The organism is Faecalibacterium sp. AM43-5AT (genome assembly GCF_003603345.1).
GTDB lineage: Bacteria > Bacillota > Clostridia > Oscillospirales > Ruminococcaceae > Faecalibacterium > Faecalibacterium taiwanense.
In genome coordinates this window covers 1-57671 of sequence record NZ_QVGZ01000011.1, presented here as the reverse complement: position 1 = coordinate 57671, position 57671 = coordinate 1, and the positions used below count along the sequence as shown (strand labels likewise).

Sequence of the window (57671 nt, the reverse complement as noted above, 5' to 3'; positions counted from 1 at the left end):
ATCTGCGGCGGTTCAGATTCAGGATGCAGAAGAAGAGCTGAGCGCCAGCGCCACGCTGGAACACGGTGCGATCAGCATCAGCGCTACCGAAACTGCGCTGAACATCTACCTTGCAGAAAAGCTGCGCGCCTTCCACACGGACTACCCCGGCATCCGCCTGCGCATCTCCAACCACTCCACGCCGCAGGCTTTGCAGGCCGTGAAAAACGGCGAGGTGGATTTTGCCGTCATCACCACCCCTGCCGAGGTGGAAAGCGGCCTGAAAATGGTGGAGCTGAAGCCCTTTTATGAGGTGCTTGTGGGCGGCAGGACCTTTACTGCCCTTGCCAGCCAGAACCTTTCGCTGAAGGAGCTGAACAATTATCCGCTGATCTCCCTGAGCGACGAAAGCATGACCCGCGCCTTTTACCGGCAGTTCTTTCTGGATCACGGTGCGGTGCTGAAGCCGGATACCGAGGCTGCCACCACCGACCAGATGCTGACCCTTGTCAAAAGTGAGCTGGGCATTGCATTCCTGCCCCAGACCATGGCGCAGGATGCACTGGCCCGCGGTGAGATCGTGCAGCTGCATCTGCAAGAGATCATCCCTCAGCGCTCCATCTGCCTTGTGTACGACCATCACCGCCCGCTGAACACGGCAGCCCGCAAGTTCCAGCAGATGCTGACCAAGGCGGCCCCCAAACGCCCGGAACACAGATAACTGCCGGGCCTTTCTCTGCAAACTGATCTATACGGGACTGTTGCAAAATAGCTCTCTGAAAAAACAATGCACAAAACCCGGAACCTTTTCACAGCCAAAACGGCTTAAAAAAGGCTCCGGGTTTTTGATTTTGTGCTATTTCTTTGTGCAAGTTGCTACCACATTTTTATTTTGCAACAGTCCCCTGTTTTACTTTTCCTGGATCTGCTTGCCGGTGAGGTGCTCAATGGTGATCTCGTAAAGCTGCACGGCCTTGATGTACAGCGCAATTTCCTTTTCCACCTCTTCCTTGCCGGGGTAATACTTCATGCCAAGCTCCCGCACGCGGGCCTCGGTAGCAGCGGCATCGTCGATCAGATGGCAGCGGCCAAACACCACAGTGCTCTGCACATAAGGCGCCCAGTCGCCCGGCTCAAAGTGTTCGTTGCCGTAAACGGTAAAGCATACCTTATCGTTCTGTTTCAGCGCGTCCGCCTTCTGGCCGGACTTTGCCCCGTGGAAGTAGATTTTGTCGTGCTCCTGATCGTAGTAATAATTCACCGGGATCGCAAAGGGATAGCCGTCGTCACCGTTCACTGCCAGCACGCCCCGCCGGGACTGCTGTAGCAGGTGCTTTGCAGCTTCTTCCGGGATGGCGCGGCTGGCTCTTCTCATGGGTCTGAACATTTTTGTTTCCTCCATGTATCGCATGTTTGCGGTGCTCATGCGCCCTTGATAATGCGGATGAGGGTCTTATCCAGCTGGATGGTGCGGTTCCACGGGTTCAGGATGACCCCGCTGATCTCCTTTACCGTAAGCGCTGCATCAAACAGCTTGTCCATATCCACAAGAAAGGTGGACTGCACCGGCTCGGCTCCCTTCATTTCCTCGTCAAAGCTGGTGAATGCATACCACCAGCTTGCGCCATCGGCCGTCCGGATGGCCCGCAGCTGCATCTGTTCACTGCCCAAATTGGGCTCCACCGCCACGACAAGCTGGCCATGCTCCTTTATGCGCCGCCGGATCACGGTAAGGGTGTGGGCCAGCTGTTCCTGTGTGGGCTTCTGCTGCAGGGCGGCTACCGCCTGCTCGATCTTTTCGTTGCCGTTCAGGCCCTTGTCTCTGGGTTGATTCATTAAGGTTGGTTCCTTTCTATTGTATTTTGGTAGAGGGAATAAGCGCAGCTCATCACAGCAGCAGATCGAACAGGCCGATCATTACCGGCATAGACACAATGGAAAGCAGAGTGGTCAGCACATACAGCGCGCTGGAATGCGCCGCATCGCGGTCATAGAGCTGAGCCATGGAGGTAACAGTAGCACAGGCAGGAGTGATGGCGGCAAGGTAGACCGTCATCAGGATGTTCTTGCCGTCGGCCACCCAGCTGGATGCATGGCAGACCCACAGCAGCACCAGAACCACCAGCGGGCATACCACCAGACGCAGCACTGTGGGCAGATAGTTGCGGCGGGTGCAGAACACCTCCCGCAGCGGCTTTTCTGCAATGGCCATACCGGCCAGCAGCATGCCCATCGGTCCCATCATGTTGCCCACTGTGCTCATGGTATTCTGCAGCGGTGCAGGCAGCACCACACGGAACCAGTACAGCAGTGCACCGGCTGCAATGGCGATCATATTGATATTGGTGAGCACCTTTTTCCAGTCCAGCGCACTGCTGCCCTGCAAAAGGGAACTGGCGTGGGTCCACAGCAGCACCAGCTGCACAATGATGAATGCGCAGGAGTAAATGACATACGCATCGCCCATCAAAGCCTTGACCAACGGGATCACCAGTGCAGCGGCGTTGCTGTAGATCACATTCACCTGCTCCACGGCATCCAGCTTGAGCGGGCGGCTCAACAGGGCGCTGAGCACCAGCAGCACTACATGGATAGCCGCCGCAATCGCCATGGAGTACAAAAGTCCCTTGCGGATCTCCGGCGTATCGTCGATCTGGAATGCGTTGATGATCACGCAGGGCGTGACCAGATACACCATGACCACCGAGAGCACCCGGCTGTCGCTGGCCTTCAGCAGCCCTGCTTTGACCACAGCATAGCCCATGATCAGGATCAGGAACAGCTGTGCGATTTGCTGGGCCAAAAGAATGCTGATCTGCATTGTTCTTCCTCTTTTCCGTCTTGTGTTGTAAAAGTCCAAAAGGAGAGCCGCCTTCCGCAAGGCAGCTCTCCCCTTTTTCTGATTTTATTTGCCGCTCGTCAGCCGCGCCACATGCAGCGCCAGATAAGCGGTTTCCTCGTTGGGCAAAAACACGCCGTACTTGCGCAGCACAAAGGTGCGTATTTTTTCCGCGCAGGTCACCGCTGCCGGATAATTCTGCTGCATCTGCTGGAACAAAAAGTCGTCCTCGCTGTCCATCAGTTTGCCGGAGAAGAACCGCTCGGCAAAATACTGCAGGTGGCTCACGAACCGCGCATAGTGGATGCTCTCGGTGCTCACCGGGCAGTGCATACTGTAGGTGACAATGTTGGACAGCTCACCGATCAGCTGCGCTGCCCGCATGGCATCGTAGCCGGCCTGCGGGTCCTGCCGGGCGTTGACGATATGGAAGGCGATGTTGCCTGCCTCTTCGTCCGGCAGCTCGATGCCAAGCTTTGCCTTTACCTTCTGCAGGCCGCGCTGGCCCACCGCGTACTCCTTGGGATAAAAATGCTTGATTTCCCAGAAGATACGGTTGGTCACCACAAGACCTTTTTGCTGGCGCTCCACTGCAAAATGCAGGTGGTCGGTCAGCAGCAGATAGATGTGCGCCGAAAGCTTGACTCCCAGCGACTGCTCTGCGTCGTCCACAATGTCCTGCGTCAGTTCCAGATAGGATGCCGGAATGCTGGAAAACAGCTCCAGCATAGGCTGTGCGTCCGGGTTGGACAATGGAAGGAACACGCGGTCTGAGGGCTGCCGTTCAATGGGCTCGCCCGCCTTGCGGCCATAGCCGATGCCCTTGCCCAGCAGGATGGATTCCTCGCCGCTGTCATCCTGCACCAGCACAACACTGCTGTTCAGCACCTTCTGAATGTGCATCGGTCCCTCCTCCTTCCGTTGAAACCTTAAGACTGCCGCTTAGTCCAGATCTTCGCCGTTGGAAGCAATGACCTTCTTGTACCAGTAGAAGCTGTCCTTACGGCTGCGGGCCAGAGTACCGTTGCCCAGATCATCCTGATCCACATAGATAAAGCCATAGCGTTTGGACATCTGGTTGGTGGATGCAGAGATCAGGTCGATGGGTGCCCATGTGGTGTAGCCCCACATCTCAACACCCTCATCGATGGCCTTGCCCATTTCGCTGATGTGCTGGCGGAAGTACTCTACACGGTAGGGGTCGTGGATGGAGCCGTCGGCCTCCACCACGTCCTTGGCACCCATGCCGTTCTCCACCACCATCAGCGGCTTGCGGTAACGGTCGTACAGCTCGATCAGGCTGTAGCGCAGGCCCTTGGGGTCGATCTGCCAGCCCCAGTCGGTGGAGGGCAGATACGGGTTCTTGACACCCAGCACGGTGTTGCCAGGGGTACGCTCTGCGTTCGGGTCCACAGACTCGGTCATGGTCATATAGTAGCTGCAGGAAACAAAGTCCACACAGCCTGCCTTCAGGGTGGCGGCATCCTCGGGCAGCATTTCCACGTGGATGCCCTTGCGCTCGAACATCTTGAGGATCAGGCGGGGGTACTCGCCCCAGACATGCACATCGGCATAGAACAGGTTTTCCAGATTCTTTGCCTGAGTAGCCAGCTCATCATCGGGTGCGCAGGTGCGGGCATAGGTGGTGAGCTTGGTCAGCATGCAGCCCACCTTGCTGCCGGGGATGATCTCGTGGCAGTCCTTTACTACCATAGCGCTGGCCACCAGCTGGTGGTGCAGGGCCTGATAGCAGGTCTCCAGCATCTTATCCTCGGGCACGCGGCTGGGGATGATGCCGGCGGTGGTGAAGGGGTGACGGATCACGCTGTCCACCTCATTGAAGGTGAGCCAGTACTTGACCTGATCCTTGTAGCGCTCAAAGCACGCATGGCAGAACTTTGCAAAGCAGTCGATCACGCGGCGATCCACCCAGCCATTGTACTTGGTGGCCAGTGCCAGCGGCATTTCGTAGTGGCTCAGCGTGACCAGCGGCTCGATGCCGTTCTTGTGCATCTCAGCGAACAGGTCGCTGTAGAACTGCAGGCCCTTTTCGTTCGGCTCTGCTTCCTCGCCGGTGGGGAAGATGCGGGTCCATGCAATGGAAACGCGCAGCATGGTAAAGCCCATCTCGGCAAACAGCTTCAGGTCTTCTTTGTAATGATGGTAGAAATCGATGCCGCGGCGCTTGGGATAATAGGTATCATCCGGGTCGGCCATGGCGGCAGCAATGTGTGCGTCGTCCATGGCAACATGGGACTTGTAATCCTTCACGTCGGTGTTGGGCTTGTAGGTGGCAACATCGGCCACGCTGGGGCCTTTGCCATCCACGTTCCATGCGCCCTCTACCTGGTTCGCGGCAACAGCGCCGCCCCAGAAAAAGCCTTTGGGGAAACTCATTTATTTGCCTCCAGTTTCAGCAGTGCGGCACCGGGCACCACAGCGCCCTCGGCCACAGTCTTGATGGTGAACTCATCGGCGTTGGTCACGACGATGGGGGTAGTTACATCATAACCGTCTGCTTTGATTCCGTCAAGGTCAAACTTCATCAGCAGCTGGCCCTTCTTGACAGTCTCGCCGTCCTTGACCTGCGGGTCAAAGCCCTTGCCATCGCGCTTGACGGTGTCCATGCCGATGTGCATGAGCAGTTCAGCACCGGCAGCGGTCTTCATGGAAACAGCGTGCTTGGTGCCGAACACGGACTCGATCACGCCGTCTGCAGGGGCATACAGCTCGCCCTTCTCGGGCACCACGGCAATGCCGTCGCCCAGGATCTTCTGGGAGAAAACTTCATCCTTGACCTCTTCCAGAGCAATGGCCTTGCCCTGCAGGGGGCTGCTGATGGTGGAATCCGCAACTGCTGCGTCTGCAGCAGTCTCGGGAGCGGGTGCAGCGGTCTCATCCTCTGCGGGAGTCTCGTCCTTATACAGGAAGAAGGACAGTGCGAAGGAAACAACAACGGAGATCACCAGACCAACTGCAGCCCACAGGATGTTCTTGCCGTTATCCGGGTCAACGAACATGGCCATGCCAGCCAGACCGGGGCCCATGGCAACGAATGCCTTGACCTTCATCAGGCCAACGAACAGACCACCGATGAAGCTGGAGGCCACAACAGACATCATCACCTTCTTGTGCTGCAGGGTAACACCGTACAGAGCAGGCTCGGTGATGCCGAACAGGCCGGAGATGCCAGCGGAGATTGCGGTAGCGCGCAGGTTCTCGTCCTTGGTCTTCAGTGCAACGCCGAGGCAGGCACCGCCCTCAGAGATGTTGTGTGCCAGAGAAGCAGGCATGTACAGCATTTCAAAACCGGGGTCGGAAATAGAAGCAACTGCATAGGGGACCAGAGCCTTGTGCATGCCCATGGAGATCATGAACGGCAGCACAGCAGCCAGCAGAGCAACGGCCAGCCAGCCCAGCGTGTTGTACAGAGCCAGGATCACGGTGGTCAGCAGAGCACCGATGTTGTAGCCCAGAGGTCCGAGGACGACCAGTGCCACAGGGAAGCCGATGCCGAAGCACAGCATGGGCACAAAGAACACGCGGATGGCCTTGGGGCACCACTTGTTGGCCCACTTCTCAATAAAGGACATGAAAATGACGGTCAGGATAGCCGGGAATACCTGTCCGCCGTAAGCGATGTTCTGCAGCTTGATGCCGAGGAAGTAAGCACCGCCCTCGGTCGCCAGCAGAGCGGAAACGCTGGGGTGGACCATGGCAGCAGCCAGAGCCACAGACACCAGCTTGTTGCAGTTGAACTTGGTTGCAGTGGTGAAGGCGACCATGACGGGCAGGTAGTACAGAGCTGCATCTGCCACGCCGACAAACACCTTATAGGCGATATCTCCGCTGCTCATCAGGCCCAGAGTGCTCAGCAGCACCATCAGAGCCTTCAGAACGCCTGCACCTGCAATGGCGGGGACCAGCGGCTGGAAGATGCCGACCATGTAGTCCAGAATAATGCCGCCGATCTCTTTTTTGCCCTTGGGGGCAGCGGGAGCTGCAGCCTGACCTGCGTTGAAGGTGCCCAGCTTGAGCAGCTCATCGTACACTTCGATGACATCGTTGCCGATGACCACCTGACACTGCGGGCCGCTGGAAATAACGCCCATAACACCGGCAGTCTTTTTCAGGGCTGCAGCATCCACCTTGGAGGTGTCTGCCAGAGTGAAGCGCAGGCGGGTGGAGCAGTGCTCGACCTGCACAACGTTCTTCTCGCCGCCAACCAGACGCAGCACGTCGGAGGCAGTCTGCTTGTAGTTCTTCATTTTGTTCTCCTTTATCTTGTGTGTGGTGGCATTTCCCTGCCGCCCGGCCGAAGCGGACAAAAGAAAAAAGACCCAACAGAATGACCCCGTGTACAATTTCTCCCGGAATCATAGTATCTGGCTACAATTCACCCAAAAGAAAAGGTATTCGTCATTCCATCAGATCCTGCCTGCATTACCAGTAACATGTCCAACTGGATATTGTGGTATTAGTATATCAATCATCTTTTCGTTTTTCAATATGACTTTTTCACAAAATAAATCTTAAAAAATTATGAAGTTCGTATATTCATTTGTTTTTTCACATAGCTGTCGGTGTGTGCTCGTGTACTCCTTTCACCGCCCTGCCCTGATGCCGACCGCACATCTTGCGCACCGCGCCGCCGCTTGTTATAATAAGTGTAACGATCTGTTTATCACTTTTTACATACAGGAGGTACCATCCATGCGCATTGCTTACGAGACTATGCTGGCCGAATTTGAGCGGGTCCTGATCAAATACGGTTTCAGTCCAGAGCGTGCCCACGAAGCGGCCGAGATCTTTGCCCAGAACAGTCTGGCCGGCGTGTTCAGCCACGGGCTGAACCGCTTCCCCCGCGTGGTGGAATACCTGCGCAAGGGCGAGATCGACCCCACCTCTGAGGCCGAGTGCATTGCCAGCTTTGGTGCCATGGAGCGCTGGGACGGCAAGCGCGGCTTTGGCCCGCTGAACGCCAAGCACGCCATGGACCGTGCCGTAGAGCTGGCTCATCAGTTCGGCATTGGCATGGTGGCGCTGGGCAACAACAACCACTGGATGCGCGGCGGCACCTACGGCTGGCAGGCCGCAGACGCGGGCTGCATCGGCATCTGCTGGTCCAACACCTGCCCCAACATGCCTGCATGGGGCGCAAAGGACAACCACATCGGCAACAACCCGCTCATTCTGGCCGTGCCGCGCTCGAACGGGGAACACATCATGGTGGATTGCGCCCTGAGCCAGTTCAGCTACGGCAAGCTGGAAACGATGCGTCTGGCCGGCAAGCAGCTGCCTGTGGCGGGCGGCTACGATGCAGACGGCAGACTAACCACCGACCCCGCTGCCATTGAAGAGACCCGCCGCATGATCCCCATTGGCTACTGGAAGGGCAGCGGCCTTTCCATCCTGCTGGATATGATCGGTACTATCCTGACGGGCGCAAACTCGGTGGCAAAGATCGGCACCTTTGGCGATGAAGTGGGCCTGACCCAGATCATGATTGCCATTGATCCGGCAAAGTTCCAGTCCGCCGACCTCACCGATGCCGTCATTGATGCCATTGCCGCCGATGTGGCATCCAGTGAACCTGCAGAGCCGGGCCGTGAGGTGCGCTGCCCCGGCATGGGCGAGCACCGCAGCCGCAAGGAGAACATGGAGCTTGGCATCCCGGTAGCCGAGGAAAAGTGGGCCGAAGTGCTGGCGATGTGATGTAATGTTAAAAGGGGTGTCTCTCCGGCAGACAGAGAGATACCCCTTTTCTTTTTATCTGTGGTTTTCCGCAAATATCCGGCCCAGCTGGGACAGGATATCATGCGGCAGCATTCCGTACTCGCCAAGCGCAGCAGCGGCACGGTCGGCAGCGGCACCGTGCAGATACACCGCGCAGGCCGCAGCCTCGTATGCAGGCAGGCCGCAGGCCAGCAGGGCCGCCGTCATACCGGCCAGTACATCTCCGCTGCCGCCCCGGGCAAGGCCTGGGTTTCCGGTAGGGTTTGTGCACACGCGGCCATCTGGTGCAGCCACCACGGTACGGCAGCCCTTGAGTACCACCACAGCGTTCCATTTTTTCGCATACTGCCGGGCGATTTCTTCCCGGTCGGCGTTGATCTCAGCCGCCGAAAGCCCGGTGAGCCGGGCCATCTCGCCGGGGTGCGGGGTCACGATCAGCTCTCCCGCCGGGTGTGGCAGCGTTTTGCCCTCGGCCAGCAGCTGCGCGGCGGCGTTCAGGCCGTCCGCATCCAGCACCGCGCTGCCTGCAAAGCCGGGCAGCAGCTTCTGCACCAGCGTGCGTGTTTCGGCCGCGCGGGCTGCACTCTGGGCTGTACCGCCAAGGCCCGGGCCCAGCAGCAGCACCGTCGCCTTCTGGCGCTGGAGCTGTGGAATGCTCTCCGGTGAGATGCCGCCTTCGGCCCCCGCCACGCAGGGACACAGACAGCATTCCGGCAGGCGGGCCACCGCAGCTGCCAATACCGGCTCCACGCTGGCCAGCGTCACAATGCCCGCACCGGTGCGCAGCGCACCCTCGGCAGCCAGCAGGGCCGCACCTCGGTAATATGCGCTGCCTGCCACAGCCAACACGGTGCCAAAGCTGCCCTTGTGGCTGTCGCGCGGGCGCGGCGGGATGCTGTGCCAGACAAACTCGGATGTGATCTCGGTTGACATTTTATGCTTCCCCCTGCACCAGTTTGCGGATCTGCTTTTCCACATTTTGCACTTCCTCATGGAACATGCGGGCGGAGACACGCAGCGCGCCGTGGCCCAGAATGATGATCTGCTCCATGCCGTCGGAAGTAGCCACACGCACCCGCCGCCCCTTGCCGATCTCATGAGTAACGTGCTCGATGAACATATCGGCGGTTTCGGCTTCCTTGGTGTAGACCACATGGATATTGTGGTACTGCTCAATGCTGCCGGGGCTGCCCGGCACACGATAGGCATCGAATACAAGAATAAGATTGCACTTCTGGTAGCCCTGATAGTTGCACAGAATATCCATCAGCTTGTGGCGGGCCGCTTCCAGACTGTCCTTTGCAAGGGCGTTCAGCTCATCCCATGCAAAGATGATATTGTAGCCGTCCACCAGCAGATATTCGGGCAGGATTTCCCACTGCTGGGCATCAAAATCCGGGCGTTCCCGCTTTTGCACCGGGCGGAATGCCGCCAGCGGGTCCCGTTTGATGGGGCCATAGGTGCGCTCGAAGATTTTGAGAAGCTCGGCATCCTCTTCCAGTGTCGCGCGGTAAGCCGCTGTCCGGCGCTGGGGCACGGCCTGCGTCTCCTGCTCCGGGCTTTTGCTTTTGCCCCAGCCGCTGTCCACATGCATGTGGCTGCGCACCTGATCCCAAGGCACCACAAAGCCCGCGCCATGGGCGCAGAACACCGAATCTGCCGGGTTGTCAAGGTCGTGCTCCGGCTCGTAGCCCACAGCTTCAATGATCTCCGCCGCATTGTGGCAGGGCCGGTAGCCGTCCAGCGTCAGGGTCAGGTGTCCCCGGCCCCGGGTATAGCCCACCACCTCCATGGGGTAGCTGCGCATGGTGGCCACCGGTGCAAAACCGGTGAGCACAGCAGCCTCTTCCCCGCTCTCTGGCGGGTCAAAGCTGCCCTCCATGCGCTGGATATCGGTCATGGCACGGCCAAGGTTTTCCACCGGCACTTCCAGCCGAAAGGCATACCATGGCTCCAGCAGCTGGCTTTTGGCCAGCATCAGGCCCTGCCGCACCGCGCGATAGGTGGCCTGCCGGAAATCTCCGCCCTCCGTGTGTTTAAGATGGGCGCGGCCCGCAATGAGGGTGATCTTCACGTCCGTCAGCGGTGCACCGGTCAGCACGCCAAGGTGCTGCTTTTCTTCCAGATGGGTCAGCACAAGGCGCTGCCAGTTCTTGTCCAGCACTTCTTCCCGGCAGTCGGCGGCAAACTGCATCCCGCTGCCGCGGGGCAGGGGCTCCAGCTTGACATGCACCTCCGCATAGTGGCGCAGCGGCTCGTAGTGGCCCACGCCCTCCATAGGCTCCGTGATGGTCTCCTTGTACAGAATGCCGCCGGGGCCGAACTCCACGTTCAGGCCAAAACGCTCTGCCAGCAAACTGCGCAGCACTTCCAGCTGCACCTCGCCCATGAGCTGCACATGGATCTCGCCCAAAGTCTCGTTCCATACCATATGGAGCTGCGGCTCCTCTTCTTCCAGCCGGTGCAGCTTGCCCAGTGCCGCGTGCACATCAGCCCCCTCCGGCAGCAGCACCTGATAGCTCAGCACCGGTTCCAGAACCGGCACATCGCTGTCGCGTTCCGCGCCAAGGCCCTCGCCCGGGCGCGCCTTGGTCAGGCCGGTGACGGCGCACACCTGCCCCGGGCCGATGGCTTCCGCCAGCGTATACTTTACGCCGGAGTACAGCCGCAGCTGGTTTGCCTTTTCCTCCCACGGCTCACCATCTGCTTCGCCGGAGAGCTGGGCCTTTACCTTCAGTTCGCCGCCAGTCACGCGCAGCCATGTCAGGCGCGTGCCCTGCTCATCCTGCGACACCTTAAACACCTTGGCACCAAAGGCATCCAGCGCGGGAGCCGGACGGGTATAGCGGTCGATGCCGTCCAGCAGAGCATCCACGCTTTCCAGTGCATCGTTTTCGGTACGCCGCAGCGCCGAACCGAACCAGCACGGGAACACATGCCGGCGTGCAACGGCCGGGATGAGGTCCGCATCGGTCAACTGCCCGGCATCCAGCATCCGATCCATCAGGTTTTCGTCACATAGGGCCAGTGCTTCGTCCCGGTCGGCCTGCGGCACATCAAAGGCCACAAAGCCCTCGCCCAGACGGTGGTTCAGCTGGGCGAGCAGCTCTTCCCTGCTCTTGCCGGGCAGATCCATCTTGTTCACGAACACAAAGGTGGGCACATGGTAGCGCCGCAGCAGCCGCCAAAGCGTCTCGGTGTGGCTCTGCACGCCGTCGGTGCCGCTTACCACCAGCACAGCATAGTCCAGCACCTGCAAGGTGCGCTCTGTCTCGGTGGAAAAATCCACATGTCCGGGGGTGTCCAGCAATGTGATATCCGTATTGCCCGCCGTCAACAGGGCCTGCTTGGAAAAGATGGTGATGCCGCGCGCTTTTTCAAGCGTGTCGGTATCCAGAAAGGCATCCTTGTGATCCACACGGCCCAGCTTGCGGATCGCGCCGGAGCGGTAGAGCATGGCTTCCGAAAGGGTGGTCTTGCCGGAGTCCACATGGGCAAGGATGCCCAGAACGATTTGTTTATGCGTTGTTTCCATCCGCTTCTCCTACAATCAAAAATTCATTTTTATTGTAGCACGGATGGGGAGAAAAGAAAAGTTTTTGATTTAGAATGGGGTCGAAACCCAAAAACGCAGTTTATCTTATCGGCTTTTCGCGTGAAAAAACAGCTCTGGAAAATCCGCAGATTTTCCAGAGCTGTAAATATAAGAATAACAATTCCGCTATTCATAGCCAAAGCGAACGCGTCGGCCATTTTAACGGTCAATTACTCCACAATGATGCTCTTGCCGGTCATTTCAGCAGGCACGGGCAGACCGATATACGGCAGCATGGTGGGAGCGATATCGGCAAGGCAGCCGCCCTCACGCAGCTTCACATCGCCGCAGCCAACAGCCACAAAGGGCACCACGTTGGTGGTGTGTGCGGTGAAGGGGGTGCCGTCCGGGTTCATCATCTTCTCAGCGTTGCCGTGGTCGGCAGTGATGAAGGCGCAGCCGCCGGCCTTCAGCACAGCGGACACCACCTGATCCACAGCGGTATCCACGGCCTCAACGGCCTTGACCGCAGCATCGAACACGCCGGTGTGGCCGACCATATCACAGTTTGCGAAGTTCAGGATCACCACATCGTACTTGCCGCTCTCGATGCGCTTGACGCACTCGGCAGCAACCTCGGGGGCGCTCATCTCGGGCTTCAGGTCATAGGTGGCGACCTTCGGGCTGGGGATCACGCAGCGGTCCTCGCCCTCGTAGGGAGCCTCCACGCCGCCGTTGAAGAAGAAGGTGACATGAGCGTACTTCTCGGTCTCGGCAATGCGCAGCTGAGTCTTGCCATTCTCGGACAGGTACTGGCCCAGAACGTTCTTCAGCTCCACAGGCGGATAGGCGACCTCGCAGTTGGGCATGGTGGCATCGTATTCGGCCATGCAGACATAGTTCACCTGCTTGCGGCCGCCGCGGCGCTCAAAGCCGGTGAACGCATCGTCGCAGAAGATACGAGTCATCTGGCGGGCACGATCGGGACGGAAGTTCATGAAGATCACAGTGTCGCCGTCCTGCACGCGGCCACCCTCACAGGTGACGCAGGGCAGAACGAACTCGTCGGTCTTGTCTGCTGCATAGGATGCCTCGATGGCCTCGGCAGCGTTGGCGGCATGATTGCCCTCGCCGTAGACAAAGGCAGCATATGCCTTCTCTTCACGATCCCAGTTGTTATCGCGATCCATGGCGTAGTAACGGCCGGAGACGCTGGCGATCTTGCCGATGCCCAGCTCGTCCAGCTTGGCCTGCAGGTCGGCCAGGAAGCCCTTGCCGGAGTGCGGGTCGGTATCACGGCCATCGGTGATGCAGTGCAGGTAAACGTTCTTTGCACCCAGATGTTTTGCCATTTCCAGCACGCCGAACCAGTGGTCTGCGTGGCTGTGCACACCGCCGGTGCCCACCAGACCCATCAGATGGATGGCCTTGCCGGCATCGATGGCAGTCTTCATGTTCTTGACCAGAACCGGGTTCTGGAGCATCTCGCCGTCCTTGATGGACTTGGTAATGAGGGTGAGCTGCTGGTACACGATTCGGCCAGCGCCCATGTTGGTGTGGCCAACCTCAGAGTTGCCCATCTGGCCCTCGGGCAGACCGACGGCCATACCGGAAGCGTCGATGGTGGTCATGGGATATTTTGCCATCAGAGCATCGAGGTGGGGTTTCTTTGCGGCGACCACGGCGTTGCCGAAGGTCTCCTCCGGCACCCAGCCGAAGCCATCCATGATGCACAGAAGAACAGGTTTCTTTGCCATAAAATTGAATCTCCTTTGAATTTAACAAATCAGCGCCCGGCACAGCGCTGGAAATGCGGCGCAGCCGGGCGCTGAAACAGCTGATTTAAACCGTCGATCAGCCCTTGGTGGCTGCATTGACGATCACTGCAAAGTCGGGAGCCTTCAGGGATGCGCCGCCGATCAGGCCGCCGTCCACATCCTTTTTGCTCAGCAGTTCCTCGCAGTTCTTGGCATTCATGCTGCCGCCGTACTGGACAGTGGTAGCCTCGGCAACTGCCTCGCCGTACACCTCGCCGATCACCTTGCGGATCTGGCCGCAGACTTCCTCAGCCTGATCGGCAGTAGCGGTCTTGCCGGTGCCGATGGCCCAAATGGGCTCGTAAGCGATCACGACATTTGCCATCTGCTCAGCGGTCACATCACGCAGAGCGATCTTGGTCTGCATACGCACCAGCTCTTCGGTCACGCCCTCTTCGCGCTGCTGCAGGCTCTCGCCCACGCAGATGATGACCTTCAGACCGGCGTTCAGAGCAGCCAGAGCGCGCTTGTTCACGGTCTGGTCAGTCTCGGCGAAGTACTGGCGGCGCTCAGAGTGGCCCACAATGACGTACTCCACGCCCAGATCTACCAGCATGTCAGCGCTGATCTCGCCGGTGAAAGCGCCGGACTTCTCGAAGTGAACATTCTCAGCACCCACATGGATGTTGGTGCCCTTGGTCTTTTCCACAGCGGTGACCAGATCGGTATACGGGGTGCAGATGACCACCTCGCAGCCTGCGTCCTGAACAGCGGGAACCAGCTCGTCCACCAGAACAGCAGCCTCGGAGGCAGTCTTGTTCATCTTCCAGTTGCCTGCAATGATAGCCTTACGCTTTGCCTTATCCATGATACTCTATCTCCTTTATTTACCTTCTATCGTGCAGAAAGCTCTGCACAAACAAAAAGATGCGGCGGCGCTAAAGCCGCCGCACCCATTATGATGCCGGGATCAGATTATGCGTTCTGAATGACTGCGATGCCGGGCAGCTCCTTGCCCTCCAGATACTCCAGAGAAGCGCCGCCGCCGGTGGAGATGTGGGTCATCTTGTCGCCCAGCCCCATCTGCTGCACAGCTGCTGCGCTGTCGCCGCCGCCGATCACGGTGGTAGCATCGCTCTCAGCCATAGCCTTGGCAACTGCCAGAGTGCCAGCTGCCAGAGTGGGGTTCTCAAACACGCCCATGGGGCCGTTCCACACAACGGTCTTGGATGCCTTGACAGCATCGGCAAACAGCTTCATGCTCTCGGGGCCGATGTCGCAGCCTTCCATGTCAGCCGGGATCGCGGTGACAGGAACAACCGTGGTCTCAACAGGAGCGTCGATGGGATCGGGGAAGTCCTTGATGCAGACAGCATCAACGGGCAGCAGCAGCTTCACGCCCTTCTCCTGAGCCTTGGCCATCATCTCCTTGCAGTAATCCAGCTTGGAATCGTCGCACAGGCTCTTGCCGACCTCGTAGCCCTGAGCCTTGACGAAGGTGTAAGCCATGCCGCCGCCGATGATCAGAGTATCGACCTTCTCCAGCAGGTTGGAGATAACATTCAGCTTGTCTGCGACCTTTGCGCCGCCCAGAATAGCGGTGAAAGGACGAACGGGATCGTTCACAGCGTTGCCCAGATACTTGATCTCCTTCTCCATCAGGTAGCCGACAGCGGTATCCTTGATGAAGTCGGTGACACCTGCAGTGGAGCAGTGTGCACGGTGGCAGCTGCCGAATGCATCGTCAACATATGCATCAGCCAGAGAAGCCAGCTCTTCGCTGAACGCAGGCATGTTCTTGGTCTCTTCCTTGCGGAAGCGGGTGTTCTGCAGCAGAACGACATCGCCGTTGTTCATGGCAGCAACAGCAGCCTTTGCGTTCTCGCCCACAACATTGTCGTCGTCAGCAAACACAACGGTCTTGCCCAGCTTTGCGCTCAGAGCCACAGCAACGGGTGCCAGGCTGAACTTTGCCTCGGGGCCGTTCTTGGGCTTGCCCAGATGGCTGCACAGGATGACTTTTGCGCCATCGTTGACCAGCTTCTGGATGGTGGGCAGAGCTGCGTTGATGCGGTTCTCGTTGGTGATGACACCGTCCTTCATCGGGACGTTGAAATCGCAACGGACAAGCACCTTCTTGCCGCAGTAGTTCTGATCGTCGATCGTCTTCTTACCTAAACCCATGGTAATAAACTCCTCTCAAGTTTTAATTTCTGAACTAGAGTTTCGCTCGCATTCGGGGGATCTTGCCCCGTTACTCTACTATTATAAACAAAAACCGTGCACATTGCAAGGTTGCAAGATAGATAATAGTTTAACAAACATTTGCCGCTGATGCACGGAAATGTGTGTATTTTGACCGAAAGCCGCAGCCTTACCGTGTTTTCCGGCAGAACATTCCGCAAATGCGGTCATACATTCCCCATATGAACTTCTGGTTCCGCTGATCCCGCTCAAAAATTGCTTCCACACCAGCATAGCCGCTCGCCTTATACTTCCTGAAAAATTTTATTTCTCAGTCTGGTATGCTTCGTTGGCCGGTTCAGCTGCGTATTCTCCTAAGCAATGTTAGAAAATTCAACCGGATAGCTTTCTATCTTCGCACCGTATTTCTCGACAAGGTGTTGTCCGCGTTCCGTGTTTATCAGCAGGCAGGAAACGCCTTCTTTGCTATTGATCGTTCCTCCCTGTTCCACCAGAAGCTGCGGATCATATTTCTGAACGCCCCAATAATCTCCAATGGTAATGTCGCCCACACGCTGTCTTTGTGCGTAAGGGCATTGGTAGCAGCAGTCTCTATATATCTCACCACTCAAAAAATAATGATAATAAGATTCTGTATCCGGGTTTACAACACCTTCTACTTCTGCATCCAGTTCCAGCCACTGCAATTTTGTATTTTTTCATATTTTTCTCCTCACTTTTCTCTTTATAAAACAGCAATAAGCCTACGGCGGGTCGCACAAAGGCAATCCACCGTAGGCTTGAACTCTCCTTCAATCTTTATTTGTTGCTCCTTTTTGTGGGTCAAAACAGAGCTTCCAAAAGCCACCTACATATAGCCCTCAGGATTTCCCGCTTCTTGCAGTTTTTCAACAAATAAAACATTTGAAGGACAACTCAAGCCGTCAAAACCCTTTAGTTATCGTGGTATTTCTTGGTTGACCCTATGCGGTTGTCAAGTAAGGAACAAAAATTTTTGCAAAAAATAAGCCTTTCCAAGCCGAAACCGATACGGTTTCAAACTCGGAAAGACTTCTCTTGTTATTTTTTCGATTTGAGCTTTTCTCTCCTTCTTGATGCGTGATAGCATTTGTGCTATCATATAAATAGAAAATCACATTGCCACTTTGGAGACAATATTCTAATGTATGAGATTGAATTTTACGAAACAGAAGATGGAAAGTGTCCTATCTGGGATTTTCTTGAAGCTTTACGCCTCAAGGCTCCTACCAATAAAGATGCACGGATACAGCACAAACAGGCAAGCCTCTACATTGAACTACTTCATCAGTTTCGAAAGAAATCTCAAAAAACGCCTAAACGCGAAATTGAGAAAGCAAAAGCAGAGCGCAACGACTATCTTCGCAGAAAGGAGACTGCTAAATTATGAAAACATGGAATGATTACAAAGAATACGTTCGTACTGTAGACCCTAAAACAGCAAAGGACATCAAAGAAACAGAGGAAGTGGCTGCAATTGTCACTGCCATGGTTGAGCAGCGGAATGCGCTTGGCCTAAGCCAACGCGAACTTGCCGCCATGTGCGGTCTGCCGCAATCCTCTGTTGCAAGAATCGAGTCCTGCAAAACAACGCCTAATCTCGGAACCCTCTTGAATATTTTCCAGCACCTCGGATTAACGCTTACTGTTTCTCCCGTCAATCCTACCGTGTAATTTCTTATCACGGAGTCTGCTTCATTCAGCAGGCTCTTTTTTCTTTTTCTGTACTAGCATTCCCTTTCATCTTTTCGAGCGAAATTATAGCAGCATTTTCTCCGCGTCATATCATCCCCTAAATTGGCATTTTACCCTGCCACCAATCATTTGCCTTCAATAGTTTTCAGTTCTTCAAGGTGATAGTCGCCATGATAGAATTTAGAAACATCCATATCAAGAGCTTCAATTACCCGACACGCCAAGCCAAAAGAAGAAGTCAAAATGTTTCTTTCCCCAGATTCCAGCCTTTGATATTGACGTAAAGTTATATTGGCTCGATCAGCAACCTCTTGTTGCGTCATCCTTAACATTTGTCGTCTTTCCGATAAGACAGCCGCTGCTGTTGGAATTATCGTTTGAAAACCATCTAAAATTCCACCACTCATAGGAATCGCCTCCTCCATTACGTCCATTTGGTCATATTGTACGACCAATCGGACGTAATGTCAAGTCAAATACTTTTAGAGGTTCAAGCCTATTTTCGATTAACATTCGTTCTCAAATTCATTTTCTTCGAGCGAAATAACAACCGCATTTTTCTCAGCATCATACCGTCCTTTAAATTGATGGTCTTTTTTCTACAGCTAGACCATTTGTTTCCAGAAGCGCATGCAAAGAGCCATTCTGAAAAATCCACACTGAATAGGCGGTTCTGCATCCAGTGCGAAACCACCTGTTCATTTTTCACATTACTTTTATTGGAAACACAACTGCATTAAGCTCAGGTAGATACTTACCCTCTACCCTATGAAATTCTAACGGAGAAAAATTGTTTGCCTCAACCAAGCGATCGATGAACTGCTGGCTGCAAATTCGCATATAAATCACTTTTTGCGGCGCACCAATTTTGCATCCGTCCGGGGTCTTACCTCCTGTTGAAAGTTCCGCAATCAGATTCATCATCAGGGTAGATTTTCCATCGCCGGGATCACCCTGTAGCAGTGTAATTTTCCCGATTGCAATAAACGGATACCACAACCACCGAACATCTGTTGACTGAACTTCGCTGTACAGTGTCAGCAGCCGTTTCATTTCATTTTCCCCACTTTAGTTTCACAGTTTGATTTCATGCTTCTATTATACGCTTGTCAGATGTTTTTTTCTGTAAGCCAGCAGGTCACTTGTTCCTTAAAATGTGACCTGCTGGGTCACATTTTTGCCTCAGAAGCCATCTCCGCCAGAGGGAAAAAACAAAAATTCTGACTGCTAAGCGGATTGCTCTTTGAGTTTTTCTTGATTCATTTCTCTATAAGTCAAATAATTAAAGTATTCTTATGCGGGCATTTGAAAGGAAGATTGCCATATGTCCGTAAATTGTACTTCTCTTGGAAAACGAATCAGCTTCTACCGTTCAAAATCGAATCTGTCGCAGGAAACCCTCGCCGCAAAAGTCAACTGCAGCCGTGAACACATTGTCCGTATCGAAAATGGGACAAAGATTCCTAGCATTTCTGTTCTTGTCGAGATTGCCAACGCCTTATCCGTTTCTGCGGATGAGCTTTTGCTCGACTGTCTTGAACATTCATCTTCCTCTGCAAACTCCGAAATTCACCGCTTGCTGTTGGACTGTAATGAAACTGAGCAGGCTGTCATTATCCGCATGGCAAAGGAGTTAAAGGCTACTCTTATCAGCCTTGGAATTTAACATTTTTCGCAGTAAAAACACATAATAAAACGGCCCGCATAAGCTGCAGACGCACCCTCGAATTCTCCTGGGTGCTGTCTGTGGTTTATGCGGGCTTGACTAATTTCATTTTGGAAATGTTACATATACTCCTTTTACAATTTCTCTTACCTCTATACTGTCTTGTTCATCTTCAATCAAAATATTGATTTTTTCTCTACTTTCCCTTGTTATGCGGTTGTCAAGTAGGGCTTATCTGCTTTACTCTATATTTTTAAATTTTAGTCTAACGGTATCCAACTATTTTCCGCCGCCCTCTTAAATCAAAACCGCTCTGCTATCGTCTACATAAGGTTTTAACTTTTCAACCAACTCATATACCTCTTCCAACAAACTTATTCATAACATCCTTACCCAAATACTCCTTACTCCTTGCATCCCGCATCTGCTGATTGGCAATCAGTTTCCCAGTATTAAGATCATACTTTCTTACGCGATTATTATATACAAAGATAATATCATCTTCATTAAGAAATATGTGTCTAAGTCTTCGGTTTATAAGGCTCTGATGCAAAAAACTTTCTAATACGCTGACAAACGTCCACCCCTTTGCTTGTCGCTTGAAGAAGATTATGTTTCTATCTAAATCATCCATTACAACAAAAATGCAATGCTCATAAATTACTATACTCTTTGCATGATTCGGAAGGATAATTTCATACGAATCAGCAATCGTCAAATCATACATTTGTCTTATCGTAACAGTGATCTCATCCTCTTGAAAAATTCTCGGTTTCAATGCCCTTTGAGATGCCTTTCCGTTGCCAACTTTTTTGGGTTTCGTCCAAATGCTGTCTGTCCGAAAGATATCGTAATTCTTTATGTTCAAACTTTTTACCAACTCAGCCATATTTCGGAGATCATTTAGGCCATAAATTCCAAAACACCAATGCGCATTCGATGCTTTTTTATTCACTTCAATAAAATAATCCCAATCAACTAGTGAGATTGAATGCCCAATCACAACAATCTGTTCAGTGCACGCCAATCCATCAAAAAAAGCCTGATTGTTTTTAATAATTTCTTGACTGTCCTTGGTTAAATCCTTATCATACTGTCCGATCAAGTCAAACACATTGTCCTGTGCTACATCAATCATAGCCTGACGATAATTTTGCGGCTTCCTATTTTTCTGATGAAAATTTCCTGCCGCTCCTGGCTTATGTCCAAGAATCAATTTTTTCTTCTTTTTTCTGCTCCCATGGATGTAACAAACTTCTTTTACACCATACAGCGTTTCAATAAATTCTGTATAGTTAAAATCAAGGACCTTTCCCTGTGGATGAATAAGTCCATTCAGTGGTCGATCATCAGTTCCAACCTCAAGGCGCTCAATCCATCTACGAAAGGTCGGCTGAAGGTTATTTACTAAATTGGCCATTGGTGCCGCTGCAGCTTCCACAGCCATATAGAACTCCGCAGCGCCACTATCCTCATCACCATAAACCCCAAAATCGTCAAGCCACATATCGATGATATTCCTGCTCCCCATCAAATTGAGATTCAAAGTACCAAGTGCGTTTTCAAAGTCCGCCCATATGTCTTCGGCTGTTAATGCTGTTTCAAGACTATATCGAAGACTATTATTCTTGCCAAGACTATCACGAAAGTTATAGTAGCTTGAGGGGACTCTATGCATCAAGTCAAAGCCATTCCCTATAATATAAAGTGTATGTGCTGAAGGATTTACACTTTCCATCAAGATTGGTTTATATGTTTGCACTTTTGCCTCAAATAGTTTTCGCTCCTGTTCTTTCTGTTCTTGCCATTTTAAGTTTTCAGCTTGTTCCCGAATTTTTTCCTGCTTCTCATACCACTTTTTGTTGCAAATACGGCAGTATGAATTATCAGTTTCACTCAGAAATTGTTTGCCACAAGTTTTACAATTCTTTACTTCCATAGTTTAGACTGGCGTAATTCGCCCTAACTCCCAATGTTTTCGTTCGTATTCATCAATAGTCTTCAATTCTTCGCCAAGTTAATAGGCTCTCCATCGTTTTTATGATACCATGAATTTAACGTTCTTACAAGGCAATTTCATTCTACCTTCCCCATGTTGCTTAGGTCTTTCTTTTCTTTTACACTAGCCATAACAAAAGAGTTAAAGGCTACTCTTGTCAGCCTTGGAATTTAACATTCATCTGTATTAAAATCACAAATTAAAAAGCTCGCATACGCTGCAAACGTACCCTCGAACAAGCTTGAGTACTGTCTGTAGTTTATGCGAGCTTCACTTTATAACTCTTTAAGATTAAGGACAACTTATTTTTTCTTTACCATGCAGCGTTTCTTAAAGAACGAAATACCGTAGCAAAGAATTTGATCGTAGTCGTCCTCATATTCCTTCGCGTACATCCGATTATCAATTTGCCGCAGAGCCATATCGCATTCGCTCTCCAGATTTTCCAGTACTTTCGTGTACTTTGCTTCAAAGATTGCAACACGGGCATTGATGGAATCGTATACAACCACATCGCTTCGACCTTCTCCATGCTCCTTGTTGGAGTCTACCATATATCCGGCACCTGTAAAAATGCCCGCAAGGAAAGCGTGGTAGAAGTCTTCCCGATAGTCATGATAGCTGATGGTACGCCGGAGAAGAGCATTCATTTCTCTTGTAATGCCCTCACTGTCACCGTTCCAGACTGCATCGAACAAAGCATTTCGATTCCACTTCTTCGTACTGTCATCAAACCATTTAATGACTGTCGTTTCAAAAATCTCTTTGATTTCTGCATTCGGAATCATAAGGGCAACCATGTCATCTGGCAGCTCTCCCTTATAATCTTCTTCACGAGCTTTGGTCAAGTATCCTGTCAGATACAGCATACTCCAGAGGTTATCTTCCGAGGAGTGTAGATAATTATAGGTCAGGTTTTCATCCACACGCTGAACAATGCAGCCGCCAGCCATCAGGGTTTCAAGTTTATTTGTGATTGTACTCCCCGCATAGTCAATAAAGGAACGGATAATGGCATTGTCACTGGTATTCTTCCAGTAGCTGATGGGCTTGGCATTCGAATTGCGCTGCAGTTCTAGCAAGTAATTCATTACATCCCATGGACAATAAACATCAAAGTCACCAAAATGGTATCCATCATACCATTTCTTGATATTCTCAGCTTGCTCTGTTAAGTCAGCATCTTTTAATAACTGATTGACCTCGCTCTGCACGAATCCAAAATACTCATTTAGACGAGAGTTCGTGATAGTATCCGATACGAAATTATTTGTTCCTGTAAAGATGCTCTCTTTTGCAATCTTCAAACAGCCCGTAACAACTGCAAATTGAAGAGCTTGATTGTCTTTCAGTGCTTGCATCAGGCCTTTCATGACATCGAGCATTTCATCATAATAACCGTTATTGTTCGCTTTTGCTACGGGTACATCATACTCGTCTATAAGAAGAATTACAGGCTTTTCATAGTAACTTTGCATCATCGTTGTCAAAAGCATAAGGCTGCTCTTAACTTCTTTTATGGAGCCACTGCCATGTGCAAGATGCTCAAACGCTGTTTTTTGGAACTCTGTAGCATTTTCACTATCAAGCAAATAAAGATGTTTGTTGTACAAATCTGCTATCACCATTGTGAGCATATCATACGCCCCGGTGAAATCCAGTCCATCTACTTGCCGAAACGAAACAAAAATTGTAGGATATTGGTTCATCCACTCATCACATAATGCCTGATGCTCTGCAATTTCCAGTCCTTCAAACAACTTTCTGCTGTCCTTGCGGATGTCAAAGAAGCTTTCCAGCATACTCATACCAAGCGTCTTACCGAAACGCCGTGGGCGAGTGATAAGTGTCACTTCTGATTTTTCGTTCAAAATTTCCGTAATCAGGCCAGATTTGTCAATATAATAAAACCCACCGTTCCGAATCTTCTCAAAGTCCGAAATACCAACCGGGATGTTCAATTTTTTCATCTCTGCTGCTCCTTTCACATAGCCACGCACAGACTTTTCATCGCTTCTATGATACCATGAATCTCGTGTTCTTACAAGAAAAATTCTGCTTACCGCATTGATTCTGGCTACGGTTCATTCAGCATAGCCTGCCAGCACATCTTCAAATGGAAAACGAATTTTCACGCGCTCATCATTGAAAACCTCGATGCGATCAATAAAGGTTTCCACCACATTCTGCGATAAGTGCATCACATCGCCTGCTTTTCCCACGGTATCCATCACGGCTTGCAAATTATCAGCATCCTTCTTCACAGGCTGGAAAATTTGATTTTTCTCAGTACGCAGCCTTTGAATCTGCTCCATTCTTTCATCTTCCTGCGCTCTGTAGGCATCTCTCTGCCGGATGAATTCTTCCTTGCTTATATTTCCGTCGGCATACTGCTCATACAGTGCAACGCGCTGTTTTACGATCTCTGCCTTTTCTGCGCTAAGCTTTTCTTCCTGCCGTTCCAGTGCAGAGAAGCGGATCAAGGCTTTGCGTTCCCGTTCGTGCAGGACTTCCAGTATATGCTCCGCCTGTTTTATCTGCGCTGTCAGTGCATTTCGGACAATCTCTTCCAGCAATTTCTCAGAGATTGGGATTCGCTTGCAGGGACTGTCCACCGCTGCGGCTGAGAATCTGCAGTTAAACGAGGGGCCAAGTTTCTTGAGAACACGATATTTCATCAATTTTTGGCAATAGCCGCAGTAGACCTTGCCTTTCAAGGGATACTGGTGTTTTGTGTAGTTCCCGGCCTGATGATTCCCATGCTGCAGCATAATAACCTTTTGTGCCTGTTCAAATTCTTCCGGGGTCACGATGGCGGCATACGGCCAGTATCGCCCAGTGCCTCAGCAACTATATTCACAGCTTTCTGTACAGCCGGATCATTCTGTGCTGCTTTCTTGTCCGTCACACGGACATTTTCCAACACCTGCGGATAGATTTTCAGTGGTGTCGCCAACTCACTCATCGGCTTCTTCTTAGCCAGCATAACTTCCATCATCTTCAGGCTCGTCAAGATGCCGTCACCAGTGCTGGCGTACTTGCTGAAAATGATATGGCCGCTCTGCTCGCCACCGATACGGCAGCCATTCTTAGCCATGTACTCGTAGACATACTTATCACCAACAGCGGTCTTGGCGTAGCCAATGCCTTGTTCATCGAATGCCTTGTACAGACCAAAGTTGGACATAACGGTAGTAACAACAGTGTTGGTCAGCAGTTTACCACGCTCTTTCATGTAGCAGCCGTAGATATACAGGATATGGTCGCCGGTGATCACATTGCCCTTCTCGTCCACACACAGGCAACGGTCAGCATCGCCGTCAAAGGCAAAGCCGACGTCCAGCCCGTTCTCTACCACGAACTTCTGCAAGCCCTCAATATGCGTAGAACCTGCATTGTTGTTGATATAGCCTCAATCAGGTTTTCCGGCACATCTGCATAATTTGCCAGCAGCTGCTTCGTATCTTTCGGCAGGCAGTAACCGCCGCCCGATGTCAAGTCTTGGACAACTTTTTTCACAAATAAATTTGAAAAATCGCAAAAAAATAAGCCCTACAAGGTTTTCAGTCGGTTCCGAACCGATCTGAGCCTTGTAGGGCTTAACTGTTTTCTCTATATGATTTTATCTTAGACTGCCTGCAGTGGAGTGTTTTCCATCACTTTCTTAAACTGCTCCACTGTCATTTTTGCCTTTTCAGCGGCACGTTCCATTTTTAAATCGCCGTCTCGAACAAGCTGCACCAGCATCCGCATCTCACCAATGCTAATGCCTTCTTCTCTGCCTTCGGCCTTTACGCCCTGACTAAGGTTGCACATAACAAGCACCTCTCTTTCCAGATCTTCGTTCATTGCAACGCCAAATTCTTCTTCAAGAATTTTCTTTTTCTCAGTAGCTGCTCTGGATGAAGAGAGCAGCACATCCATAAATTTCACAATACCTGTATAGTTTTCTGTACCCGACTCTCCCAGACAAATCGTTACAACGCTCATCAAATCATAGTTTTCTGATTTTTCAACAGCATTTCCAATCAACTGCTCTGGCCGAATGGAATAACGAATCAGAGTATTCTGAAACTCTTTAGTTGGATGTGTACAAACCCAGATAGAGTACACTTTTCGGATTTTCCCATACTCTGAGTTCGTGAATATCGGGCCGTGCTGTGCAGAGATCATTCTGCTGCAATAATAGATTGCACGCTTCGTCAAAGGGTACCCCGGATTAAAAGCGGTCTGCGCTTCTACATTGATAATAAGACGTATCACATCTTTCTGTTCAGCAGAACCTTCTGATGCTGGTGCGATTGCATCGAACCGAACATCATAATTGATGGTTCCCTCAGTCAGCGTAGAATCCTCATTATTGCTACCAGCAATTACGTCAGAAGTTTTCTTGGGTCTGTTTGTATCATCAACATGAACGCCAACTGTACCCACTTCTGGAGTTCCTTCGATATACTTCTCTGCAATTTCGTCTACGGAGCAGGCACTGTACTCATTCACGCAGTTCTTCATAATCTGCGCCAGAATCTGTTTGTTGGCCAGCAGCTTCTTGGCAGCCTTATCATAACTCAAATCGTATTCCGTCTGCGTTATCGCATGAGCAAGCTGATTTTCCATCGGCATTCACTTCCTTACAGCAGGGTCAACAGGAGCATATACTATCCCTATTGTGCTTTCATCTTACCATAAAACACCTTGCATATCAAGCAGGCAGATGTAAACTTTTCAGCATAGATTTGTCCATATTGCCCATTCTGATTTGAATTCAGGCCAGCAAAATATTTCAATAGTGCCACACCTGTATTCCAGATTTTTCCGTCTTTTCTAACATTCCCGTTCATCTTTTTCAAGCGATATGATAACTGCGTTTTTCTCAGCTTCATACCTTCCCTTAAACTGATAGTCTTTCCCTGCAGCAAGATCATTTGCCTCTAATAACGCCTGGACGAACTGTACTCCATTGATCCTCATCCGGCACTGTCCGTCGGTCAGCAGCCTGTCCGGGACCTTAAAGGACATTGGATGTTCGGCAGCACATGGCGTAATTGCAATAGACTGCCGATCTTTCCTCTGCAAAATGCAAATATAGGCCGGACTTCCAAGAATACGGATAACATCTTTCCCCACATTCATTCTCCGACTTTCCGCCGGAATCGTCACCAGCAAATTCATAATTCGCTCAGAACTCATGTTGGCATTCCTCTCTCAGCAATCTCACCGCTCTGCTGTTCTATACTTTCAGACTGTTTTGCTAAATCCGGCAGTAATATATTTTCAGAGATTTCGCTTTCTTGGGACATCGACTCTTTTGAAAATGAATCTTCCTCCCGTACTGGCTCATCCAATACTGCTGACCCCTGATATCCAATAAAATCCTCAAACATGTTCATCTGATGATCTGCAATGTAGTCATTATAAGATTTTCCGATGCGATTCCTATAAGTATCCGGGAAGAATTTCATCTGTTTTTTCTTCATTTCGCCAGTAAGCGGGTCCGCATATTCCTGTGGCTTCGGTGTGAACATGATTGCTTCTTCCAAATCAAACAACATACAAAGGCCCTGATCTGAATTAGCCACTCGTCCAAGCACTTTATAACGGCATTCCCGATTCCAGTTCATGAGCCTGAAGATATTTTCTACAAATTCCAATGATGTAATATCCTTATTCACCCAGTTTTCGCCTTTCTGTCGTGCCCATTCAACAGACGCGCTGTCCTCTTCCGGGCACATAATCAACGCAAGCCGCTTCTTATTAGGGTGCAAAATCGGAAGGACATACTTGATTCCTTCAAAAAGCCGAATGCATGCCATATTAAATTTCATAACACCATATTTTATGCTCACTGCAGGTTTATTCAGCATGGAAAACTGGGTGCGCGGCGGAAGTTCATAGCCATCGAACTTTTCGTACTCCAGTTCTCTTTTATGTTCTTTCCGTATCTGTGCAAGTTCACGAATCAAGGAGATTTCCCGAACGCTCAGTTCCTGCGCCCTGCCTTTTTCTTCCATTCTATAAGTTCCTCCTACATCGACATCAAAAGATCATCCAGTTCACGTTGAACTTCATTTTTGCTTGGAATTGCACCAATCATGGGATTTTCTACGACTTGGCCAGATTCCATCACATCATTAACTGTAATGCTCTGAACCCATTTACTCCGATATAACCGGCATTTCAGATTCATCGAACAATTTTCTTGTTCATACTGATTTCTCCCAGTCAAAATCCGGGACTCATCTAATTCAAAAATCAGAAATTTTGCATTTCCCTGACCCCGGCAGATACCACGGCACTGGTAGCGGTAATTCATTTTCCAGTTCAACGTTTGAAAGACAAGCCCAGAAAATGCTCTGGCTGAAAAAACACTATGAACGTCATTGTCATCTCTCCAGTGCATCGCTGTTGAAAAGCCGTGATTGCTCTTTCGCAAAATCACGACCTGCAGAATCGGATGATAGAGCAGTTCCACATACTCGCAGTCGTCCAACCGGCTATGGCAGGCCTTGCTGAAACGGATTCCATTTTTAGAAATCGTCATAACCGGGCTACTCTGGTTGATAAAGCAAGTACCTGAAACCGTCATATATTCAGATTGAAGTGCCTTTCCCAGTGTTGCCCCAGCCCTCATCTCTGCTATATCGTTCAGTTTCATCACCTCTTCCGGCAGATAGGTGCTCAGGCAAAGGCTGCGGATACTTTCAGCATTGATGCCGCTCCAGTTCGGATGGATGCCCACAAAGCCTTTCAATGCTCCCTGCCGGATTACCACAATATCCTGCACCCCGCACTTTTTGCTGCTGGATGCCACAAGATGTGCAGCTCGTGCGATTTCTGGGGAAACAATCGCTTCGTGATGTTCCGGGACATAGGCAGAGCAGCGATTGCCGTTATTCTTCGTGACCTTGCCCAGTTTGTAATCTACCACAATGCTCTTCCTAGCTTCCAGATCACCCCAGCGGCGTTCATTTTTCATGATGTTTGCCACCATCATGCCGTTCCACTCCTGCCTACCGCGCAGGGTGCTGCGCTTTTTCTGTGTCAGCACTGCCGCGATCTGATCGTAGTTATAGCCCTGGATAAACGCCAGAAAAATAAACCGCACCGTCTTTGCTTCTTCCGGCTCAATTACCAACCGTCCATCCTTCGTATGCCGATATCCCATCAGGTCGGCCACCGGGTACTGGCCTGTCATAATACGCTGGTCATACGAAAGGATCATCCGGCGACTCTTGTTGCCCGATTCCCAATCTGCCAGAAGTGCTTGAATGTCCAAACTATATTGGCTGCTTGGATTCAGCGTGTAGATGTTTTCAGTTTCAAAGTACACGCCAATGGGATGTGCCGGGTGCATGGTTTTCAATGCTGCAATCTGCGTCATACAATCCGAAAAATTTCGCGCAAACCGCGAAATGCTGGCACAGATAATCAAGTCCATCTTCTGGTCTTTGGCATCTCGCATCATGCGCTTAAACGCATCCCGTTTCCGCAGTGAAGTACCCGATTTTCCTTCATCGCTGTAAATATCCTGCAAATTCCAGTTTTCCGTTTCTGCAATCTTTTTGGTGTAATATAGAGTCTGGTTTTCAATGGAAGAAATCTGTTCTTCGCTGGAAGTGCTGACACGGGCATAAACCGCCACACGCTTCAGGTCGCTGTCGTAAATCGACGGTGTCGGTTTCGCCGGACGAAAGTAATCTTTTGCCGTTTTCTGCCCCTGTTCTGTCTGCTTATGGATTCTGTCACGAATCTCTGCTTTTCGCCTTTCAGATTCCAGATGTCGGCTCTGCCAGTCTGCCCCACTCGGTAGCACTTCAAGGTTTTCTACCGGAATACACTCTACGTCTTTTGGATTATACTGTCCTTCCACGTTCATTTTTTTCAGCCTTTGTCATTTCATGTTCCAGTCGGATTCTCCACTCAAGATAATCTTTCCTTCGGATCGATGTATATTTTTCAGCCAAATCTTTCAGGCTCTGCCGCTGGTTATCAACGTCAAGAATGGTGTCGATTCTCTGGTCATCATCGTCTGTAACAATATCCACTCGCATCGGCAAGTCAAACAGATATTTCAACAGAAAACAGAAATCACAGGTATTTGCTGCAAGATAGGCCCTTGTCTGCGAGAAAATCAGATTTATGGAACCATTTTTGCAATCTTTGAGCAGATGCACCATTTCCGGGCGTTTATAAATTTCCTTATTCCCTGTGATGTCAATATAAACACCAACCAGCTTTTTATCGCTATCAGTTTTAAACTTTTCAGCATAGTAGGAACTGTGATAGGCTACTGCCGCATCCTTAGAGCGCTCCCACAATTTTGCAAGTTTCACATAGCCGCCAACTTTATACCTGTGGTCCATTCACAGCACCTTCTTCCGGCTGAACACTCCAATACCATCTCCGCTTTTTCTGGTAGCAGTGGATTCCCATTTCTGTTTTTACCATCCGTGCCACTCGTTTGCTGACACCCTCATTGTCCAGACGGCAATAAATTTCATTCGCGCTCATATCGCCTTTTTCAAGAAAATGCTTAATCCAATAGACCGCTTTTTGCTGTTCCGATTCAAATTCGGGTTTTCTATCTGGTTTCTGATTTTCAAAAGATTGCGGCCTGCATTCCAGCCACTGAAAGCCCTTGTCGGCGGAAATGGAAAAGCGGATGTCTTCTGCCGTAGGCGCAAGACTGTTTTTGATTTGATGTACAATTCTTATATCAGGATTCTCTGTATCTCGCTCCACCTGCAGGACGCTTCGTGCTGCTGCCACAACATCAATGCTGCCAAGGCTGCGGTACAGCCCTTTGGAGCCTTCTTTTTTATTAAGGTGACCAATCAAAACAATGGCACAGTCATAGCCAGCAGCCCACATTCCAAGGCGGCGCATCAGTTTTCGTGCCCTGCCTGCGATCTGTAAATCGGAATCACTGCCAAGATAAGCCTGAATCGGGTCGATCACGACCAATCGCGGCCGGAATTCAATGATTGCCTGACGGATGCGTTCATCGTCCAATGTAAGGCCGTTATAAACTTCTTCATTGATGAAAGCAATCTTTCTGCAGTCTGCCCCACAGCGTTCCAGACGGGGCTTTATCGTGTCAGAAACCCCATCCTCGGAGCATTGATAAATCACTTTTTGCGGCGCACTAATTTTGCATCCGTCCGGGGTCCTACCACCCATTGAAAGTTCCGCAATCAGATTCATCATCATGGTGGATTTTCCGTCACCGGGATCACCCTGCAGCAGTGTGATTTTCCCGATTGCGATAAACGGATACCACAACCACCGAACATCTGTTGACTGAACTTCGCTGTACAGTGTCAGCAGCCGTTCCATTTCATTTTCCCCACTTTAGTTTCACAGTTTGATTTCATGCTTTTATTATACGCTTGTCAGATGTTTTTTTCTGTAAGCCACCAGTTTACATGTGCATCGAAATGTAAACCAGTAGTTTACATTTCGCTCTCAGAATACACGACTGCTAGAGGTGTACCCACCAAATTCTGAGCTATGCATTTGGCTTTTTTCTATTGTTATAGTGCTAAAAATCAAAAATAATAGTATTAACTTATGTGGGCATTTGAAAGGAATGTTTTGTATGTCCATTAATTGTATTGCTTTGGGGAAACGAATTTGTTTTTATCGTTTGAAGTTCAATATAACTCAAGAAAAGTTAGCAGCCTTGACCAACTGTAGTCGTGAATATATTGCTTACCTTGAAAGTGGCACTAAGACTCCCAGTTTGCCAACCTTGATTGATCTCGCCAATGTTCTACATATTTCTGTTGATGATTTACTCGTTGACAGTCTTGATTATTCTTTTTCCACTTCTGGTTCTGACTTACACCGACTTCTATTGGATTGTAATCAAACCGAGCAAGAAATCATTATCCGCATGGTGAAAGAATTAAAGGCCACACTTGCCAGTCTCGGAATTTAACATTTTTTCGTAAGAAAAGCGAAAATTGAAACGGCCCGCATAAGCTACAGACGCACCCTCGAATTCTCCTGGGTGCTGTTTGTGGTTTATACGACCCTATGTTTTTGATTGTCGGAACTCAGTATGTACCTTAGACCACTTTTCCGCATAGCCACTCAGTGTCTGGTTAGGACACCACCTACCTATAACTATCACATTCCTGCGGAATGAAACACCCTCATAGTCGAGAAGATACTAATCCTCTCAACTATGAGGGCGTTGCTTTTATTCAAGCAGTTCCAAAGGCGGGTTATCCGGGTCTGGCATCTTATATGTACCATACCTGCCGAAGCATTACTGCCGCCAGTTCCAGAAGTACTACCACGCCGCCGACCACCTGCGGTATCATAAAAATCACAAATCCACCGATCAGCATTTGAAGTGCTTCCATTCCTTGCGACTGATGCATGAGGTACGAAAGAATCGCCGTTGCCAATAGCACACTGCCCAGCAGATAGAAAAACCATGCCGAACAGTGATGCAGAAATACCACAAACCATTTTGCCAGCCACACAGCAAGGATCAGCGGCAGGGTTATCATCACCAGAACCAATTTTAACAGCCATCGAATCGCTTTCATAATGTCCTCTTTCCGGCCGTTTTGTTGCCCATATTATAACACACTCTTTGATGTTACAACATGGACAACTCAGCCTTTTCAAACTTTAACCTGTGTGTAACGCTTTTACAGCATCCTGAATGCTCTGCTCATATTTGAACCGTACCACAATGCGCCCGCCATCATATACAAAGACATTCTCAATGAACGCCGACACCATACTTGCCGTAAGCCGCGTTCCATTTAAAAAGTTTTCTGCCTGCTCTGCCGCTGCGCGCACAGTTCCCGGCACAACGCTCTTGGTTGATTCTTCCACTTTGGATTGTTCAATTTGCTCTTGTACCTCTGAAATTCGTCTATCACACTCCTGCTTTTTCTGCTTGTAAGTATCCAGTAAGAGCGTTCCTGCTGCATATTCCTCATACATCCGCATCTTCTCCCCTTTCAGATTTTTAAGTTCCTGCTCCATCAGAGTTTTGCGGCGGCTTGCCTTTTTGTGGGCTTCCTTCAATCCTTGTTCTTCCTTTTGAATATCTCCATAGAGGACATCAAGCAGGGAGAGTTCCTTTTTAAGTGCTTGAAAAACCGCATTTTCAATGTCACTGACCTGAAAGACTTCGGATGTACATTGAGTTTGCCCCACAAGTTCCAGTCCTTCTCTGCACCAGAATGTTGGAACAGCCTGTTTGAAATTGTGCGCCATCACTCGCCTACAATTTCCGCAGCGAACTTTTCCTTTTAACGGAAAGTCCACGCTGCCCATCAGTACTTTATGGCTGTTACTCTTTATGACAAGCTGCGCTTTTTCAAATTCTTCACGACTTACGATTGCTTCATGGGTTCCCTCTGTAATGTACTGCTGCCCTTTGGGAACTGTCCTGATAATGCTTTTGCCGGAAATCAGTGTTTTGGTTTTGCCCAAAACCATCGCCCCGGTGTACACATACGCCGTGAGGATTTTCCAAACGCGAGAACTATCCCATAAGATCACTGGAGCGATGGTATAGGTCGTTTCCTTGCCGTACATCTTATTTTCTTTGTTATATACGCTCGGAACAGGAACACTTTCATCATTCAGCATCATTGCTATATCTCTTGTTCCCAACCCCAGAATCGCAAGGTCGAAAATACGCCGCACGATTTTTGCTGCTGGCGGGTCGATGATAAATGCGCCCTTTTTGTCCGGGTCGAACTGATAGCCGAACGGTGCAGCAGATGCAGTTGTGATGCCTTTACGCCACTTGACCTGATTTGCAGTCCGCAGTTTCTTTCCTGCATCCCGGCAGTACATCGTGTTCACGAGATTACTGACGACCACATCCATCCCCAGCGTTGTACCTTTATAATTATTGCTATCATAGTTATCATTGATAGCAATGAGCCGGACACCCAGCAGAGGAAAAATCTGCTCCATGTACTCACCCACGCCGATATAATCACGGCCAAAACGGGAAAGGTCTTTCACGATGATAGTATCAATCTTGCCATTGCGCACACCATCCATCATCTGCTGGAATCCAGGTCTGTCAAAATTGCTGCCTGTGTAGCCGTCATCTACAAAATCCATCACAGGCACATTTTGCAAACTTTCTTTGCAGGAGATATACCGCAGGATCAGTTCTTTCTGGTTCTCAATGCTGTTGCTCTTATCCTTGCCATCTTTGCCCAAATCGCCATCAGCCCTTGAAATGCGCTGATACGCTGCAATCATGTTTCTGCACTCTCCTTTCCAAGTTCTGTAAACACATCCTGAAATCCGAAAACAATCCGAATCCGCTTGTCTGCACTTACTTCGATTTTCTGCACAAGGGATTTTACCAACTGAATGTCAAATTCAAAGTTGTCCAGATGTTCTTCCAAATGAGAAGTCATATTCAGGTATTCTTCGATCTGCCGTTCTACTTCCGCTTTTTTGTTTTCTGCTTCCTGCAGCGCAGCCCGTAGACCATCATACTGTCTGGAATAATCTTCCCGAATCAGCTGGTAATCTTCGGAATCCACCACACCAGCCACATAGTCTGCATAAAGCTGTTCCCGCTTCTTGGCCATCTGGCTGACTTTATCGGTCAGGCTCATAATTTCACCCTTTGCCCGGTAAACGGGATTCTGCACATCCTCGATTTTCTGCAATTCTTCCAGCACCTTCCGTTTATCGCTCAGCTGGACAATGAACAAATGCAGCTGATCCATTATCAGGGCTTTCAGCAGTTTTTCTGGAATCTGATGGCCGATGCACTTATCGTCAGCCTGTCTTGCCTTGCAGATGTAATAGCAGACCTTTTTACTTTCTTCCGCTCCATGCGGCAGTCGTTCAAACTCCATCGGTCTGCCGCAGTCTGCGCAAAACACCATTCCTGCAAGGTCATTCTGATATTCTGCCCGAATCTGCTCCGACTTTGCTCTTACTGTCTTGAATACTGCTCGATTCTTGTTCAAGATTTTTTGCACCTTTTCAAAATCATCCCTTGCAATGATGGCCGGATGTGTGTTCTTTGCCACATACCACTGTTCTTTGGGAAGGTCGTGCTTGTCCTGTCCTGCGAATAACTTCTGTGTACTTTTATTGTTGATGGTATCGCCCACATAGGTTTGATTTTCCAAGATGTGCCGGATTGTGGTTACGCCCCACTTTTTACAGGTAAGCACTTCTTTCCCCTCAACCATTTTTCTATGCCACTCTCGTGGAGTCGGAACCTGCAGCAATGTCATTCGTCGAGCAATTTCAAAAATTGGCACACCCATCAGTTCCCACTGGAAAATCAACTGCACATAAAATGCAGCTTCCGGGTCAATTTCATTTCGCTTTGTCACGGAGTTCCGAATATAGCCATACGGAGCATCGTTTCCGACAGCATAGCCTGCTTCTTTTTTGCGCTGCAAGGAAGTCCATATCTTTTTGGATATGTCTTTCGCGTACATTGCGTTGACCATATTCCGAATCGGGAGAGCCAGACTTTCCATATCCTCTTTGCGCGTACTGTCAAAATTATCTGTAACAGCAATCAATCGAATCCCCAAAAATGGGAACACCGTTTCGATATAGTATCCTGCTTCCAGATAGTTGCGGCCAAAGCGTGAGAGGTCTTTCACCACGATGCACTTGATTTTCTTCTGCCGTACATCGTTCATCAGGCGGGTAAATGCAGGCCGCTTGAAATTTGTTCCCGTAAATCCATTGTCGAAGTAGGTATCCACATAGCTCAGTTCCCTGCTGCGGTTGATATAGTCCTGCACCAGTGCGATCTGCGTTTCCATGCTTTCTTCTGTTTCTTCATCCTCAACAGAAAGCCGCCCATAGATTGCCGCAGGCATTTTTGCTTCTTCCAGTTCCGGGAGCAGCACAGAAGCTGCCGCCTGTTCCGGCTGCGGGAGATTTTTTCTACTCTTTCGTGCCACTGTCTGTACCCTCCACTTCTATCCGACTAAGCATCTGTTTCCATTCATCCGTTTTCATGGTCAGGCTGATTTCTACCTGTCCATCGTCCAGTAATGTAACCGTGACCTGCTCGATATACTTTTTCACAAAATTGCGGTCAAGTTCCTCCGGGGTCTTATACTGTGCCATCTGCTGAATCCACGGATTGCGCAGGCTCAACGCCCGTTCCCATACCAGCGTATCTTCCATAATTGCTGTAAGCTGTTCATTCAATTTCCGATGTGCTTCTTCGTAGTCCAGCAGTTCGGCACAATATTGTTCTTTGGTGATTTCATCGGCCATATAACTCTCATACAGCGGCACACGGCGAAACTGTTCCATATTCAGTTCGGCCAGAACGGACTTCATCTGCACCGACTTTTCAGCTCGGACTGCTTCAATCACTTTCCTGCCTGCTCCCTGCTGAATCGCTGCAGCCAGCTTTTCTTCTTCCAGATGTTCCAATTCCAGAGCATCCATCACCTTTTTATAAATGGTAGCTGCCGGAACTTTCAAATTCTTTCCGTTTTCCTTATGTGCACGGCAATGGCGGCAATAGAAAAGTTCTTCCTCCGTTTTCTTATCCTTATGCCAGCATAGTGCGTAGCCGCAAGTGCAGACAATGTGTTTTGCCAGCGGGTTCGGTTTTTTGTAGCTTTTCCGAATGGAGATTTTGTTCTCCCCCTCCCTCATATTGCAAGGGAAAGCATAGAACTGTTCTTTGGTTATGTATGGTTCGTGGCAGTTTTCTGCAATGATCTGGCGGCTTCCATTTGCCGCCGCACCTGTATAAGTCGGATTTCGGAACAAGCAACGCAGCATATCGGTTGTCCACTGGTCGGATTCTGCATCATAAGACTTTCCCAAAATTCTCTTTTTGTGTCTCATTGGGGGTTCAACACCCTGCTCATTTAACCACTTTGCAATGTCACGCATTTTCTGACCGGACGCATATCTGGAAAAAGCCTCGCTTAAATAAGGAGCAACTTCTTCATCCTTTATCATGTTGCTTTCGCCATTCCTGCGGATATAGCCAAATGGAACAGAACTTGTCAACCGGAATCCTGCGCCTTGTTTCCTTCTCCACGCAAACATGATTTCTGCGTGCATCTCACAGCGTTTTGCTTCAAAATAGTCCTCGACTTCTTTTCGGCTGGCTGTTCTGGTGTCCAAGCCCTCATCCAGCACGATCAGGTCGATGCCCGTCGCATAGAGCGTTTCCTTGATTGCCTGTCGTGCCGCCGGGAAATCCGGCCCGCAGTAGTACATGGATGCCACAATAATGCAATCAAATTTTCGCTCTACGCCATCATCGGTCATTTGGTCAAACGCGGTACGCGCCTTTTCATCGTTCTTGCGGTCAAAATACTTTTTCAGCAAATCTAGTTCTTTATGTTCCGCCAGATATGCCGCAATACGCTGATTCTGCTCGGCAATCGCCAGTTCACCTTGATGGTTCTTCCAAGGAAGTGTCCGGGTATAGCTTACACACTTCATACTGCACTTTCCTCCGTTTCTGCTGCCGGAACACTACTGCAATATTCCAGCACATTGCGAATTTCCTGATCGAACCGATACTGAATATGAATATGTTCCTTATCATAGACGGTGATGCTTTCTACCAGTTCCACCAGAACGCGGCGGTTCAGACTTGTCAGGTTTTGGTAGGACTTGAAATCTTCGATCCATGGCAGATGTTCCACATCCAGATTGTTCAGGCAATCCCTCTGGCGGTTCATTTCTGCTTTGGCCTTGCGGATGGTTTCAACCTTTTCATTAAAGGAATGGCTGAATTCCTTATACTCTTCCTTGCTGACAATACCGCCGCTCATATCTTCATAAAGCTGGCGGCGCAAGGTCTGGTATTTCTGTTCTTCCTGCTCCAGCATCTTCAGATGTTCTTCCACAGATTTCAGTCTGCGCTCATTCTTCGGAATCTCATTAATTTCATCGAGCCGATGTTCCAGTCCACTGATCTGCTGGACTTTCCCCTGCAATGCGGCCAGCACCACTTCGGCCAGCTTACTTTCGCTGATAAGATGTGAGGAACAGCCTAAACCATTGTGGTTTGTGACGCAGTGCAGATAAATATATTTCTTTCCATTTTTCGACACCGTGCGCCGCACCATGTTCTGCCCACAACCACCGCAGCGAACGATGCCCGAAAATAGATTTACAGTCTGCTGTCCTTTCGATGCACAGGTGTCCAACTTCAAGACTTCCTGCACAGTATCGAACAGCTTTTGCGGAATGATTGCTTCGTGCATATTGGGAACTCTGATCCAACCGGATTCTTCCACATCCCGAATCTTCTTGATTTTGTAATTGATCTTCTGCCGCCTGCCCTGTACCATCGTTCCAGTGTAGATTTCATTTTTTAGAATCCGAAGCACCTGAATCGCCTGCCACTTTGCATGAGTGCCAGCTTTGAACCCACTGTGATAATTCAGACCACACAGCCGTTTGTACTCGCTGGGAGCCAGCACGTTCTCGCTGTTCAGCTGCTCGGCAATCGCCTGTGCGCTCATTCCTTCCAGTTTTCTGCGGTAGATAGAGCGGACAATATCTGCTGCATACTCGTCTACCACCAGACGGTTTTTGTTCCGTTTGTCTTTGCAGTAGCCGTAGATTGCATAACCGCCGATGAACTCACCTTTGCGCCGTTTCATGTCCAGCTGGCTGCGCACCTTGATGGAAATATCCCTACAGTAGGAATCGTTCAGCAGATTCTTGAACGGAACTACAATGCTGTCCGAATCGCTGCTCTCGGTGTTCGCATTGTCATAGTTGTCGTTGATGGCGATAAAGCGAATCCCCATCATGGGAAAAATCTGTTCCAGATACTTTCCCATCTCAATGTAATTACGACCAAGTCGGGATAAGTCCTTGACGATGATGCAGTTGATTTTGCCGGATTTAATATCCTCCATCATTTGCTTGAAGCCCGGACGTTCAAAATTGGTTCCCGTGTAGCCATCATCAGTGTACTCTTCGACCAAATGCAGTCCTGGCCGTTCTGCAGCAAAATCCCGAATCAGTTCTCTCTGGTTGCCGATGCTGTTGCTCTCGGCCTTGTCGCCATCCTCGATGGACAATCTCAGATAGGCCGCTGCCCGTATGTCTTTATGCTTTTCCTTGTAAAAAAACAAAGCCATTAAACCTCCCGTCTCCACGCATATTGCATGGTAAAATCCAGAAAGTTAATGGCTTTTGATTGCACTATTCACTTAACCCGTCTGTATTTTACCAAGCTGCCGCACAAAAATCAAGCTGCAGCGCACATTTTTCAGAATTCCAAAAATTGTTCTTGTTCAGTGCTTTCCCATGCTCTGCAACAGACAATCCCACAGTTCGCTGCCTTCTGACCGAAATGATTCATATACGGTAATGCCCTTGATGACGGCTTTTCTGTGATGCTTAGGCTCCGTATGCTCCTGCTTGGGCTTTTCGTCAAATCGTTCTTTCTGCTTCATGGAAATCAATCCCCCTTTACTAATATGAATTCAGAAAGGCATTGGGGGATACAGTGTTTGAAAAAAACACAGAAAATTTTGAAAAGTGTATCCTGCATCGGGGCTTCGGATTCATATTTATAGAAGCAGCTTTTTTGATGGGCCTGCGGAATACGGTAAAACGCTGGGGCTTTTTTCTCTCTTAGCGCAAGATTCGCCCATAGCCGCTCAAAACTCACTTTCGTGGTTTTTCCCGGCTGGCAATCTTGATGGGGATTCCGTTCCCCATTCCCACGGTACACACAAAATCTTGGATTTTGGCTATCTGGCTCCACATGAATGTGTTCGCAGCCGAACGCCTACGGCTTATCGGGAGTTGCTCTGCAACTATAAAGTGCAGGAGGATTATGCTATGGCTCGACCAAAGAAAGACGAATCGCTTCATAGGGGGAAACGAGTTTACATCCGTTTCACAGAATTGGAATATGAGCTGGTAGCCGGATACGCTAAAGACGCCGGATACCCGATTGGTACTTTTGTACGCAAACAGGCTCTCCGCGAAAAGCTGGAAGTCAATTATAATATCGTTGCCGATCTGGGAGAAATTCAGAATTTGACGGTGCAGGCCGCAGGCATCGGGAACAATCTCAACCAGATTGCCCGCTTTTTTCACGGCGGCGGTCTGGCATCACGCGGAATGTTAGAAGAACTGAAAAAGTGCATTGCGGAAATCCGTGAACTACGGCAGGAAATCGTTCAGCTTGGAGGTGTATATCGTGGCAATTCTAAAACACATCGCAAGTAAAAATGCCAATTATGGGAGTGCCATCGACTATCTTAAATACCAGCACGACGAGTTTCATCTGGTTCCAGTTCTGGATGAAAGTGGGAATATGCTGCTTCGGGAAGAATTTTATCTTGACGGTTTGAACTGCCATCCCGAAACCTTCGACCTTGAATGTGAACTGTTAAACCAGCAGCACCATAAGAACAACACCTATGATGAAATCAAAAGCCACCACTACATTATCAGCCATGACCCCAGAGATAACGCCGACCACGATCTAACAGGAGAATGTGCACAGGCCATCGGGCTGGAATACGCAAAAGCTAATTTTCCAGGGCATCAGGCTTTGGTCTGCACCCATACAGATGGCAATAACGGAACAGGCAACATCCATACCCACATCATAATCAACAGCCTGCGCAAATTCGATATAGAGCCTCAGACCTACACCGAACGGCCAATCGACTGCAAGGCTGGATACAAGCACCACCTTACCAAAGACTATTTGAAGCACCTGCAAAAATCTTTGATGGATATTTGCCAGCGCGAAGGGCTGCATCAGGTCGATCTGCTCTCCCCTGCTGCGGATAAAATCACACAGCAGGAGTACCATGCGCAGCGGCGTGGGCAGCTGAATCTGGACATTACAAACATGGAACTTCTGGGCGATGGCATCACCCCCATGCACACTACCTTTGAAACAAACAAAGAAAAATTCCGCAATGCCATTTCTGACATTGCGGAACGTGCCACATCTTTTGAGGAATTTCAACGGTTATTAAAAGCGGAATACGGAATTTTGGTAAAAGACCATCGTGGACGATTCAGCTATCTTCCTGCTGACCGACAGAAATTTATTTCTGCCCGCGCTCTCGGTTCTAATTATGACCGCGACAGGCTTCTCCGCATTTTTGCAGAAAATGCGCAGAACAAAGAACGGAACAATCCTCATTGGGCAGCAGATGATCCTATGGCTATTTTGTTCATTAAGTCTGACCTGCGCCTTGTGGTTGACTTGCAGACCTGCGTAAAAGCACAGCAGAGCCGCGCCTATGCGCAGAAAGTCAAGATTTCCAATTTGCAGCAGATGGCACGAACAGTCGCTTATGTGCAGGAACATGGATACGATTCTTACGAAAAACTCTCCGATACCACTAACGCCATTCAATCTAAAATGGCAAAAGCCCGAAGTGATGCCAAATTCACCGAAGCAAAATTGAAAAAAGTCAATGAGCAGATTCGTTATTTAGGCCAGTATCTTTCTACAAAATCAGTCTATGGTGATTTCTTGAAATCCGGCAATAAGAAATCTTTCCGTCAGGCTCATGCAGAGGATATTGCCAAATATGAAGAAGCCCTCCGCATCCTAAAGCAGCACTCCCCAGATGGAAGGTTCCCGACCATGAAAGACCTCCGGGCTGAAAAGGAGCAGCTTACCATTCAGAAAGATGCCCAGTATGACACCTACCACTATTTCAAAGATTACCACAGGGAACTCCAGACTGTATGTGCCAATGTAGATAACATTCTGGGAACAGAACGAGAAGCACGGCGCGAACAGCAGCAATCCCGAAAGAACGAACACTCTCTATAAAACAAAAAGCCAGCCCTGGTCTTTCCTGCGAAAGACTAGGGCTGACCCTTTTCTACCATATTACTCTTACTTTGTTTAATCAATCCAACGAATAGGATACCCTTGTGCTTGAAGCTGCTCAACATAGGTGCTTCTGTATGTAGAATCCTCAATTTTCTCCATTACCCACTTTGGTATCAGAATCAAATCGTATACGCTGAGGACTCCATCAGATGGATAGCTTTTCTGGCTCAACTCGTGCATAAAAGATGGCCTCCTTTTTGGGGAAGCCATCTCAACGATATTACGGTATTTTAACTTTTTCGGCTTCTTTCCTGTTCCTGCTGCGGCGTATTGTCTTTTTGTCGCCGCTCAGCCTGCTTAATATGCAGCCGATCAAGCACCGACCACCTGCCGCCAATGCGCCGGGGCTTTTTTGGTACATTGTTGACGCAGCCATCTATCATATTGTAGTTTTGCTCTGTGCCAGATTCTTTGGCGCGTTCCGCTGTACCGTTTTCAAAGAACTTCTGGTGGTGCAGCAGTTCAGGCTTTGGGCCTTGTAAAAAAGCACGCATCTTTCTGGTAGCTTCTCCATCGAAACCTAAAACTGTCTGCGTCACAAAGGCTCCACTCTCGTGAAGAATAATGCTCGGCGGTGGATTCTTTGTTTGTTCACTTCTCATCTGAACAAACCGCTGACCATCGACCTCCACTTCATCCGATACCAGCCATGTGCCTTTTTGTCCTGCCACCTGATAGCCGCCCTCATCAAGAATCAGGTATGTGCCACTCTGGGGCTTTGGGAAAAAGCCGTTGAATCTCACCAACCTATCCTTATCAACATAGAAAAAAGATGTTCTGCCTGCCTCAGTCAATCCGATTACATCACTGACCCCAAATTTTCTAATTTTGAATTTGTCCGGGTTAATTCTTTCCATCTTTTTACGAATCGCTTCCGCGCCCATTCCTCTCGTAGCCGTACCAGAATAGCCTGTACCATAATTATCTGCGGTTATCATAAAACCATGCTGAATCTGGTATTCATAGCTACGGCAGCGATACTCACGGTTTTTCTCAGAATTGTCGATCTGATAGATTACAAACACATCTGAACTCATTTTCCTGCATCATCCTCCGGCCTATGCCATTCCAGTTCCAGCCCCTTGAACTGTTGCTCATTCAACTGCTGCATCTTCGGGATGGTCTGCTGAACCAGCGCAGCCATCTCCGCATCCTCTGCCACAAGCAGCTGGACCTCCGTCAACACCTGAATCGTATCTTTGAGCGTCGGCTGCTCAAACATCGCCATCAGCATCAATTCCAGTTCATCAAAACGCATCATAACTCAATATCTCCTCTCTTTTTGCCTTTCTGCGGTTTGGGCTGCTCCTGTGCAAGCTGCTCCTGCTTTTTGGCTTTCAGACTGCGCAGGGCATCCAGAACAGACTTTTTCGTGTTGCTGCGTTCCTGCTCTTTACTCTGCTGCCGTGCTACCATCAGTTTTTCCATATCGGAAATAGCCTGCTGCACCAGCTTATCATCCCTGAAGTAGTTGATGGAGTTGATGTTCTCACGCTGCACTTTGTCGTTCACGACCAGCTCATACATTCCAACAAAGCCGCCATCTTCCTCGATGCAGAATCCAATGCACTTGTCAGCATTCATCCGTTCGGACGGAATCTTGTCATAGGCTTCCAAGGCTTCTTCCATGGTCAGATGGTCGTGGAACTCTCCCGCAAACGTAAACTCCAAACACTCCGCAACATAAAAGCTGAGCGTTTCTTCCGGCGCAGGTCTTTCTGCGGCGAGTTTTTCTTTCAAAACCTCTGCCTGCTGCTCTGCCACCATATCGGCTTGTTCCCGCAGTTCTGCCGCGTCCATGATCCTGCCCTGTGCTGCATCGCAGCCGAACTCTGCCAGCAGCTCCGTCATAGCATCCTGCACAGACTTATCTCCGTCCGTTTCGAGAATGCCGCCATCCCGTTCCGTGAAGTCCTTATTATATAAGGTATAGTCGAAGCCATCGTCACAGGTCTGAATGTGAAAATAGGCATCCGGCAATTCGTAGGCCAGTTCCACATCCTGCACGGCTAAGGTCCCCTGTAACAGCTGGACAACATGATTCTGGATATACGGGTTATCCCAGCCCGGAACCGTTTTATAATCCTCTACGATGGTGTCAATGCCGTTCCTGCACTGCAAAACATCCAGTGAACCCGGCAGAGGATTAGGATTTTTCTCCACGCCCAAGGCTTTCATGTAATGGTTCGGAAGGGCCTGATACTGTGACATTGCATCATCCAGATTGCCGAACCGCTCAATTTTCAAAGGCGCGTCCTGCAAATTTTCGACCACATAGAACTGCTTTACAAAAGGCTGCTCCCGTGTTTTCTGTGCTTCCAGTTCTCCCCTGAACATCGTTACAAAGCCATCCAGAATAGCCGGGTGGCTGTCAACCACCCAATCCGTGCGGAAGGTCATGCGGTCTGCATTATGCTCCGGGGTGCTGACCTGCTCTGCCCATTCCTTATTGCCGGGAGAAAAGCGGCCATCGTAGCTTTTATGGTGCAGAGTGTTCGCCAGGATGTAGCCCACACGCTCCATGCCGTACTGCCGCACCACCTGATTGACTGCATCATCGCCAAGGTACATTCCGTCATAATTGTCCGCAATCGCTTCATGGATTGCCTGCTTGCACTCGCTGTTCAGCCGATAGGATGTACGGTACAAATCCACCTCGTCATTTTCTTTGGCATAGCTGAACGGCTCGTAGTAGACAGGCACATCCGAATAATCCTGTGCGCTGTTGTCCGGCACAGGCACAGCCTTTTCAATGATCTCCGATACCACATCTTCTTTTTTCGGCATATTCCATTTTTCAGAGAAATATTTCTGCACGGCCTCCTGAAAATCTTCATCGAAGCCGTTCCACAAATCCTCCGCTACCAACTTGCCCCACTCATTGACTGCAACACAAGCCGCCATGTCGCCGTGTTCCTCATGCTCCAGCAGGAAGAACTTCTCGCCGCCAATCTCCGTTTCATCAATAGCGTACCATGTGCCGATATGCCCCTCGACTGCGATATGGTCGGAATCGCCGTGGATCAGTCCATTTCTTTTCTGCTGCTGTTCCTCCATGAACTCTCGCACGGTCAACTCTGCGCCTGTGAAGTTCAGTCCTTCCTCGCCAAGTTCCAGCCGCCCCTCCGCGCCAAGGTCAAGTTCTTCGGCCATCAGGACAGATGCCGCATGGTTCACCACCACAGTTTTCTCCACTGTAATGGGCTGGCCTGGGTCGTAGTCCGAACCGCGCAGATCATAGCGATATAAGCCCTCCGGCACATCTTCATCCCGCAGTCGACCATTACTGAAAAGACCCGGCTTATCAAAGATTTCGATTTCCTGCAGTTCTTCGTTCAAAAGGTTTTCTTTCTGCAAATCCAGATTCCTTTCCTTGAAAAAATCCGGCAGTTCTGCAAATCCAATGCTGTCCACATAGTAGGCTTTGACTGTACTGCCATCATTGAGTACCACCACATCACTGACCGACAGCGAATGTCCCGTAAAGTCTGCCGGACGCTGGATATTAAACCGTTCATAAATGCCATCCAGCGTGTCCTTTTCCGTAAGCGGTGCGGCATAGATCAGGTCATAATCTGCACGGGCAACCGTCATGCCTTTCTTCTCCACATAGTCAAGTCCCATGAAACGATAGTTATGTTCCGGGTCACGCCCTGTGATCTGATAAATACCGAACTGTTTTTCACTGCTCTGCAGCAAAGATTCTTCTCGGCTCTTCTCCAGTTCTAGTTCTGCCGTTGCGATCTGGAACACATCACTTCCGCGCTCGATTTCTGCGCGTTCCGTGACAATCGTTGGCCGCAGACTTGTGCGGACTAAGTAGATCTGCTTTCCCTCATCGTACAGCTGCAGGGCTTGTTCTCTGGTGATGGGCGAAAACGGGAACTGCGGATATGTAAAATCATCTTCCAGATAACTTTCCTGCTGTTCCAGCAGAATACTCTGCCATACATCTGTTCGGATGCCGAAAATACCGTCATGCTGTGCGATTTGCTCCTTGCTGGCAAACTCGCCTGCCGTACCATCCGAAAACAGAGGATAAATTTTCTCGCCAGCCCGATGCCATTCCAGCGCAGCGTCTTTCATCAGCGGCAGCATATCATCCTTCCGATAACCATAGTCGTGCATCTCCGAAAGGCCAATCATTCTATCCGGCAGATTTTCGATTTTCTCCTGTGCTTCGTACATCAGGCGGTTGGCTTCTTCTTTGTCATCCTCGGTCAGTGCAGCCGCCAGACCATTCACCAGTTCTTCCGTTGCAGCCCGGTCATCCAGCTTGAAAGCAAAATTCGCGATGAGGTTTCGCTGCTCATCATCGAAAATCGTTTTTCCCTGCTCCTTTTCGGTAATCAACTTTTCCGCATACTGCATCGCAGTCATACGCTCTGCGCTCCTTTCCGCGACTGCCGCTTCCAGCTTTTCCAGAAAGTCGGCTGCGGTCAATCGAATCGTATCCATCGAATCTTTCAGTTCCTTCATCTCCTTGCCGCTGGCCCAGCTTGCTACATAAGGAAATGAATAATCGGACGTATCAATGCCCAAAGCCGAGCAGACCGTAAATGCAATACTTTCGGCTTCGGTTTCTTTCGTGAGCCTGTCTTTTTCTTCCCCGCGCTGTTTCATTAAATCACTATTATGCAGCATCGCATGAGCGACCTCGTGGATCATCGTTTTTATGGTCTGGCTCTCGCCCATGCCGACCTGAATGCAGATTTCTTTGTCTGCATCACTATAATAGCCTTTAGCCTCTCCTTCGATTTCATCAAATCGCATCGGCACAGGTGATACCTGCTCAATTGCCGCTGTAAGCAAAGCGTAATCTTTGACACTGGCCGTCAGTTCGTTCACTTCCAACGACGGAATCGGTTCACCATCGGTCTGCGAAACATCAAAAACCGTCGTCACTCGGAAGCGCGGAACCACATACTCCACACGTTCAATTTCCGGCTCGCCATTTTCGTTCAGCACAACCAGACCCGTATCCTTGTCGATTTTCTCTCGCTCCTCGACTTCCTTAATGGGAGCTGGAGCGATGATCTGGATGCCCTTTTCGCCTTTTTTAACGTAGCGGTTAAACTTGTTTTTCCATGCGTTGAACCCTGCCACCAGTGTGGCATCAGGCCGCTGCATAGCGATCAGCAGCGTATTGTTGAAACTGTAATTGTGGAATTTTGCCATCGTGCGCAGATACGTCGTGTACATTTCCGATGTAAAAATGTCCTTTACGCCCTGCTCCAGCCGTTCCGTGATTTCTTTCATCTGCTGTTTGCGGTCAACTGCCATGCAACCCCTCCTTTTTCTTGACCCATCGTGTTTTCATCTGGCGCGGATATTGGTCAGCCTGTTTCGGTGCTTTTACGCCGTTCCACTCCAATCCCCCGGCCTTGCCCTCACAGGTGTACCCGGCAGCTTTCAGGGATGCTCCATTTTCCGTATCCAGAATGTAGGTAATAACTCTGTTGTAACCAATTGCCCGTGCTGCGCGGTATGCCGCCGCATACAGGATGCTGCAGGCGTTTGGTGTTCCATCTGTACACAGACGGTTGACCTCCAGCGTATAGCCGTCATCCAACCGCCGCGCCACAGGTCTGCCGCAGATAGCAACGCCCACCAATGCGCCATTCTCCGATACGCCGATGGAGAACTTATGCCCTCGTGTCGGCTTATGGTGACGGTGATACTGCTGCACAAATGCGTTTGCCGTTTTCAGGTTGATCGGTGTTAATGTCAGCAAATGCCCTCCTTCCTCAAAAATACCCCCGCCAGATTTCTTGCAGAGATCTAACGGGGTTATCCTATTTACAGTTCCATATCGTAACTTTTCCGCTTCTGGGATTTCTGCGGTTCGGCGGTGCGCTCTGCCTGCTTTGCATGAAGCTGTGCCAGCACAGAGGGTTTCCGCACATTGTCCGCAGTGCGCTCCGCAACGCGGCCTGCATAGTTCACAGGCTGGCGCGGCTTATCTGCAACCTCGGTTTCGGCTGCATCCTCGTCCACGCCCAGTGCATCCTCACTGCCCTTTTCATCCATGTTGAGCAGAGAGTTCAGCTCCGCAAGGCGCGCAGATTTTTCAGCCAATTCCGCTTCCTGTGCAAAAGGACGTTTGGCTTCTTCCCTTGCCTGCGCCAACTGCTGTTCCAAGGTTTCCAGTCTGCGTTCCACCTGTGGCAATGCTCTTTCGATGCCTGCCAGTGCATTGGTAACACGCAGAATGTTGCCTTGCGGGTCCTTGCCGACTTCCATAGAGTAGTTCCATGCGCCCTTGATGGATAAGCGGAACGTCTTATCGAAGTTGTCAAACCGGGAATGCAGTTCAAACGCACCGTAGCTGCCAATCCTTCCCTCGGTGCCAGCCGCTTTCAAAGCCTTGCAAGCCTCAATGATGGCTGCACCCGCTTCCTTGCGTTCGGTGTACACCTTGCCGCTGATCTCCATAGAGAAGTGGTCTTTGTCCTGCGCCAGAAGCGGTTTTGCCGCTTCTATATCGGTTTTCAGGGCTTCGATCTGACCCTTTGCCGCAGCGATTTCTCGCGGATAACGGCGCGCAATATCCGATTCCAAGCTATAAATCTGACTGGTGTGATTGGCTTTCAGCAGCTTCAGCTTGCTGACCTGAATATCCAGATCCATCTTTTCCTTGATGTAGGGATTGCCCGTTGCCAGTGCCTTGATTTCGGCATAGGACAGTGCGGTATCGTCCACATCATCGCAGGCACGGACAGGCGATTTAGAAGTCATGATTTGGCTTATGAACTTCTGCTTATTTTCCAGAATCTGCCACATATACGAATCAAACGTATTTTCAGTGACGTAACGATAGATTTTCACCTGATTATTCCGGTTTCCCTGCCGGAGAATACGTCCTTCCTGCTGTTCTAGGTCAGACGGCTTCCACGGGCAATCCAGATGATGCAGGGCAATCAGCCGATCCTGAATATTGGTTCCTGCGCCAAGTTTCGGCGTAGACCCCATCAGGACACGCACCTGTCCTGCGCGCACCTTTGCAAACAAGTCTGCCTTTTTCGTTTCCGTGTTGTACTCGTGGATGAACGCCACTTCTTCACGGGGAACACCTCTCGCCACCAGTTTTTCCCGCACATCATCGTAGACGTTGAATGTGCCATCGGCTTTTGGTGTCGATAAATCGCAGAAAATCAACTGTGTTCCCTTATCCGGGGCAGATTCTTCCCAGACCTTGAACGCATTGTCCACACAGCGATTCACTTTACTCTCTGGCTCATCCGGCAGCATATCATTCATAAGCCGCTGGTCGAGTGCCAGTTTTCTGCCATCGTTCGTGATTTTGAGCATATTATCGAATCTGGGATTCACGCTGCCGTTGCGTACAGCCTCAGCGCGGTCTGCAAAGGAACTTACCATTTCTTCCTGCGTTTCGCTCGGTTTCAGCACTTCGTTAATGTACTCTGCTTGCGGCACAGGCAGGTTCAGCATATCTGCCGTCTGCACATCCGCCGATTCCTTGAACAGAGAAATCAGCTCCGGCAGATTAAAGAACCTGGCAAAACGTGTTTTCGCACGGTAGCCCGTTCCTTCCGGGGAAAGCTCGATTGCCGTGACGGTTTCACCAAAGGATGCCGCCCAATCATCGAAGTGACTCAGCCCCATCTTCTGCAGGGTGTCATACTGGAGATACCGCATAATGGTGTACAGCTCCACCATCGAGTTGCTGACCGGGGTTCCGGTTGCAAAGGTCACACCCTTGCCGCCTGTCAGTTCGTCCAGATACTGGCACTTTGCAAACATATCGCTGGACTTCTGTGCATCGGTCTGGGCGATACCTGCGATATTCCGCATTTTTGTGTAGAGGAACATATTTTTATAGAAATGTGACTCGTCCACAAACAGGCGGTCAACCCCCAGTTCCTCAAATGTAACCACATCATCCTTTCTCGTCTGGTCGTTCAGCTTTTGCAGCTTTGCTTCCAGTGTTTTCTTTGTTTTTTCCATCTGCTTGACCGTAAAACTGCGGCTGTCCTCACTCCGGGCATCGGCCAGAGCCAGCGTAATGTCGTCGATCTGACGCTCTACAATGGCTTTCTGCCGTTCCGGGGAGAGCGGCACTCGCTCAAACTGCGAATGACCGATCACGATGGCATCGTAATCGCCGGTTGCAATGCGGGAGCAGAACTGCTTTCGATTGCTGGGTTCAAAATCCTTTTTCGTTGCCACCAACACATTGGCATTGGGATAGAGCCGCAGGAAGTCTGCGCCCCACTGCTCTGTGAGGTGGTTTGGCACCACATAGAGGTTTTTCTGCGATAAGCCCAGCCTGCGGCTTTCCATACCGGCAGCAATCATCTGGAAGGTCTTGCCTGCACCCACGCAATGCGCCAGCAGCGTATTGTTACCGTACAGAATGTGCGCAACGGCATTTTTCTGATGCGGCATCAGGGAAATTTCTGGGGTCATGCCCTCAAAACGAATATGACTGCCATCGTACTCACGAGGACGAATCGCATTGAAAATCCGGTTATAGGTCGCACACAAATCCTCGCGGCGGTCTAAATCCTTGAAAATCCACTGCTTGAACGCTTCCCGAATGGATTCCTGTGCCTGCTGTGCAAGCATGGTTTCCTGCTTATTCAGTACACGGTGGTCGCCATCCGCATCGTGAATCGTATCGTAGATCTTGGTATCCCGGAGGTTCAGGGCATCTTCCAACAGCTTATAAGCATTGACGCGCAGGGTTCCGTAGGTATTGGTGACAAGCGGATTGCCGCGATCCAGCGACTTGCCCGAAATGTTCCATGCACCTGAAATTTCGGAATAGGTTGCTTTAATGTCAATACCAGCATAGTAGTTCGGTGTTTTGAACACTTCCTTCATAAACTGCGTGATGTACTCCGGCTTCACCCAGTTCGCACCCAGCCGTACTTCAATTTCTGAAGCATCCAAATCCTTGGGCTGTACCCGTTTCAGGTAGTCCACATTGATCTGATACTCTGCATGGTTTGCAGCAAAGGTTTCTGCTGTGGCCAGTTTTTCACGAACATTGCCTGACAGGTATTCATCCGAGGTTTCCCACTGCTGTGTCACAGGATTTCGGAAAATCGCACCTGCCAGTTCATCCGTGATCTCCTGTTCCGGTTTACCGCAGAGCTGCACCATAAACGGTATATCCACCTTTGCTTTTTCTCCAATGGAAAGTGCCAGAGCTTCGCTTGGCGTGTCCACCGAGGTAACAGGCTCCGGCTTACGGATGGTACGTTTGGTAAAAATATCGGCAAGTCGTTTGAGATTCTTCTCTTCATCCAGAATTTCCAGTGATGCCAGCAGACAATAGCTGCTGTCCTGTCGGAACGCCCGCTTATTGGCAGTGCTGTTGATCAGACCGTACTGCGCCTTAAATGCGGTGTACTGCCGTTTCAGTTCATTTTGCAAAAGCTGTACTTCCGCATCCGAACCATCATGCAGCTGACAATCCAACAGTTTCCGGGTGGTTTCCCGCAGAGCGATCATGCCCAGCACTCGCTCTGCAGTAACGGCAGGCAGTTCCACCTTGTTCATAAAAGAATTTTCACGGTAGTAAATCTGTCCATCCACGTTCGTAAAGCTGAAATTCTTCACGCTGGGGTCTGCCGGGATAGGTTCTTCCTGCACATCCAGTTCATCGTCGGAGATTTCCGGCTCCGTGATGGTGGCATGGATGTTGCCGACCACCTCTTTTAACTGCTTGGCAAGGTCTGCGCCTTCGATGGGTTTGACCGTGGTTTCCTGCTTGCCGTACTGGGTGCTTTCCGTGGTGATCTCGCCCAGCACCATCTCAGGATGCTTTGCAAAATACTGGTTGATGGAATATCCTTCCGGCGTTTCACCGAGATCCACCCATTCTGCCCGCTCCACCGCTGCACGGTCACGCTTCTGCAGGAACAGAATGTCAGCAACCACGCCCGTGTTGGCATTGCGCTGGAACGCATTGTTCGGCAGACGAATCGCACCTACCAGATCGGCACGGTTGGCAAGGTACTCACGGACAGAGGAATCCTTCTTATCCATCGTACCGCTGGACGTTACCACCGCTACCACACCGCCCGGACGCACAAGGTCAAGACTTTTCGCAATAAAATAATCGTGGATGAGAAAATTGTGGCGGTCATACCGCTTGTCCGGCACTTTGTAATTGCCGAACGGTACGTTGCCCACAACACAGTCAAAGAAGCTGTCTGGGAACTGCATCGTTTCAAAGCCCTGCACCGCAATTTTGTTTTTCTGGTACAACTGCTGTGCAATGCGGCCCGAAATGCTGTCCAGCTCCACACCGTACATCCGAATCTTCTCCATGCTGTCCGGCACCAGACCCATGAAATTACCGACACCACAGGACGGTTCCAGCACATTGCCTTTGGACAATCCCATATTGCCCAGGGCTTCATACATTGCCTTGATGACCGTAGGAGAGGTGTAAAACGCATTCAGGGTACTGGCACGGGCTTCCTTATACTCATCCGCCGTGAGCAGGGACTGCAGTTCGGCATATTCCTTTGACCAGTCCGCATTGTTTTCATCGAACGCCTGCGGAATGCCGCCCCAGCCCACATACCGAGAAAGAATCTCCTGCTCCTCTGCAGTGGCCTGCCGCTGCTCTGCATCCAGTGTTTGCAGCACTCGAATCGCCTCCACATTGGCTTTATACTTTGTTTTCGGCCCTCCTGCACCGAGATCATCGTCCGTAATGCGGAAGTTAATAGGTTTCTGTTTGGGCTGTGCAGGCTGTTCTGTTTCTGCTCCACTGTCCAGCGGAAGATTGTGCTGCCGCCGTGCATGGTTGACCTCTGCCGGGGTCATAGGCTGCTGGGTCAGCGGTTCAAGGGCTTCCTCTGCTGCTGCACGGCTGATGGCATCCGTTCGGTTCTGCACATCTGCGATCAGCTGCATCTGTTCTGGCGGGAAGTCGGGATTCAGCAGTTCTTCCAGCTCGCCGCCTGCTTCTGCCACCGAATAGATCACATCCATCTGCTCCGGGGAGAAATCCTCGTAGGCCACACCCGCATTGTGCAGAGCCGTAAAGACTGTGATTTCAACCGCTTCTTCCATCGGTACATCTGCCTGTTCGTACAGATGCCGAATGTACTCCAGCTGTTCCGTTCGGAAAATCGGATACCGGGCTTCTTTTGCAAGGGTCATGTCCTGCAAACTGACCGTTCCATTTCCAAAGTCCACCGAATCCACACGGAACTCTCTATCGTCCAGTTCGATGATGGTATTAACAGGCAGATATTCCTCTCTGCGGAAGTATTTCGTTTGGGCATGGGTTCCATCTTCCTGCTGGCCGGACAGATAGACACTCTCCCCCTGCTTCCAGAGCTTCATTGCCTGTGAAACCCACTGTTCACGCGGAAAACCAGATACCTCAACCTTGCCGAGTGCGGTTTCCTTTTCCAACAGCTTGCTGCCAAGAAGTTCCGAAATGCGCTTTGCATCCTCGCCGTAGAACTCAAAGTTTCCGTACTGCTCATAGCCGACCAGAGCATCCGGGTAGCGCTCTTTCAGTGCGTTATATTCGTTGGCGGCATCCAGTGGCAGGGGCTGCAGCGTCTGCTCCGAATACTTTTCATCTGCAAGAGGCGCATCTTTTTTGGGTTTCTCAACCGCTGCGGCGGTTGACTGCTCTTTCGATTGCGGCTCCTGCTCCATGAAGTCAAACATGGAAATTTGCCCCTGTTCAGGAACCGCAATCTCAACAGCCCTCTTTTTTTCCGGGAAAATCGTGTACGTTCCCTCGACATACTGGTGCAGGATAGAGAGGGATTCTGCCTTGCGCTCATATTCTTCGGAATCCATTGGCACAGACAGCAGTGCAGTGTCCATCTGCTCCAGAAGTTCCGTTGCTTGTTCAGGGTCTGCCAGCTTTTCGACGAGAGCCGTTCGACCATCTTCATGGTAAAGGTCTTGCGGATAAGGCCGTTCCACTTCGTTCGGCAGATGGTGATAGAATCCCATCACCCGCATTGCCATCCGCTCGCGCTCATAAGCAGGCATCCGGGAGTAGTCTGCCGGCTTCAAATACTCACTGTCACGGATAAGCTGGTCGATCCGGCCTGCGGCCTGATTCCAGTTCAGATGAACGCTTGCATCCGGGTTCCCGTATGAGCCACGCTCCAAAGAAATGCCCCTGCCATCGTGATCTTCGTGAGAATCGTCTGCCCCGCAGAGTGCATGGCTGCTGCCGCCGATCCCGTAATGCTCTTTCAGGAAGTCAGCCCGTTCTTTTTTGTCCTCATGATTCAGAAAGAACGAATAGATTGCCAGCCGACTATCCGAGTAATTGCTTCCCCGCGTGAAATATCCATTGATTTCATCTTCCGTGATGAATCGTTTGTACTCATTCCAGTGAAAGCCATCCCGCGCCGAGTAGTTCTGATAAGGCTTTGCAAACTGCTGGAACAGAGCTGCCACTTTATCCGGCTTATAAAAGTGCATCCGCATCAGGTCTTTATCTTCGGCGTAGGCTTCCCCCAGCGCAGATAATCTGTCGTTTAGGTCAGTCAGAAAATCCGTATCATCCAGCAAGCCTGCCAGCCTGTCTGTCAGTTCCGGGAAACCGCCCCTGAAGATTGCTGTATCCTGAAACACTGCTTCGGCAACACCGTCTGCCAAGTCACGTTCCATATAAGCCACCGTCTGCGCGTGTTCCTGCAAAGCATTCTGCCGTGCAGCATCCAGAACCGCCTGCGGCGCATACTCGCCCTGCCGGAGCAGTTCATGGATGCGGTTGCTCACATCCTCCCATGACAAAAACGCATTGACAATCGTACCGCCCTTTGCCGTACCGCCTGCCGCAATGTGCAACCCCAAATCATCGAACCAGACCGCATACTTTGCGCCGTCAATTTCAAAGCCTTTTCCTCCCGTGCCGTATTCGTTTTTCACGAACTCCGTGTATTCTTCCGGGGTTTTCTCAACCATGAAATTGTAGATCAGACGAAGCTGACCTTTGCTGCGGTTACTGCCCGTGCGCAGAATTTCATCAACCACTTCGGGATCAAGTGCAATTTCATCCGCATACCGCGCCTGGATCGGTGCTTCAATGGCGCGAATCTGCTGTTCCACGGTCGGCAAATCAGGAAAAGAAAAAGCAGAGGCAATTTCTTCCTCTGCTTCGCTCAAATCTTGTTCTGTTGTCGGTTCGGTTAATTGTACACCAACTCCTTCAAGACGATCTCCTCTGCCATCGCCGTCAGGTTGTTCTGGTGCGCCGCCCATGCCAGCGGGTCCTTTTCCTTGCTCGGTGCCGGAAACTTCTCGTTCAGGCTGTCCAGCAGGGTTTCCACCCGACTCTCCGCTGCTTCCTCGATCTCCGCCAGATGCTGGTTCAGCCTGCCGCTCATCAGCATACTCTGATACCAGTTCTTGCGGTTCTCTTTCAGGTACGTCCTGCGCAGCATCCCGTACTTCCCGATGGTCTGCGGCTCGTCCTTCACGGCCAGATTCGGGAACAGATAATCTCCCTTGCGGTAATACGTCAACTCCATTTTCTTGTCCTCCTTTGGTCGTGTTTTCTTTGGTTTCGTGCTTTAATGTGTTAAAGTCCGTATTGGTATTATACAAGCTGTCAACGGATTTTTCAAGCTGCTGCGTGATTTCTTTTTTGTAAATTTTCCGCATCTCACGGCCAATGTCAAAAAGAACCGCTTCGCACTGTTCGGAAACCGCGTTGCCAAGGAACGACAGCACCGGCAGCTTGTTGAAATCCACAATGCGGATAAAGTCATCATCGTCCAGCACATCCATAGGCTCCTGCCCGCAGCGGCGGGAAAGCGTATAGAAAATACTGTTGGTCATCAGTTCCCGGAAGCGGACGCGGATGTTATCTTCGTCCAGTTCTTCCAGAAAAGTGCCTGCCACCTCATAGGCCAGACCGTCCATCGCTTCATCCAGATTGTCGGCGGTCAACTGCTGTGCCAGTTCCATCAGGGCAGTATTCATGCTGTCTGTCTGGGATAAACCATAGGTATCTGCCAGATGGTCTAAGATAGCCTGCTCATGCTCGTGGCTGTCCAGATTCCATAAGAGCGGTGTTTTTCCACCGCGCACCAGATGAGTGTCTGCAATATCGAACACATACCGCAGCTTGGTACGCGGTCCGGTATCATCCAGAAGCGCGATGCCTTTTGCGCCACGGTTGACCCATCGGCTCATTTTCTGATTCCAGAGTTCCAGTTCTGCGCAGGCTGTTGCATCGGGCCGCTGCGCGTGGATCAGGAGTGCATCGGTGAACGAATAGCGGTACAGCCGCGCCGCCACATCCAGATAACTCATCCAGTCCTGTGGCGAGTTACTGACATACCGGGCGTTCTGCTGCGCCAATTCTCGAATATCGTTAATCTGTGGCAAGGGTCAAACCTCCTTTACGTTTTCGTTTGCATCGGTGTTTTAGGAAATTCCAGGCTGTACTGTGCGCGGCCCTCTTCGACGCGCAGCACAAGGTCAGCGGCGAATGTCTTATCTTTTTTCGCGGAATAAAAGTCTTTTACATGGGTGCGTCCCTTCTTCAAAAGGTCTACCGCCATCTTCTTGTCCAGCGTTTTTCTCATGTTGGACAAGTATCTGCTTTCTTTCCAGAGGGCAAATTTGCAGCTGCGGTCTGCACAACAAAAGCTGAGTTTGTTCTCATGTACAGGATTTCCGCAGACCGGGCAGCTTCCCACGCTTACCTTATTATAATAGGGAGCCGCCGCGACGGTAGGAATCTGCCGCAAGTCGGCCAGCATCTTATCGATCAGTCCATGGATGCCCTGCATAAAATCGTGGGGCTTGATTTCGCCACGCTCCATCCGTAGCAGGTCATTTTCCCACTCAGCTGTCATGCTGGCAGATTTCAGGTAGTCCGGGATATTGCGGATCGCGGCCACACCGTCCTCCGTGGGAATCATCTGCTTGCCCTTGCGCTGTACATAGCCGGAGGATACCAGCTTTTCCAGAATCGCGGCGCGCGTTGCAGGGGTTCCCAGACCTTTCTTCTCAGTGTCCTTTTCAAATTCTTTGTTGCCTGCCGTTTCCATTGCGGACAGCAGGGTATCTTCGGTGTAGACTTTCGGCGGCGAAGTAAAGCCCTGCTTTTTCTCTGCCCGTACCACAGGAAGAACCATTCCCTGCTCCATCTTTTTCGGAAGCGGTACATCTTTGTCCTTTTCCGGCTCTGCAAACGGAACAGGCTTTGCCGTGTATCCGGGCTGCAGAACATCCTTATATTTTGCCGTGAAGTTCCTGCCCTGGCAGCATACCGTCACAAGCACATCCTCATAGATAAACGGCGGCTGCACGGCCTGCACCAGTTTCCAGATAATAAGCGAAAGAATCTTCTGCTTGGTTTCGGACAACTTTTCCTTATTACACTTTGCGCCCTGCATCGTCGGCAGGATCGCATGATGGTCTGCGACCTTGCTGTTGTTGATAACGTAGCTCACATCCACGGTCTGGCCATCCAGAGCCAGCACCAGAGATTCCACCGTCTTGCGCATATCCTCGGTCACAAACTGGCTGTCCGTTCTGGGATATGTCACCAGTTTTTCTTCATACAGTTCCTGCGCAGCCTGTAAGGTCTGGCTGGCGGTCAGGCCGTAGTATCGGTTTGCTTCTCGCTGTAAGGTTGTCAGATCATACAGCTTCGGAGGTTTCTTTTCCACCCTTTTGCTTTCAATGCTGCCAACCACAGCACACTGTCCATCGCAAGCTGCCTGAACGGTATCGGCATCCTGCTCCTGCGCCATCTGTTCCGATGCCGCCACGACACCCGCACCGGACAGTTCCACTTTATAATAGGGTTCCTTTACAAAGTTCTGGATTTTGGTCTGCCGTTCGGTCAGCATCGCCAGCGTCGGGGTCTGCACACGGCCAATGGTCTGTTTTCTGCCGTACTTTTTCGTAAAAGCACGGGTTCCGTTCATGCCGATCAGCCAGTCCGCTTTTGCCCTGCACTCGGACGCTGCAAACAGGTTATCATAGGCCGCGCCATCTCTCAGGTTCTCAAAGCCCTGCTGGATAGCGGCATCCTCCATGCTGCTGATCCACAGCCGCTTGATGGGGAGTTTGCTTCCGGCAAGAGCATACACACGGCGGAAAATCGCTTCGCCCTCGCGCCCTGCGTCTGCAGGATAGTTCTCGGAGGTGACTTTTCTGACATTGTTACTCGATGGCATCCAATGGGCCGATAAAGCGGTAGAAAATCTGGATTTTCTGGACGTATTCGCCATCGACCTTTTCCGCTTTGGATACCAGAATCTTGTCAATCAGCTGATGCAGAATCTTATAGTTCAGTTCGGTGATGCCAGCGTACTTGCTGACTTCATCAATAAAATCCTGAATCTTGTCCAGCTGACCGTGTTCAGCACGGCCTTCCCGCTCGTACTGCTCAATCTTCTCGGTCAGTTCA

45 protein-coding genes and 1 pseudogene (1 of these 46 running past the window's edge) are annotated in these 57671 nt (G+C 50.3%); 8 read left to right on the top strand and 38 right to left on the bottom strand.

Going from position 1 to position 57671, the window contains the following annotated elements:
- Positions 1-700, top strand: the 3' portion of a protein-coding gene (locus DW937_RS11905; protein WP_118526145.1) for a LysR family transcriptional regulator. 212 nt of this gene lie to the left of the window's left edge; 700 of the gene's 912 nt are visible here — the last part of the coding sequence; its start codon lies beyond the left edge, outside the window; its stop codon occupies positions 698-700.
- A gap of 189 nt (positions 701-889) precedes the next feature.
- On the opposite strand, the gene DW937_RS11900 is transcribed toward DW937_RS11905, so the two are convergent.
- From DW937_RS11900 to DW937_RS11875, 6 genes are all read right to left on the bottom strand, one after another.
- Positions 890-1366 (bottom strand): pyridoxamine 5'-phosphate oxidase family protein, encoded by a 477-nt coding sequence (locus DW937_RS11900; RefSeq protein WP_165852932.1) that lies wholly within the window; start codon positions 1364-1366, stop codon positions 890-892.
- Positions 1367-1401: 35 nt separating this feature from the next.
- Positions 1402-1815, bottom strand: coding sequence for an SseB family protein (locus DW937_RS11895; RefSeq protein ID WP_118526149.1), 414 nt, complete (start codon positions 1813-1815; stop codon positions 1402-1404).
- Between the two features lie 52 nt (positions 1816-1867).
- Positions 1868-2800 carry an AEC family transporter gene (locus tag DW937_RS11890; RefSeq protein ID WP_118526151.1) on the bottom strand — a complete coding sequence of 311 codons (933 nt, stop codon included), beginning with the start codon at positions 2798-2800 and terminating at the stop codon, positions 1868-1870.
- An 84-nt stretch (positions 2801-2884) separates the two neighbouring features.
- Positions 2885-3721 (bottom strand): PRD domain-containing protein, encoded by an 837-nt coding sequence (locus tag DW937_RS11885; protein ID WP_005945634.1) that lies wholly within the window; start codon positions 3719-3721, stop codon positions 2885-2887.
- 39 nt (positions 3722-3760) lie between these two features.
- Positions 3761-5215 carry a glycoside hydrolase family 1 protein gene (locus DW937_RS11880; protein WP_120080156.1) on the bottom strand — a complete coding sequence of 485 codons (1455 nt, stop codon included), beginning with the start codon at positions 5213-5215 and terminating at the stop codon, positions 3761-3763.
- Complete coding sequence (locus DW937_RS11875) at positions 5212-7086, bottom strand: beta-glucoside-specific PTS transporter subunit IIABC (RefSeq protein ID WP_120121053.1); 1875 nt, start codon at positions 7084-7086, stop codon at positions 5212-5214. Before DW937_RS11875 ends, DW937_RS11880 begins: the two co-directional genes overlap by 4 nt.
- Positions 7087-7531: 445 nt before the next feature.
- Here DW937_RS11875 and yiaK point away from each other — a divergent pair, with 445 nt between their 5' ends.
- Positions 7532-8533 carry a 3-dehydro-L-gulonate 2-dehydrogenase gene (gene yiaK, locus DW937_RS11870; RefSeq protein ID WP_120121051.1) on the top strand — a complete coding sequence of 334 codons (1002 nt, stop codon included), beginning with the start codon at positions 7532-7534 and terminating at the stop codon, positions 8531-8533.
- Between the two features lie 54 nt (positions 8534-8587).
- On the opposite strand, the gene DW937_RS11865 is transcribed toward yiaK, so the two are convergent.
- The 6 genes from DW937_RS11865 to DW937_RS11840 all read right to left on the bottom strand — a co-directional run bounded on the left by DW937_RS11865 (position 8588) and on the right by DW937_RS11840 (position 16737).
- Positions 8588-9487 (bottom strand): NAD(P)H-hydrate dehydratase, encoded by a 900-nt coding sequence (locus DW937_RS11865; RefSeq protein WP_120121049.1) that lies wholly within the window; start codon positions 9485-9487, stop codon positions 8588-8590.
- Between the two features lies 1 nt (position 9488).
- Positions 9489-12089: a TetM/TetW/TetO/TetS family tetracycline resistance ribosomal protection protein gene (locus DW937_RS11860; RefSeq protein ID WP_120121047.1), complete on the bottom strand. Its 2601-nt coding sequence runs from the start codon at positions 12087-12089 to the stop codon at positions 9489-9491.
- Between the two features lie 230 nt (positions 12090-12319).
- Positions 12320-13846, bottom strand: a complete 1527-nt coding sequence (gene gpmI, locus DW937_RS11855; RefSeq protein ID WP_097777545.1) for a 2,3-bisphosphoglycerate-independent phosphoglycerate mutase — start codon at positions 13844-13846, stop codon at positions 12320-12322.
- Between the two features lie 97 nt (positions 13847-13943).
- Entirely contained in the window at positions 13944-14714 is a 771-nt protein-coding gene (gene tpiA, locus DW937_RS11850; RefSeq protein WP_005945612.1) for a triose-phosphate isomerase, read from the bottom strand.
- A gap of 107 nt (positions 14715-14821) precedes the next feature.
- The gene (locus DW937_RS11845) at positions 14822-16030 is read right to left on the bottom strand and encodes a phosphoglycerate kinase (protein WP_120121045.1); all 1209 of its coding nucleotides are present in this window, start codon (positions 16028-16030) and stop codon (positions 14822-14824) included.
- A 374-nt stretch (positions 16031-16404) separates the two neighbouring features.
- On the bottom strand, positions 16405-16737 hold the full coding sequence (locus DW937_RS11840) for a Coenzyme F420 hydrogenase/dehydrogenase, beta subunit C-terminal domain (RefSeq protein ID WP_120121044.1): 333 nt from the start codon (positions 16735-16737) through the stop codon (positions 16405-16407).
- 476 nt (positions 16738-17213) lie between these two features.
- On the opposite strand from DW937_RS11840, the gene DW937_RS11835 reads away from it, so the two are divergent.
- Entirely contained in the window at positions 17214-17459 is a 246-nt protein-coding gene (locus tag DW937_RS11835; protein WP_120121042.1) for a type II toxin-antitoxin system RelE/ParE family toxin, read from the top strand.
- Positions 17456-17743 carry a helix-turn-helix transcriptional regulator gene (locus tag DW937_RS11830; RefSeq protein ID WP_120121040.1) on the top strand — a complete coding sequence of 96 codons (288 nt, stop codon included), beginning with the start codon at positions 17456-17458 and terminating at the stop codon, positions 17741-17743. The genes DW937_RS11835 and DW937_RS11830 overlap by 4 nt, the downstream gene beginning before the upstream one ends.
- 146 nt (positions 17744-17889) lie before the next feature.
- Here the strand turns inward: DW937_RS11830 and DW937_RS11825 are convergent, their stop codons facing one another.
- Both DW937_RS11825 and DW937_RS11820 read right to left on the bottom strand, forming a co-directional pair.
- Positions 17890-18171, bottom strand: coding sequence for a helix-turn-helix transcriptional regulator (locus DW937_RS11825; RefSeq protein WP_165852931.1), 282 nt, complete (start codon positions 18169-18171; stop codon positions 17890-17892).
- A 298-nt stretch (positions 18172-18469) separates the two neighbouring features.
- Positions 18470-18817: an AAA family ATPase gene (locus tag DW937_RS11820; protein ID WP_120121037.1), complete on the bottom strand. Its 348-nt coding sequence runs from the start codon at positions 18815-18817 to the stop codon at positions 18470-18472.
- 271 nt (positions 18818-19088) lie between these two features.
- Here DW937_RS11820 and DW937_RS11815 point away from each other — a divergent pair, with 271 nt between their 5' ends.
- A complete protein-coding gene (locus DW937_RS11815) occupies positions 19089-19430 on the top strand; it encodes a helix-turn-helix transcriptional regulator (protein WP_120121035.1) in 342 nt (113 codons plus the stop codon).
- A 352-nt stretch (positions 19431-19782) separates the two neighbouring features.
- On the opposite strand, the gene DW937_RS11810 is transcribed toward DW937_RS11815, so the two are convergent.
- From DW937_RS11810 to DW937_RS11765, 10 genes and pseudogenes are all read right to left on the bottom strand, one after another.
- Positions 19783-21369, bottom strand: coding sequence for a bacteriophage abortive infection AbiH family protein (locus DW937_RS11810; protein ID WP_120121034.1), 1587 nt, complete (start codon positions 21367-21369; stop codon positions 19783-19785).
- A gap of 362 nt (positions 21370-21731) precedes the next feature.
- On the bottom strand, positions 21732-23399 hold the full coding sequence (locus DW937_RS11805; RefSeq protein ID WP_120121033.1) for an AAA family ATPase: 1668 nt from the start codon (positions 23397-23399) through the stop codon (positions 21732-21734).
- Positions 23400-23513: 114 nt separating this feature from the next.
- Positions 23514-24239 carry a zinc ribbon domain-containing protein gene (locus tag DW937_RS11800; protein ID WP_133300980.1) on the bottom strand — a complete coding sequence of 242 codons (726 nt, stop codon included), beginning with the start codon at positions 24237-24239 and terminating at the stop codon, positions 23514-23516.
- An 11-nt stretch (positions 24240-24250) separates the two neighbouring features.
- A pseudogene (locus DW937_RS11795) lies at positions 24251-24835 on the bottom strand (phosphoglucosamine mutase); the annotation flags it as partial.
- 221 nt (positions 24836-25056) lie between these two features.
- Positions 25057-26046, bottom strand: coding sequence for an Rpn family recombination-promoting nuclease/putative transposase (locus tag DW937_RS11790; RefSeq protein WP_243111475.1), 990 nt, complete (start codon positions 26044-26046; stop codon positions 25057-25059).
- A 207-nt stretch (positions 26047-26253) separates the two neighbouring features.
- A complete protein-coding gene (locus DW937_RS11785; RefSeq protein ID WP_120121030.1) occupies positions 26254-26619 on the bottom strand; it encodes a hypothetical protein in 366 nt (121 codons plus the stop codon).
- Positions 26616-27440 (bottom strand): hypothetical protein, encoded by an 825-nt coding sequence (locus DW937_RS11780; RefSeq protein ID WP_120121029.1) that lies wholly within the window; start codon positions 27438-27440, stop codon positions 26616-26618. The genes DW937_RS11785 and DW937_RS11780 overlap by 4 nt, the downstream gene beginning before the upstream one ends.
- 14 nt (positions 27441-27454) lie before the next feature.
- A complete protein-coding gene (locus DW937_RS11775) occupies positions 27455-29305 on the bottom strand; it encodes a recombinase family protein (protein WP_120121028.1) in 1851 nt (616 codons plus the stop codon).
- On the bottom strand, positions 29283-29792 hold the full coding sequence (locus DW937_RS11770; protein WP_120121027.1) for a hypothetical protein: 510 nt from the start codon (positions 29790-29792) through the stop codon (positions 29283-29285). The genes DW937_RS11775 and DW937_RS11770 overlap by 23 nt, the downstream gene beginning before the upstream one ends.
- On the bottom strand, positions 29776-30765 hold the full coding sequence (locus tag DW937_RS11765; RefSeq protein ID WP_120121026.1) for an AAA family ATPase: 990 nt from the start codon (positions 30763-30765) through the stop codon (positions 29776-29778). The genes DW937_RS11770 and DW937_RS11765 overlap by 17 nt, the downstream gene beginning before the upstream one ends.
- Before the next feature lie 262 nt (positions 30766-31027).
- Between DW937_RS11765 and DW937_RS11760 the strand changes: the two genes are divergently transcribed.
- Positions 31028-31369 (top strand): helix-turn-helix domain-containing protein, encoded by a 342-nt coding sequence (locus DW937_RS11760; protein WP_165852930.1) that lies wholly within the window; start codon positions 31028-31030, stop codon positions 31367-31369.
- Positions 31370-31676: 307 nt separating this feature from the next.
- Here DW937_RS11760 and DW937_RS11755 read toward each other — a convergent pair whose 3' ends face one another.
- From DW937_RS11755 to DW937_RS14940, 6 genes are all read right to left on the bottom strand, one after another.
- Positions 31677-31988 carry a hypothetical protein gene (locus DW937_RS11755; RefSeq protein ID WP_120121024.1) on the bottom strand — a complete coding sequence of 104 codons (312 nt, stop codon included), beginning with the start codon at positions 31986-31988 and terminating at the stop codon, positions 31677-31679.
- Between the two features lie 85 nt (positions 31989-32073).
- Positions 32074-33678, bottom strand: coding sequence for a recombinase family protein (locus DW937_RS11750; RefSeq protein ID WP_120121023.1), 1605 nt, complete (start codon positions 33676-33678; stop codon positions 32074-32076).
- Positions 33675-35279, bottom strand: coding sequence for a recombinase family protein (locus tag DW937_RS11745; RefSeq protein WP_279221268.1), 1605 nt, complete (start codon positions 35277-35279; stop codon positions 33675-33677). The genes DW937_RS11750 and DW937_RS11745 overlap by 4 nt, the downstream gene beginning before the upstream one ends.
- 67 nt (positions 35280-35346) lie before the next feature.
- Positions 35347-36879, bottom strand: a complete 1533-nt coding sequence (locus DW937_RS11740) for a recombinase family protein (protein ID WP_120121021.1) — start codon at positions 36877-36879, stop codon at positions 35347-35349.
- The gene (locus DW937_RS11735; protein WP_120121020.1) at positions 36876-38537 is read right to left on the bottom strand and encodes a recombinase family protein; all 1662 of its coding nucleotides are present in this window, start codon (positions 38535-38537) and stop codon (positions 36876-36878) included. The genes DW937_RS11740 and DW937_RS11735 overlap by 4 nt, the downstream gene beginning before the upstream one ends.
- Positions 38538-38693: 156 nt before the next feature.
- Positions 38694-38855 (bottom strand): hypothetical protein, encoded by a 162-nt coding sequence (locus tag DW937_RS14940; RefSeq protein ID WP_022256728.1) that lies wholly within the window; start codon positions 38853-38855, stop codon positions 38694-38696.
- An 85-nt stretch (positions 38856-38940) separates the two neighbouring features.
- Here DW937_RS14940 and mobC point away from each other — a divergent pair, with 85 nt between their 5' ends.
- Both mobC and DW937_RS11725 read left to right on the top strand, forming a co-directional pair.
- Positions 38941-39639, top strand: coding sequence for a plasmid mobilization relaxosome protein MobC (mobC, locus tag DW937_RS14745; protein ID WP_133300978.1), 699 nt, complete (start codon positions 38941-38943; stop codon positions 39637-39639).
- Positions 39611-41215 carry a relaxase/mobilization nuclease domain-containing protein gene (locus DW937_RS11725; protein ID WP_120121018.1) on the top strand — a complete coding sequence of 535 codons (1605 nt, stop codon included), beginning with the start codon at positions 39611-39613 and terminating at the stop codon, positions 41213-41215. Before mobC ends, DW937_RS11725 begins: the two co-directional genes overlap by 29 nt.
- A 293-nt stretch (positions 41216-41508) precedes the next feature.
- Here DW937_RS11725 and DW937_RS11720 read toward each other — a convergent pair whose 3' ends face one another.
- From DW937_RS11720 to DW937_RS11685, 8 genes are all read right to left on the bottom strand, one after another.
- Positions 41509-42315, bottom strand: a complete 807-nt coding sequence (locus DW937_RS11720) for a YodL domain-containing protein (protein WP_120121017.1) — start codon at positions 42313-42315, stop codon at positions 41509-41511.
- On the bottom strand, positions 42312-42539 hold the full coding sequence (locus DW937_RS11715; protein ID WP_120121016.1) for a transposon-transfer assisting family protein: 228 nt from the start codon (positions 42537-42539) through the stop codon (positions 42312-42314). The genes DW937_RS11720 and DW937_RS11715 overlap by 4 nt, the downstream gene beginning before the upstream one ends.
- Positions 42536-46561: a DUF3849 domain-containing protein gene (locus DW937_RS11710; RefSeq protein ID WP_120121015.1), complete on the bottom strand. Its 4026-nt coding sequence runs from the start codon at positions 46559-46561 to the stop codon at positions 42536-42538. The genes DW937_RS11715 and DW937_RS11710 overlap by 4 nt, the downstream gene beginning before the upstream one ends.
- Positions 46551-47012, bottom strand: coding sequence for an XF1762 family protein (locus DW937_RS11705; protein ID WP_120121014.1), 462 nt, complete (start codon positions 47010-47012; stop codon positions 46551-46553). Before DW937_RS11705 ends, DW937_RS11710 begins: the two co-directional genes overlap by 11 nt.
- 65 nt (positions 47013-47077) lie before the next feature.
- On the bottom strand, positions 47078-52933 hold the full coding sequence (locus DW937_RS11700) for a DEAD/DEAH box helicase family protein (protein ID WP_243111477.1): 5856 nt from the start codon (positions 52931-52933) through the stop codon (positions 47078-47080).
- Positions 52934-54429: 1496 nt separating this feature from the next.
- Positions 54430-54771: a TnpV protein gene (locus DW937_RS11695; protein WP_112091874.1), complete on the bottom strand. Its 342-nt coding sequence runs from the start codon at positions 54769-54771 to the stop codon at positions 54430-54432.
- An 876-nt stretch (positions 54772-55647) separates the two neighbouring features.
- Positions 55648-57438 carry a type IA DNA topoisomerase gene (locus DW937_RS11690; protein ID WP_165852929.1) on the bottom strand — a complete coding sequence of 597 codons (1791 nt, stop codon included), beginning with the start codon at positions 57436-57438 and terminating at the stop codon, positions 55648-55650.
- Positions 57425-57671 (bottom strand): DUF4368 domain-containing protein (locus tag DW937_RS11685; protein ID WP_120121011.1); only part of this gene is annotated, 247 nt, incomplete at its 5' end. The genes DW937_RS11685 and DW937_RS11690, both read right to left, overlap by 14 nt.

Excerpts from the sequence above, each read along its gene's own strand:
- DW937_RS11900 (WP_165852932.1), bottom strand. The coding sequence starts at position 1,366 with ATGTTCAGACCCATGAGAAGAGCCAGCCGCGCCATCCCGGAAGAAGCT.
- DW937_RS11895 (WP_118526149.1), bottom strand. The coding sequence starts at position 1,815 with ATGAATCAACCCAGAGACAAGGGCCTGAACGGCAACGAAAAGATCGAG.
- DW937_RS11890 (WP_118526151.1), bottom strand. The coding sequence starts at position 2,800 with ATGCAGATCAGCATTCTTTTGGCCCAGCAAATCGCACAGCTGTTCCTG.
- DW937_RS11885 (WP_005945634.1), bottom strand. The coding sequence starts at position 3,721 with ATGCACATTCAGAAGGTGCTGAACAGCAGTGTTGTGCTGGTGCAGGAT.
- DW937_RS11880 (WP_120080156.1), bottom strand. The coding sequence starts at position 5,215 with ATGAGTTTCCCCAAAGGCTTTTTCTGGGGCGGCGCTGTTGCCGCGAAC.
- DW937_RS11875 (WP_120121053.1), bottom strand. The coding sequence starts at position 7,086 with ATGAAGAACTACAAGCAGACTGCCTCCGACGTGCTGCGTCTGGTTGGC.
- yiaK (WP_120121051.1), top strand. The coding sequence starts at position 7,532 with ATGCGCATTGCTTACGAGACTATGCTGGCCGAATTTGAGCGGGTCCTG.
- DW937_RS11865 (WP_120121049.1), bottom strand. The coding sequence starts at position 9,487 with ATGTCAACCGAGATCACATCCGAGTTTGTCTGGCACAGCATCCCGCCG.
- DW937_RS11860 (WP_120121047.1), bottom strand. The coding sequence starts at position 12,089 with ATGGAAACAACGCATAAACAAATCGTTCTGGGCATCCTTGCCCATGTG.
- gpmI (WP_097777545.1), bottom strand. The coding sequence starts at position 13,846 with ATGGCAAAGAAACCTGTTCTTCTGTGCATCATGGATGGCTTCGGCTGG.
- tpiA (WP_005945612.1), bottom strand. The coding sequence starts at position 14,714 with ATGGATAAGGCAAAGCGTAAGGCTATCATTGCAGGCAACTGGAAGATG.
- DW937_RS11845 (WP_120121045.1), bottom strand. The coding sequence starts at position 16,030 with ATGGGTTTAGGTAAGAAGACGATCGACGATCAGAACTACTGCGGCAAG.
- DW937_RS11835 (WP_120121042.1), top strand. The coding sequence starts at position 17,214 with ATGTATGAGATTGAATTTTACGAAACAGAAGATGGAAAGTGTCCTATC.
- DW937_RS11830 (WP_120121040.1), top strand. The coding sequence starts at position 17,456 with ATGAAAACATGGAATGATTACAAAGAATACGTTCGTACTGTAGACCCT.
- DW937_RS11825 (WP_165852931.1), bottom strand. The coding sequence starts at position 18,171 with ATGAGTGGTGGAATTTTAGATGGTTTTCAAACGATAATTCCAACAGCA.
- DW937_RS11820 (WP_120121037.1), bottom strand. The coding sequence starts at position 18,817 with ATGAAACGGCTGCTGACACTGTACAGCGAAGTTCAGTCAACAGATGTT.
- DW937_RS11815 (WP_120121035.1), top strand. The coding sequence starts at position 19,089 with ATGTCCGTAAATTGTACTTCTCTTGGAAAACGAATCAGCTTCTACCGT.
- DW937_RS11810 (WP_120121034.1), bottom strand. The coding sequence starts at position 21,369 with ATGGAAGTAAAGAATTGTAAAACTTGTGGCAAACAATTTCTGAGTGAA.
- DW937_RS11805 (WP_120121033.1), bottom strand. The coding sequence starts at position 23,399 with ATGAAAAAATTGAACATCCCGGTTGGTATTTCGGACTTTGAGAAGATT.
- DW937_RS11790 (WP_243111475.1), bottom strand. The coding sequence starts at position 26,046 with ATGGAAAATCAGCTTGCTCATGCGATAACGCAGACGGAATACGATTTG.
- DW937_RS11785 (WP_120121030.1), bottom strand. The coding sequence starts at position 26,619 with ATGAGTTCTGAGCGAATTATGAATTTGCTGGTGACGATTCCGGCGGAA.
- DW937_RS11780 (WP_120121029.1), bottom strand. The coding sequence starts at position 27,440 with ATGGAAGAAAAAGGCAGGGCGCAGGAACTGAGCGTTCGGGAAATCTCC.
- DW937_RS11775 (WP_120121028.1), bottom strand. The coding sequence starts at position 29,305 with ATGAACGTGGAAGGACAGTATAATCCAAAAGACGTAGAGTGTATTCCG.
- DW937_RS11770 (WP_120121027.1), bottom strand. The coding sequence starts at position 29,792 with ATGGACCACAGGTATAAAGTTGGCGGCTATGTGAAACTTGCAAAATTG.
- DW937_RS11765 (WP_120121026.1), bottom strand. The coding sequence starts at position 30,765 with ATGGAACGGCTGCTGACACTGTACAGCGAAGTTCAGTCAACAGATGTT.
- DW937_RS11760 (WP_165852930.1), top strand. The coding sequence starts at position 31,028 with ATGTCCATTAATTGTATTGCTTTGGGGAAACGAATTTGTTTTTATCGT.
- DW937_RS11755 (WP_120121024.1), bottom strand. The coding sequence starts at position 31,988 with ATGAAAGCGATTCGATGGCTGTTAAAATTGGTTCTGGTGATGATAACC.
- DW937_RS11750 (WP_120121023.1), bottom strand. The coding sequence starts at position 33,678 with ATGATTGCAGCGTATCAGCGCATTTCAAGGGCTGATGGCGATTTGGGC.
- DW937_RS11745 (WP_279221268.1), bottom strand. The coding sequence starts at position 35,279 with ATGCCTGCGGCAATCTATGGGCGGCTTTCTGTTGAGGATGAAGAAACA.
- DW937_RS11740 (WP_120121021.1), bottom strand. The coding sequence starts at position 36,879 with ATGAAGTGTGTAAGCTATACCCGGACACTTCCTTGGAAGAACCATCAA.
- DW937_RS11735 (WP_120121020.1), bottom strand. The coding sequence starts at position 38,537 with ATGGCTTTGTTTTTTTACAAGGAAAAGCATAAAGACATACGGGCAGCG.
- DW937_RS14940 (WP_022256728.1), bottom strand. The coding sequence starts at position 38,855 with ATGAAGCAGAAAGAACGATTTGACGAAAAGCCCAAGCAGGAGCATACG.
- DW937_RS11720 (WP_120121017.1), bottom strand. The coding sequence starts at position 42,315 with ATGAGTTCAGATGTGTTTGTAATCTATCAGATCGACAATTCTGAGAAA.
- DW937_RS11715 (WP_120121016.1), bottom strand. The coding sequence starts at position 42,539 with ATGATGCGTTTTGATGAACTGGAATTGATGCTGATGGCGATGTTTGAG.
- DW937_RS11710 (WP_120121015.1), bottom strand. The coding sequence starts at position 46,561 with ATGGCAGTTGACCGCAAACAGCAGATGAAAGAAATCACGGAACGGCTG.
- DW937_RS11700 (WP_243111477.1), bottom strand. The coding sequence starts at position 52,933 with ATGGAGCAGGAGCCGCAATCGAAAGAGCAGTCAACCGCCGCAGCGGTT.
- DW937_RS11695 (WP_112091874.1), bottom strand. The coding sequence starts at position 54,771 with ATGGAGTTGACGTATTACCGCAAGGGAGATTATCTGTTCCCGAATCTG.
- DW937_RS11690 (WP_165852929.1), bottom strand. The coding sequence starts at position 57,438 with ATGCCATCGAGTAACAATGTCAGAAAAGTCACCTCCGAGAACTATCCT.